The organism is Microbacterium sp. NPDC089695 (genome assembly GCF_044749085.1).
Taxonomy (GTDB): Bacteria; Actinomycetota; Actinomycetes; order Actinomycetales; family Microbacteriaceae; genus Microbacterium.
On sequence record NZ_JBIVHG010000001.1, the window covers coordinates 499,767 to 555,273 of the forward strand.

Below are 55,507 nucleotides of genomic sequence, written 5' to 3' on the forward strand. Positions count from 1 at the left end.
TCGACAGGTGCTGCACGGCCTCGCAGAGTCCCACGCCGCCCGCGTGCGGGCACACCGGCACGCCGAACTTCGCGGCGAGCAGCAGGTTGGCGATGTTCTCGTTCACCCCGGCGACGCGCACCGCATCGATCTGCATGACCGAGATGGCCTCGGCCTGCAGCAGCTGCTTGAAGATGACCCGGTTCTGGGCGTGCTCGCCCGTCGCGACCCGGATCGGCGCGACGCCGCGGGCGATCTCGGCGTGACCGAGCACGTCGTCGGGGCTGGTGGGCTCCTCGATCCAGGCGGGGTGGAACTCGGCGAGCGCGTTCACCCACGCGATGGCCTCCGACACCTCCCAGCGCTGGTTCGCGTCGATCGCGATGGGGAAGTCCGGTCCGCACACCTCACGCGCCTTGCGGAAGCGGCGGATGTCGTCGTCGAGGTCGGCACCCACCTTGAGCTTGATCTGCGTGAAACCGTCGACCATGGCCTCACGGGCGAGGCGTTCGAGCTTCTCGTCGGAGTAGCCGAGCCATCCGGGGCTCGTCGTGTACGCGGGGTATCCGGTGGCGAGCAGCTCGCGCTCGCGCTCCTCGCGCCCCGGCACCGCAGCGCGCAGGATCCCGAGCGCCTCCTCGCGGGTGAGCGCATTGGTGAGGTAGCGGAAGTCGACGAGATCGACGATCTCCTCCGGCGTCATGCGGCCGAGCAGCTGCCAGAGCGGGAGCCCCGCGCGCTTGGCCTTGATGTCCCACAGGGCGTTGATCACGGCGCCGATCGCCATGTGCATGACGCCCTTCTCGGGGCCGAGCCAGCGCAGCTGCGAGTCGCCGATGATGTCGCGGAACGTGCCGCCCATGTCATCGAGCAGCGGCTCGATCTCGCGCCCGACCAGGTGTCCGGCGAGCGCGTCGATCGCCGCGACCTGCACGTCGTTGCCGCGTCCGATCGTGAACACGAACGCGTGCCCGTCGATGCCGTCAGCGGCGTCGGTGCGCACGACCACGTAGGCGGCCGAGTAGTCGGGGTCGGGGTTCATGGCATCCGACCCGTCGAGGCTCAGCGACGTGGGGAAGCGGATGTCGGTCGTGTCGAGGGCGACGATGCGGCTCACGGGTTCCTCTCGGGCACGGACGGGATTCGTGCCGATCTCTTGGAGTGTAAACATCCGATGTCTATACTGTCAACGAGACGGACGGCCCCGCCGTGCCCGTCACGCCCGACGACCCGACTGAGCAGGAGAGACATGAAGTTCGCACGCCTGGGCGATCTCGGAGCCGAGATCCCCGTCCTCGTCGAGGGCGACGTCCACTTCGATCTGCGCCCCGTGACATCCGATGTCGACGGCGATTTCCTCGCGAGCGACGTCCGCGCCCGCGTCGAGGCCGCCCGCGCCGCCGGCGATCTCGCGCCTCTCGACGGCGCCGCCGATCTGCGCATCGGCGCCCCCATCGTGCGTCCGAGCGCGGTCATCTGCATCGGCCAGAACTACGCGGCGCACGCCCGCGAGTCCGGCGCCGAGCCGCCCACCGTGCCGATCATGTTCCTCAAGACGCCGAACACGGTCGTCGGCCCCGACGACGCCGTCACGATCCCGCGCGGCAGCGAGAAGACCGACTGGGAGGTCGAGCTCGGCATCGTGATCGGCGCCCGCGCGGCCTACCTCGACTCTCCCGAGGATGCCGAGGCGCACATCGCGGGCTACGTGGTCGCGAACGACGTGTCGGAGCGCGCGTTCCAGATGGAGGTCTCGGGCGGCCAGTGGTCGAAGGGCAAGATCGCGCCCGGCTTCAACCCGACCGGCCCGTGGCTCGTCACGCCCGATGAGGTCGACGTCGACGCTCTGCGCCTGCGCAGCTGGGTCAACGGCGAGCCCCGCCAGGACTCGAACACGAACGACATGATCTTCGACGTGCGCGTGATCGTGCACCACCTGTCGCAGTACGTCACTCTCGAGCCGGGCGATCTCATCCTCACCGGGACTCCGCAGGGCGTCGCGTTCGGCGGGAAGTTCCCCTACCTGAAGGCCGACGACGTCGTCGACATCGAGATCGAGGGCCTCGGGCATCAGCGTCAGGAGTTCGTGGCGTGGGAGGCGCAGAAGTGACCGGCACGCTCGACGGCCTCGTCGCGATCGTCACGGGCGGGGCATCGGGCCTCGGCGCCGCGATCGCCGCACGGCTCCACGCCGACGGCGCGCAGATCGCCGTGCTCGACCGCGACATCTCGGGAGCGGATGCCGCGTTCGCGGCGTTCACGGCCGATGTGTCCGACCGCGCCTCGGTCGACGCCGCGGTCGCCGCGGTCGCCGAGCGCTTCGGGCGCATCGACATCCTGGTGAACAACGCCGGGATCGGCGCGCAGGGCGACATCACCGCGAACGACGACGACGAGTGGGCGCGCGTGCTCTCTATCAACGTCACGGGCATCGCCCGCGTCACCGCTGCGGCCCTGCCCTGGCTGCGGAGGTCGCCGAGTGCGGCGGTGTGCAACACGGCATCCATCGCCTCGACCACCGGCCTGCCGCAGCGCGCGCTGTACAGCGCGTCCAAGGGCGCCGTCGCGGCACTCACCCGCGCGATGGCGACCGATCACCTGCGCGAGGGGATCCGTGTGAACGCGGTCAACCCGGGCACGGCCGACACCCCGTGGGTGGGGAGACTGCTCGACACGGCGACGGATCCGGATGCCGAGCGCGCAGCCCTCGAGGCCCGCCAGCCGCACGGCCGACTCGTCGCCCCCGACGAGGTCGCCGCCGCGGTCGCGTACCTCGTGAGCCCGGCCGCCGGATCGACGACCGGCACGTTCCTCGAGGTCGACGGCGGCATGGCGCGGCTGCGCCCCCGCCCCGTCGGCAGCTGACCCCGCCCGATCCGCGGACCCGGTCCCGATCCCGCGTGACTCAGCCCCGGAGCCACCCGAGGATGCCGCGGCGTGGCCGCTGCGGAGCATCCACCGGCCGTCGCTCGCCGATCCGGTAGAACTCCGACGCGTTGCGCCACAGGATCGCGTCGACGTCGTGCCCCCGCGCCTCGGCCCACGCGATCACGGCCTCGGCCCAGCGCTCGCGCGCGTGCGGCTGATACGCCGCCGAGCCGTCGTCGGGGGCGTGCGGGTCGTCGGGTTCCGCGGGCCCGATGACCGAGACGGGCCAATCGCTCCCCCACATCAACCGATGCGGGCCGAACGCGTCGGCGGCCGCGTCGAGGAACGGCTCGATCTGCGCGCGCGACCAGTTTCCGCCGGCCTCGGCGGGAAGGCCCGAGAGCTTGCAGACGGCGAGCGGATGCCGGGCGAGGTCGTCGAGGTCCCGCACCCACTCCGGGGTGGGGGCGAGCGGGGCCGGGGCTGTTCCGACGGCGGGCTTGCCGAGGTGGTCGAGCACGATGCGCAGTTCGGGCACGGCGGCGGCCAACCGCGAGATCTCGGGCAGCTGCCCGGCGTGGATGCAGGCGTCGAACGCCCATCCGCGGGCGGCGACCTCGCGGGCGCCGGTCACGAAGGCGGCTGACCCGGCCACCCCGTCGGAGCCCTGCAGGTTGTGGCGCACCCCCACGACCAGCGGTTCGGTCTCGAGGCCTTCGAGGTGCGCGACGGTGTCGGTGCCGCGGTCGAGCCGCACACCCGCGACGATGCCGACGACGCCGAGCGCCGGGGCCAGGCCCGCGACCCATCGCACCTCGTCGAGATAATCGCCCTCCACGGTCTCGGCCTGCACGAACACGGCGTCCTCGCGCGTCGCCTGCGGGAGGCGGGAGTGCTCGATCTCGGTGTCGGCGAACCGCCATGCGAGCGGCCCCTCGAGCCAGGTGTACTGCAGGATCTCGGGGTCCCACAGGTGCAGGTGCGAATCCAGTACGCGCATGACGTCCATCCTGCCTCAGACATCCGATCAATCGCTAGGATGACGCCATGGCTGTCACTGACGAGGCGATCGAGAAGATCAAGGCGATGATCGTGTCGGGCGAGCTCGCGCCCGGCGACCGACTGCCTCCCGAGAAGGAGCTGTCCGAGCGACTCGGCCTCTCGCGCAACTCGATGCGGGAGGCCGTCAAGGCCCTCGAGGTCATCCGCGTACTCGACGTCCGCCGCGGCGACGGCACCTACGTCACGAGTCTCGAGCCGCACCTGCTGCTGGAGGCGATCTCGTTCGTCGTCGACATGCACGACGACGACTCGATGCTCGAGATCTTCGCGGTGCGCCGGATGCTGGAGTCCCAGGCCACCGGTCTCGCGGCCACGCTCGGCACCCCCGAGGATCTCGCCCGCCTGGAGCAGGAGGTCTCCTCGGTCGATGCCGACGTCAGCATCGAGGAGCTCGTCGAGCACGACATCCGATTCCACCGCGACATCGTCGCGATGTCGGGCAACGCCTACCTCGCGAGCCTCATCGAGCACCTCAGCAGCCAGACCGTCCGGGCGCGCGTCTGGCGCGGGCTCACCGAGGCCGGAGCCGTCGAGCGCACGCTGTCGGAGCACCGGGCGATCGCGGATGCCGTCGCGCAGCACGATCCGCTCCTCGCGACCTCGCTCGCCACGGCGCACATCGCGGGCGTCGAGCGGTGGCTGCGTCAGGCGGCGTCCGCCTGAGACCCCGCGTCAGCTCTCCGACGGACGTCAGGCGCCGAGTCGCACCATGGCCGCGTCGAACTCGGCGGCCGAGCTGTCGCTGACCTCGTGGAACAGCACGGCGTCGAGCACGTCGGGCGCCGCGGTGAAGTACGGCACCCCGGCGAGGCGCAGTCCCGTGATGTCGTCGGGCGATCGCAGGCTCGCGGCGAGCACGTTCGAGCCGCTGCCCGCGCACATCTCCTGCATCTCGGCGATCACGGCGTCGCCGTCGATGCCGGCATCGCGCATCCGCCCCAGGTAGGGGGCGATGTACTGCGCGCCGATGTTCGCGCACGCGAGCGCCTGCGCGACCGAGTAGACGGCCGTCACGAGCACGGTCGCACCGTCGCGCACGAGAGCGGATGCCGCGGCGAAACCCTCTCGCGTCGCCGGCACCTTGACCGCGACGAGGTCGCCGAGCGCGCGGATGCCCTCCGCGTTGCGCAGGAACGACGCGGTGTCGCCGCCCCAGGTCTGGAAGAAGATCTCGCGGGCGCCCTCGCTCGCCCAGCGGGCGTAGAGGTCGGGGATCTCGGCGGCGGTGCGTCCGCCGCGTTCGAGGATCGTCGGATTGGTCGTGACGCCGTGCACGACCCCGGTCGCGAGAGCCGATGACACCCGCTCGAGATCGGCGCTGTCGACGTAGAGGCGGGGGGACGACGCGGTCATTGTTCTCCTCGGGCGCAACCTGTCGTTACAGGTTCGGATTCGGCTAATGTAATGACAGCCGCGGAGGATTGTCAAAGCCCGCGGATCGACGACGATCAGGAGCGCCATGACCCCCGCCGCCTCGGCCGACCGCACCGGTGTGGTGATCGTCGGAAGCGTGACCGCCGACGTCACCACGTTCTCGACCCGCCTGCCCGCGCGAGGCGAGACGATCCTCGGCGACGAGTTCACGCTCATGCTCGGCGGCAAGGGCGCGAACCAGGCGGTCGCCGCCGGACGCTCCGGAGCACGCACGAGCTTCGTCGGATGCGTGGGCGACGACCTGTTCCACGACCTGGTGGTCGACGGCCTGAGCGAGGCCGGGGTCGACCTCACTCACCTGCGCACGGTTCCCGGCCCCACGGGCATCGCGCACATCCGCGTCGACGCGTCTGCCCAGAACGACATCGTCATGGTGCCGCTCGCGAACGCCGCGCTGAGCGCCGAGCAGATCGACGATGCCCTCGCCGCCCTCGCCGCGACCACGTCGGTGCTGCTCACCCAGCTCGAGACCCCGTCGGCGCTCACCGCGCACATCACGGCGCGCGGACGCGAGCACGGCATGACCGTCATCCTCGATCCGGCTCCCGCGGCATCCCTGCCCGACGAGGTGTGGTCGAGCATCGACATCGTGACCCCGAACGAGACCGAGGCGACGCTCATCAGCGGCGTCGAGGTCACGGATGCCGCGTCGGCCGAGCGCGCCGGGCGCTGGTTCCTCGACCGCGGCGTCGGCGCGGCCGTCATCACGCTCGCGGGCCAGGGGTCGTGCGTCGTCACGGCCGAGGGCGCCACCGTCATCCCGCCGTTCCCGGTCGAGGCCGTCGACACGACAGCCGCCGGCGACGCCTACGCAGGCTACCTCGGCGCCGCGCTCGCGACCGGCAGCTCGCTGGCCGACGCCGTGCGCCTCGCGACCGCGGCCGGAGCCCTGGCCGTCACGAAGCAGGGGGCGTCGCCGAGCCTGCCGATGCGCGCCGAGGTCGACGCGTTCCTGTCCGCCCGCGAGGCCGTCGTCTGACGGTCAGCGCACGCCGCCGTACGAGGAGTCCCATGCGTAAGACCGCCACGACCATCAATCCCGCACTCTCGCGGGTCATCAGCGAGACCGGCCACACCGACCTGATCGTGGTGACCGATGCCGGGCTGCCCATTCCGCCCGGGTCGGAGCGCATCGACCTGGCCTACCGGCCGGGGGCACCCGCGTTCTTCGACGTGCTCGACACGGTGCTCGCCGAGCTCGTGGTCGAGGGCGCGACCGTGTCGGCCGAGGTCGCCGAGAAGAGCCCCGAGGTGCTGGAGGCGCTGCGCGAGCGATTCGCCGACCAGGACTTCGAGATCGAGCTCGTGCCGCACGTCGACTTCAAGAAGCTCACCCATGGCGCGCGCGCCTTCGTGCGCTCGGGCGAGTTCACCCCCTACGCGAACGTGATCCTGCACGCCGGAGTGGCGTACTGACATGGAGGACTCGATCGACCGGCACTCCGCGGCGCCGATGTACGACCAGCTGCGGCAGTTGATCATCGAGGGCATCACCCGCGACGGTCTGCAGCCGGGAGATCCCCTGCCGGGCGAGCATCGGCTCTGCGAGCGGTACGGCATCTCGCGCACGGTCGTGCGCCAGGCGCTCGCGCAGCTCGAGCACGAGGGCCTGGTCGAGCGCGTCAAGGGCAAGGGCACGTTCGTCTCGCGGCCCCGCACGGCGGAGAGCCTGGTGCACACGCTCGTCGGCCTGTACGACGACGTCGAGCGCCGCGGCGGCCACGTGCACAGCGACGTGCTGCGGCACGAGCAGGCGCTGGCCGACGACGAGATCGCTGCGGCACTCGAGGTCGCGCCCGGAACCCCCGTGGTCGTGCTGGAGCGACTGCGGCATGTCGACGGCGAGCCCTGGTCGCTCTCCACGACGTGGATGCCGGAGGCCGTCGGCGGCGTCACACTCGGCGTCGACCTGTCGGAGGCGTCGCTGTACCGGGTGCTCGCCGAGAACGGCATCGTCGCGACGAGCGGCGTGCGCTCCGCCGAGGCGACGGTCGCGACCCACGAGCAGGCCCAGCACCTCGGCGTGAGCGCGGGGTCGGCCCTGCTGCGGCTGCGCAGCGTGAGTCGCGGTGCCGACGGCATCCCGATCGAGTACTTCGTGGCGCACCACCGCGGCGACCGCTCGCGCTTCGAGTTCCAGCTGCAGCAGGAGCAGTCGCAGGCGTCGCTGCTGCACATCGACGACGACGGCTCGGCGTCGAGGGCGGGCACCGTCAGCTGATCACCGTCGGGCGCTGACTGATGCCCCGCGTCAGCCGCGGCCGACGGTTCGGCTCTCGGATTCGGCGCGGCGGCGCACACGCGTCAGCGTCGCGTAGACCACGAGTCGCAGAGCGCACACCGCGGCGCCGGCCATGGGCAGCCACGCGCTCGCTCTACCCTCGGCCAACCCGACCGTGGCGAACGCGCCGAGCGCGACCGTGGCGATGCCCCACGCTCCGAACCAGAGCAGCGGATGCCGGCGAGCCCACGCATCCTCACGCGCAGGGACCATGCCGACATCCCGGCGGAACTCTTCGGCGGTCTGCTGTCGGAATCCTCGCGGCTCGATGATCTCGACGCCAGGGACGCGCTCCCGCCCATCCAGCAGGTCGAGGACCGAGCGGTCGACACCCAGGAGATCGACGAGCTCGCCCAGGGATCCTTCGGTCGGCTCGCGTCGGACGAGGGCGCGAAGCAGCGAGGCACGGCCGTCGGTGACACCGGCTGCCTTGATCCAGGCATCCACGTCGTCGTCCTGGGCGATGGCGTCGTCGATGGCTGCACGCAACGACACCCCGGTCTCCAGATGCTGGCCCGGCCTGCTCGGATCGATCTGCACCCAGGGAGACCGCCACATGATCTGCCGAACCGTGAACCCTGTGAGGATCGCGGCTCCGGATTCGGATCCGGAGCGCCAGACGACGAGCGCGCGGGGCGCCAGCCAGACGCTCTCGGCGAAGGCCCGGTCGAGATCGGCGGGGTCCTGCGGCGACAGCACCGTCCGGCGGCTCCCTCCGATGAGAGCGAGGAGTGTCATGCGATGCTTCGCCGCCAGGAGCGCTGTCGTGTCCCGTGAGTCCCTCGTGGTCCACGCGATCGCGTCGACGTGGCGGACGCCGACGAGGGAGTCGATGTCGTCATCGCCGTTCAGGAGGAAGCCGTTGAGAGTGCTCCCCCGGCCGAAGGTCTGCGCGAACCGCTCCGCGAGCTCTGCCCTGTCGACCGGGTCCCAGCCGATGACGGGGTGATAGCCCTGGCGCACGGCGCACACATCGCCGCCGCCGCTCACCGGGACGATCGCGAAGGTCCCGTCGCCGTCGAACCGACTGTGTCTCACCGCACCGGGGATGCGCAGTTCCTCGAGGATCGCAACGAGCTCGGCGACGCGATCGACGTCGGAGGGAGGAAGAGCGAGGACGGCCCACTCCTCCGGCTCGACGACGGATTCGGTGGACACCTCAGCAGTGTAGGGGTCGCGGAGGGCGGCTGCGGCTCGTCCACAGCCTCGGTACGCTCGATGCATGAGCGACTGGACCAGCACCGCGATCGCCCTGCTGGAAGCCGACGCGAACCGCAGCGCCGACACGCACCTGCACCTGTTCCCGCTGCCGGCCGAGTGGGGCATCGACCTGTACCTGAAAGACGAGTCGGTGCATCCGACCGGCTCGCTCAAGCACCGCCTCGCGCGCTCGCTGCTGCTTTACGGGCTCGTGAACGGCCGCATCCATGAGGACACGACGCTCGTGGAGTCGTCGAGCGGCTCGACCGCCGTATCGGAGGCGTACTTCGCGCGGATGCTCGGACTGCCGTTCATCACGGTCGTGCCGCGGTCGACGAGCCAGGAGAAGATCGACCTCATCGAGTTCTACGGCGGCACCTGCCATTTCGTGGAGCGCGCGGAGGACATGTCGCCCGAGGCCCGGCGCCTCGCAAGCGACTGCCACGGCCACTACCTCGACCAGTTCACGTTCGCGGAGCGCGCGACCGATTGGCGGGGCAACAACAACATCGCCGAGAGCGTGTTCAGCCAGCTGTCGCAGGAGCGGCATCCGATCCCCCGGTGGATCGTGGTGGGCGCCGGCACCGGCGGCACGAGCGCGACGTTCGGCCGCTACGTGAAGTACCGCCGCCACGACACGCAGATCGCGGTCGTCGACCCCGAGGGGTCCGCGTTCTACGACGGCTGGGCCGGCACCGTCGATGCCCCGGCCGGACGCCCGAGCCGCATCGAGGGCATCGGCCGCCCGCAGGTCGAACCGTCGTTCGTGCCGACCGTGATCGACGAGATGATCAAGGTGCCCGATGCCGGGTCGATCGCCGCCATCCGGATGCTGCGCGAGCGCACCCTGCACCTGGCCGGCGGCTCGACAGGAACGAACCTCTACGGCGCCTTCCAGCTCATCGCCCGCATGCGCGCGGCCGGCGAGACCGGCAGCGTCGTGACCCTCATCTGCGACAGCGGCATCCGCTACGCCGGCACCTACTACTCCGACGAGTGGGTCGCCGCGCAGGGCTGGGACCTCGCGCCTCACCGTGCGCGGCTCGACCGTTTCCTGGAGACCGGCGACTGGGTCGACTGACGGGGCGCGCCGTAACTCCGGAGAAGCGGCGCGGCTGCGGGGCGCGGGCGCCCCGGGAGGCCGGTATCCGCCCGGTTCTCCGGAGTTGTGACGGCGGGTGCCCGGGTACGCTGGCGGCATGACCACTCTCATCCTCACCGTCGCGGGTGCTGATCGTCCGGGCCTCGTGGCCGCCGTCGCCGATGTCGTGGACGCCCACGGCGGCAACTGGGAGTCGAGCCAGCTCGCCGAGCTGTCGGGCACGTTCGCGGGTGTGATCGAGATCTCGGTCGCCCCGGAGCGCACGTCGGAGGTGGAGTCGGCGCTGCGCGCGCTCGACGGTCTGCTCACGGTCGCCGTGCGCACCGGCACCGAGACCGCGATCCCGGACGAGCGGATGCTGGAACTCCGCGTGCTGGGCAACGACCGCCCCGGCATCGTGCGCGAGGTGTCGGCCGTGCTGCACGCGCATGCCCTGAGCATCGAGGAGCTGTCGACCGAGACGCGCGATGCCGCGATGGCCGGCGGTCGCCTGTTCGAGGCTGCGGTCGCGGCCCGTGTGCCCGCGGATGTCGACGTCGAGGCCCTGCAGGCCGACCTCGAGCGCCTGGCCACCGAGATCCAGGTCGACATCACGTTCGAGTAGGCCGCACTCCCCTGCCGCGAGCCACCCCTTTCGGCGCGAGCCACCCCGTTACGAACATTGCGAACGGGGTGGTTCGACGATACAGGGGTGGCTCTGCGGCACACGGGGCGAGTAGACGCCTCAGGCGGAGGGCTCGTTCTCCGTGTACAGCCGCACCCAGTACTCCGTCGCCGCCACGTGCGAGGACGCGGCGGCCGACGCGGCGATCGGATCGGCGGCGGCGAGCCCCCGCAGGATCTCGCGGTGCCCGGCATCCGAGTTGCGCTTGAGTTCGTTCGCGTCGTGCGCGTCGGGGATCCGGTAGGCGCGCGAGCGCGAGCGCAGCACCTCGATCAGGCTCGTGAGGGCGTCGTTGCCCGCGACCTCGGAGATCGTCATGTGGAAGGCGTGATCGAGGCGCGAGTGCTCCTCGAAGTCGTCGCTCGCCTCGATCTCGGTGAGGATGCCGTCGAGCACCGCCACGGTGTCGGCGTCGATCCGGGCGGCGGCGAGCGCTGCGGCATGCGGTTCGAGCACCCGTCGCAGTTCGGTGAGCTCGAGCACCCCGGCCATGGGGAGCAGTCCGACCGTGAGCGACAGGCTGCCGATGAGGTCGGCAGCGCGCAGTTCGCCGACATAGCTCCCGGAGCCGTGGCGGGTCTCGAGCACGCCGAGGGCGGCCAGCATCCTGATCGCCTCGCGCAACGACCCGCGTGAGACGCCGAGACGTTCGCACAGCTCGCCCTCGCTCGGCAGACGGTCGCCGGGGCGCAGCGCACCGTCGGCGATCAGCGCCCGCAGCCCGTGCAGCGCCGTGTCGAGTGCGCTCATGGTCATCCTCTCTGACACAGCCCCGCCCTCCGTGCAGTCTGTCGGAATGTGCCGACGGTGAAAACTCGTATGACAACTATGTTTCATCTTCACCGATACGTAGCCATTTCGGGACTCGTGTGGCAAAGTTGTGCAACAACTCGCCCCTGACTCACCGATGAGGATCGATGCCCGCACCGCTGTTCCCCGCACCGCTCACGCTGACCTCCGGCCTGCGAGCGCGCGACGCGTGGCCCCTCGACCCCGAGGTGATCCACCTCAACCACGGCTCCTTCGGCGCTGTCCCGTCTGCGGTCGTCGCCCATCAGGATGCGCTGCGTCGCCGCGCCGACCTCAGCCCCGTCGAGTGGTTCCCCCGCATCGCCGAGCGCGTGCAGGAGGCGCGTGAGCGCACCGCCCCGTTCGTGGGCGCCCGCCCCGACGACAGCGTGTTCGTGCCGAACGCCTCGGCCGCGGCGACTGTGGTCTACAACGCGCTGCGGCTCGAGGCCGGCGACGAGATCCTCGTGACCGATCAGGGCTACGGCGCCATCACGATGGGCGCCGAGCGCCTCGCCCGCCGGTTCGGCGCGAGCGTCCGTGCGGTCGCGCTGCCGCTGCTCGCCACCGACGACGAGATCGTGCAGCTGTTCGCCGACGCCATCACCCCGCGCACGCGTCTGATCGTGGTCGACCAGATCACCTCGCCGACCGCCCGGATGCTGCCCACGCGCCGCATCGCGGACCTCGCCGCCGAGCAGGGAGTGCGCACGCTCGTCGACGGCGCTCATGCCCCCGGCCTCGTGGCCGACGCCGCGGCGGTCGCCGGCGGCGACTGGTGGTTCGGCAACCTGCACAAGTGGCCGTGCGCCCCGCGCGGCTCCGCCCTGCTCGTGACGTCGGCCCCCGACCGCGACGAACTGTGGCCGCTCATCGACTCCTGGGCCGCCCGTGAGCCCTACCCCGTGCGCTTCGACACGCAGGGCACGATCGACGCCACGACCTACCTCGCCACCCCCACCGCGATCGACTTCGTCGAGAGCGAGTTCGGGTGGGCCGCCGCTCGTCTCGCGATCGCCGAGATCGCGGATGCCGGGGCCGAGATGATCGCCGAGGCGCTGCGTCCCTACGGCGACGAGGATCCGCTGACGCCGCTCCCCTCGCCGGTGCCGTCGATGCGGCTGGTGCGTCTGCCGCTCGGACTCGGCGCGTCCCGCGAGGAGGCCGACGCGCTGCGCATGGACCTGCTCGACGCGGTCGGCGTCGAGACCGCGTTCACGAGCTTCCGCGGCGTCGGCTACTTCCGACTGTCTGCGCATCTCTACACAGAGGAGTCCGACTTCGCGGCGTTCGTCGAGCGCTGCGTTCCGCAGATCCTCAGCCGTGCCGGCATCCGCTCCGCCGACCCGATCGTCATCTCCTGACGGCATCCGTCCCACCCGCCCGAACGTCCCACCCGATCCACCATCACCACCCACCATTGAGAGGCACCCCGTGAAGAAGAACTGCATCTTGACGACCGCCGCGGGAATCGGCACCGTCGCCGCCCTCGCGCTCACCGGCTGCTCCGGCGGCAGCGGCGGCTCGTCCGCCGACGGCACCGTGACCCTGCAGATGGTCGAGAGCCTGACGAACCCGGCCCGCACCGACCTGATCCGCGGCCTGCTCGACGAGTTCGAGAAGGAGAACCCCGACATCAAGGTCAACCTGGTCTCGCCGCCGACCGAGCAGGCCGACGCGAAGATCCAGCAGATGCTGCAGTCGGGCAAGGGCGTCGACGTGCTCGAGGTCCGCGACATCACCGTCGGCCCGTTCGCGAACAACGGCTGGCTGTACGACATGGGCGCCGACCTCGAGAAGTGGGACGGCTGGGACGCCCTGACCGACAACGCGCAGGCCGCATCGGTCGCCGCCGACGGCAAGAGCTACTTCGTGCCGTACGGCTTCTACGGCCTCTCGCTGTTCTACCGCACCGACCTCGTGGCCGAGGCGGGCTTCGACGGCCCACCGCACAGCTGGGAAGACCTCCTCGAGCAGGCGAGCGCCATCCAGGACCCGTCGAACAACGTGTACGGCTACGCGTTCCGCGGCGGTCCCAACGCCAACAGCAACGTCGTCGCCGCGATCGAGGCCTACACGATCGACGGCCTCGACACCGAGGACGCGTTCCTCATGGAGGACGGCTCGACGATCTTCGCCGCTCCCGAGGCGCAGGATGCCGTGGACGACTACTTCGACCTCTTCACCGAGGCGTCGCCGCCCTCGGCCGTGTCGTGGGGTTACCCCGAGATGGTCGCCGGCTTCACGAACGGCACGACCGCGTTCCTCCTGCAGGACCCGGAGGTCATCGCGACCGTGCAGGACTCCTCGCTCACCGAGGACCAGTGGGACACCGCCCCGCTGCTCGTCGGCCCCTCGGGCAAGGCCGCGCAGCCGCTGGCCGTCGCCGGCTGGGGCGTCGCCGAGAACAGCGAGCACCAGGATGCGGCCGTGAAGCTCGTCGAGTTCCTGTCGTCGGCCGAGCCCGCGACGGAGTTCGCCCAGGCCAACAGCCTCGTGCCGATCATCGCCGACGCCGCCGACGACGACTTCTACTCGACCGGCCCCTGGACCAGCTACGTCACCATGACCGAGGACCCGGAGACCTACGTGAACGTGCGCCAGCCGCGCGGCGTGAGCTGGTGGACCGAGTGGATCCAGAAGTCCGACCAGGACGTGCAGAACGTGCTGCTCGGCAACATGTCGACCAGCGAGCTGCTCGAGTCGTGGGACACGTTCTGGACCGAGAAGTACGCTGCGGAGAAGGGCTGACCCGTGTCATCCGCTCTGCGTGAGAGAGGCTCCGCCGGCACGGCTTCGAAAGAAGCCGCCGGCGGGGTCTCCCCCGGGCCGCGTCGGCGCCCGTTCCGCGGACGCCACGCACTGACGCTGCTCGCCTTCATGGCCCCCGCGATCGTCTTCGTCGCGTGGTTCACGTACTGGCCGATGCTGCAGGGTGCGCGCATGGCCTTCCACGACTGGAACCTGTGGGACCTCACCTCGACCCCGTGGGTCGGCTTCGACAACTTCGTCCGCGTCTTCCAGGACCCGGCGTTCCCGATCGTCGCGGGCAACTCGATCCTCTGGGTCGTCGGCTCGCTCGTGCCGCAGCTCGTGATCGGGTTCCTCATCGCTCTCGCGCTGCGCAAGCGGTTCCGCTTCCGCGGCGTCTACCAGGCGCTCGTGTTCTTCCCGTGGGCGGTCTCCGGCTTCCTGATCGGGATGCTGTTCCGCTGGATGTTCAACGCGGAGTTCGGCGTCGTCAACGACCTGCTCATGAAGGCCGGGCTCATCGACGCCCCGCTGCCGTGGCTGGCCGACCCGAAGCTCGCGATGTTCGCGGTGATCGTCGCGAACGTCTGGTACGGCGTGACGTTCTTCGCGATCATGATCCTCGCGGCGCTGCAGTCGGTGCCCGATGAGATGCTCGAGGCCGCGAGTCTCGACGGCGCCGGCAAGGTGCGGCAGCTGTTCTCGATCATCATCCCGTACATCTCGGTGACGCTGCTGCTGACGATCCTGCTGCGCGTGATCTGGATCTTCAACTTCCCCGACATCATCTACGCGATGACGAACGGCGGACCGGCGAACCAGACGCACATCATCACGACCTGGATGATCAACTACACGCAGCAGGGCAACTACGGCATCGCGAGCGCGATCGGCCTGATCGTCGTCGCGTTCCTGTTCGTGTTCTGCGCGTTCTACCTGATGGCGATGCGGAGGGCCCAGCGATGACCATCACCACCCCCACCGGCACGACCATGACCGAGACACGGGTGCTGACGGTGCCCGACGCCGCGAAGGCTCCGCGCGGCCGTCGGCGCGTCACGGCGGGCGGCGTCGTCCGCGTGGTCGGCCTCGGTCTCTGGCTCGTGATCACATTGTTCCCGCTGTATTGGATCGCCCTCACGTCGATCAAGTCGCCGGGCACGATCAACCGCTTCCCGATCGAGTACTGGCCGAGCGAGCCGTCGTTCGAGAACTACGTGAAGCTCTTCCAGCAGAGCGCGTTCGCGACGTTCCTCGGCAATTCGGCGCTCGTCGCGATCGTGGCCGGAGCCGTGGCGACGCTCATCGCCCTGCTGAGCGCGTACGTGATCGCCCGGTTCGAGTTCCGGGGCAAGGGCGCGGTTCTGATCGCGTTCCTGCTCACACAGATGATCCCCGCGTTCATCGCGCTCGGGCCGCTGTACTCGATGATGACCGACCTGGGACTCGTCGACACCAAGCCCGGCCTGATCCTCGTGTACATCGCGATCTGCATCCCGTTCTCGACGGTCATGCTGCGGGGGTTCTTCGAGAACGTGCCCGATGCGCTGGAGGAGGCGGCGATGATCGACGGATGCTCGCGCCTCGGCGCCCTGTTCCGCGTGCTCGTCCCCGTGATGACGCCCGGCATCATCGCGGCGTTCATCTTCAACTTCGTCAACTGCTGGAACGAGCTGTTCCTGTCGGTCGTGCTGATGAACACCGACGAGAACCGCACGGTGCCCTCGGCGCTGAACGGCTTCATCTCGACGTTCAACATCGACTGGGGCTCGATGAGTGCCGCGGCCGTGCTCACGATCCTGCCGACCATGGCGATGTTCGCGCTCGCGAGCCGCTGGATCGTGCAGGGCCTCACCGCCGGCGCCGTGAAGGAGTAGCCCCCGGCATCCTTCGCCGAGCCACCCCTCTTGCGACGAACCCGCCCCTTGCGTGCAGCACACAAGGGGCGGGTTCGGCGATAAGGGGGTGGCTCGGCTCGGGTGACTCGCCGCCGCAGTGGATCAGACCAGACGGGACTTCGGGGAGACCCCATACGTGGCTTCGGCGTCCCGGTTCACCGTGTCGCCCAGGGCCTCGTCGATCGCCGACAGGGTGTCGGCGTCTAGCGTCACGCCCGAGGCCTTGACGGTGTCGGCGAGCTGCTCCGGACGGGATGCGCCGACGAGCGCCGCGGCGACGTTGGGGTTCTGCAGCACCCACGCGATCGCGAGCTGCGGCATCGTCAGTCCCGCCTGCTCGGCGATCGGTGCGAGGTTCTGCACGGCCGCGAGGATGTCGTCCTTCAGATACGTCTTGATGAACTCCGACCCGCTGTGCGGATCGGTGGCTCGCGACCCGGCGGGCAGCGGCTGACCCGGCAGGTACTTGCCGCTCAGCACTCCCTGCGCCATCGACGACCAGACGATCTGCGAGATGCCGAGCTCCTGCGAGGTCGGCACGACCTTGTCCTCGATCACCCGGTGCAGCATCGAGTACTGCGGCTGATTGGAGATGAGCTGGATGCCGAGCTGCCGCGCGAGCGCGTGTCCGTCCTGCAGCTGCTCGGCGGTCCACTCCGAGACGCCGATGTACAGCGCCTTGCCCTGGCGCACGACGTCGGCGAACGCCTGGAACGTCTCCTCGAGCGGGGTCTCGTAGTCGAACCGGTGCGCCTGGTACAGGTCGACGTAGTCGGTGCCGAGGCGCGTCAGCGAGCCGTTGATCGACTCCATGATGTGCTTGCGGCTGAGGCCGGTGTCGTTCGGGCCCTTCGGACCGGTCGGGAAGTACACCTTGGTGAAGATCTCGAGGCTCTCGCGGCGCTGACCCTCCAGAGCCTTGCCGAGCACGACCTCCGCGGCCGTATTGGCGTAGGTGTCGGCCGTGTCGAACGTCGTGATGCCGGCATCCAGCGCGGCGTGCACCGTCTTGACGGCGGCCTCGTCGCCGACCTGCGACGCATGGGTGACCCAGTTGCCGTAGGTGATCTCCGAGACCTTGAGTCCGCTGTTACCGAGGTAGCGATAGTTGACCATGCTGCAACGCTACTCGCGGATGCCGGGGCCGAGGGCCGCGTTCAGCTCTGCGTCTGCAGCAGCCGCTCCTGGTCCTCGAGGGTCTGCGCCTGGGAGCGCTGCTCGGCGCGGTCGCGCTCTTCCGCCTCGGCGCGCTCCGCCTCGCGCCGCTCGGCGCGGGTCTGGGGGGCCGCGGCATCCGCCTCCGCCTGGATGCCGGTCGACTGCTCGTTCACGATGGACGCGCGGTCGCGGAATCCCTCCGCGGTGACCCTGTCGAGCGCGACCTGCTTGCGGATCGCGGCGGCCTTCTCGTACAGCGAGGGGTCGCCGTACGAGGTGAGCACCTTCACGAGCACGGGCAGCAGCTCGATCATGAAGAACAGCGCCGCGATGAGGATGTGCGCCCACAGGATCGTGGGCTCCTTCTCGCTCAGACGGTTCAGCCCGCTGATCTGGCTGAGCAGGCCGACCGCGCCGGCGTTGCCCGAAGCCACGGACTCGGCGCGGGCGTTGTAGGCGGCGAGCGCCGTCTCGTACGAGTCGCGAGCGGCGGGCAGCTGCGACTTCGCCTCTTCGCGGTTCTGGGCCTCGGAGGCCGTCGTGTTCTCCTTGGCCGAGGTCCCGGCGGCGGCGAGCTCCTCGTTCGCGGTGCGCAGCTGGGCGGCGAGCGCGTCGTAGGTCTGCTGCGCTTCGGCGAGCTGGGCCTTCGCGGCATCCGAGCTCGCGCCTTCGCCGTTCACTCCGGTGCAGCCGGGCACGGTGCCCGCGCCCTCTCCGGTGAGCTCGCACTGGTAGAGCACGCGCGCCTGGTCGATCACTCCCTGCTGCGCGGTCATCTTGGCCGTGATGTCGTCGACCGTCGCCTGTGCGGCCGACTCGCTCGCCGACGACGAGTCGGTGCCGGCGACGATGCCCGTCGCGGCCTGGTTCTCGAGGGCGGCGACACGGTCGGATGCCGCATCCAGCGCCTTCTTCTCGGGGCCGGTCTCGAGGGCATCCTGGTCGGACTGCGCCTGCGTGATGTTGGTCGAGGCGACCTCGCGTGCGATGTCGTTGTGGAAGATCTGCAGCACGAGCGGCTCGGCGACCACGAAGCCGATGATCGCGGCCATGACGATACGCGGGATCGCGAGGCCGATCAGACGCCACACGTTGCGGGTCGACGTCATGGTCGACGTGAGGAAGCGGTCGAGGTTGAAGATGATGAGCGCCCACACGATCGCGAGCGGCACGGCCAACCAGATCGCAGCCTGCACGCCCGTCGTGAGCGCGAACAGCATCGAGATCGCCGAGACCAGCGCGGTGCCGACGAGCACGAAGAACATCTGCACGAACCGCGGGGTCTCCCCCGGCACGCGGTCGAGGATCTCGCCGTCCGCGCCGCCCAGGATCGCGAGCGTGCGCAGGCGCGAGCCGGGAACTCGCGGCTTCCGCTCGCGCGGCTGACGACGGGGCTTCGGCTCGCGCGCGGGACGGGATGCCGCGGCATCCTCCTCGTCCGTCATCGGAGCCTGGTCGTCGATCGGCGCGGTCGGCTGCGCATCGGCGGCACGATCGGCACCGGACGGCTCGTACGCGCGCAGGAAGTCGAGGTCGTCCGTGTCAGCGTTCGGGTCGCTGTCGAGGATGATCCGCCCCTGCGAATCGAACCGTCCTGGACGGTGAGCGGAATAGGGCATCCCGACAATCTACGAAAGGTCGCCTGTGCAACACGTGGACGGAGCCTGTGTCCCCGCCGCGAGATCAGGGTCGATCAGGCGAGTGCGGCCGCCGCGGCCTCGTCTTCGGTCGTCGCGACGAGCTGACCGCACGCGCCGTCGATCTCCTTGCCGCGGGTGTCGCGGAGGGTCGTCGGGATGCCGGCGTCGTTGAGCCGGCGCACGAACTCGTCCTGCACGTCCTTCTCCGACGAGGTCCAGATCGAGCCGGGCGTCGGGTTCAGCGGGATCGGGTTCACGTGCACCCAGCCGCGGCCGCGCTGGTTGAGCTTCTCGGCGAGGAGGTCGGCGCGCCAGGCGTGGTCGTTCATGTCCTTGATGAGCGCGTACTCGATCGACACGCGACGGCCCGTCTTGGCGTAGTAGCCGTAGGCGGCGTCGAGCGCCTCGTCGACCTTCCAGCGGGAGTTCACCGGGATGAGCTCGTCACGCAGGTGGTCGTCGGGCGCGTGCAGCGAGAGCGCGAAGGTCACCGGGATGTTCTCGTCGGCGAGCTTGTTGATCGCGGGCACGAGGCCGACCGTCGACACCGTGATGCCGCGGGCGCTCATGCCGAGGCCGTCGGGCTGCGGCGCGACCATGGTGCGCACGGCGTCCATGACCCGCTTGTAGTTCGCGAGCGGCTCGCCCATGCCCATGAAGACGATGTTCGACACACGCTCCATGGAGTGGTCGTCGGCCTTCTTGCCGCCCAGGCCGCCGTCGGCGATCAGCCGGTTGGCTCGTACGATCTGCTCGACGATCTCGGCGGTCGACATGTTGCGCGTGAGGCCGGCCTGGCCTGTGGCGCAGAACGGGCAGTTCATGCCGCATCCTGCCTGAGACGACACGCACAGCGTGATGCGGCCCGGGTAGCGCATGAGCACCGACTCGACGAGGGCGCCGTCGTGCAGACGCCACAGGAACTTGATCGTGTCGCCGCGATCGGTCTCGAGGCGGCGCACCTCGCTCATGAGCGGCGGGAGCATGCCGGCGACGAGCTCGTCGCGGATGCCGGCGGGGAGGTCGGTCATCTCCGCGGCGTCCGACGTGTAGTGCCGGAAGTAGTGCGTGGAGAGCTGCTTGGCGCGGAACCCGGGGAGGCCCAGCTCCTTGACCTTGTCGACGCGCTCAGTCGGCGTGAGGTCGGCGAGGTGCACGGGCGGCTTGCCGCGCTTGGGGCTCGCGAACTGCAGGAGCGGCCGCCCCTCGGCATCCTTCTGCTGGGTCCAACCCTCGGTCGCGGGGCGGACCTGGGCGCCGCCGCCGGTGGCGCGGATCGTCGTCCCCGCGGGACGGGACGACGCGGTCGTGGGGCGCGTCTCGCGCGTGCGGGGCTTCTCGGTCATGCTTCCAGGGTACCGGGGGTCGGGTGGGAGGCGGCTGGAGGCGCCGGCGTCTCCCACCCGCCCCGCCTCGCGACGTCACGCGGCTTGTCACTACAGGTTGGCGTCCGGGAGAATGGACGCACCCCACCCGAAGGAGACCCGATGTCCGACCGTCTCGACCGCGCCCGCTCCACCGGCGTCCTCGCCGTCCTCCGCGCCCCCTCCCCCGAGGCCGCCCTCGAGGCGTCCGAGGCGATCATCCGCGGCGGGGTGACCGGCATCGAGGTGACCTTCTCGACTCCCGACGCCCCCGCGGTCATCCGCGAGCTCGTCGCCCGGCACGGCGACGCCGCCTACATCGGCGCGGGCACCGTGACCACCACCGAGCAGGCGACAGCCGCCGCTGACGCCGGCGCCGAGTTCCTCGTGAGCCCCGGCACCCTGCCCGCCCTCACGCGCACCATGCTCGACACCGGACGCGTCGTGATGACCGGCGCCATGACCCCGACCGAGGTCATGGGCGCGATCGAGCTCGGTGTCGACGTCGTGAAGATCTTCCCCGCCTCGCTGGGCGGCCCCTCGTACCTCGGCGCGCTGCGCGGCCCGTTCCCCGACGCGACCCTGATGCCCACGGGAGGCGTGACGCCCGACAACCTGGCCGACTGGTTCCGCGCGGGCGCGCTCGCGGTCGGCGCCGGCGGCGACCTCGCGAACGGCGCCTCGATCGCGAACGCCGATTGGGCCGATCTCGAGCAGCGCGCGGCTCGTTTCGCCGCGGCGCTCGCGGCGTCGCGAGGCTGATCCCACCGACGCTGTGCACATCCTTTCGGGCGGATTTGGTATACCAGAACCATGAGAACCGTCCGGATGCTGTTCGTCGGCGCCCTCGCGACCATCGTCGCGCTGGGACTGTCGGCGTGCACATCGGCGACCGGCACACCTGCCACTGCGGAGACCGCCATGTCCGACGCCACCCGTGACCTGCTCGCCGCCGCGACCGACGGCGATGCCGACGCCGTGCGGGCGGCGCTCGACGCGGGCGCCGAGATCGAGGCGCGCGGCGACGGCGGCATGACCGCACTCGTGGCCGCGACCAAGGCGAATCACGTCGACGCGGCGCGCGCGCTGATCGAGGCCGGCGCCGACGTGAACGCGAAGGACGACATCCAGGATTCCGCGTACCTGTATGCGGGCGCCCGCGGGCACGACGAGATCCTGCGTCTGACGCTCGACAACGGCGCCGACCTCACGAGCACGAACCGCTTCGGCGGCACGGCGCTCATCCCGGCATCCGAGCGCGGGCTCCTGTCGACGGTCGGGATCCTGCTCGACGCGGGCGTCGATCCCGACCACGTGAACAACCTCGGCTGGACCGCGCTGCACGAGGCGATCGTGCTGGGCGACGGCTCGGACGCGTATGTCGAGGTGGTGCGGGCGCTCCTCGACGGCGGCGCCGACATGACCATCCCCGACGGCGACGGCGTGCTCCCGCTCGACCTCGCGACGTCGCGCGGCTACGACGCGATCGCCGCCCTGCTGAAGGGCTGAACGCACGGTGATCGACCTCGAACCCTGGGCCTGGGCCGCGCTCGGCGTCGCCGCGGTCACGATCGGCATCTCGAAGACCGCACTGCCCGGGGGCAACATCCTCGCGATCGCCGTGTTCGCGGCCGTACTGCCGGCCCGCACCTCGACCGCGGCGATGCTCCTGCTGCTCATGGTGGGCGATGTGTTCGCGCTGCTCGCCTATCGTCGGCACGCGCACTGGCCGACGCTGCTGCGTCTCGCCCCCGCCGTGGTAGCCGGACTCATCGTCGGGTTCGCGTTCCTCGCGGTCGCCGGCGACGGCATCGTGCGCCGCGCGATCGGCGTCATCCTGCTGCTCATGATCGCCGTGACCCTGTGGCGCCGGTGGCGGCAGAGCCGCTCGGATGCCGTCGAGACGCCGCGCGGCGGCATCCTGCTCGCGGGCACGTACGGCACGCTCGGCGGCTTCACGACCATGGTCGCCAATGCGGGCGGACCGGTGATGTCGATGTACTTCCTCGCGACGCGCACACCGGTGCAGGTGTTCCTGGGCACTTCCGCCTGGTTCTTCGCGATCATCAACGTCGTGAAGGTGCCGTTCCTCGCGGGGCTCGGACTCTTCCACGGGCCGGTACTGCTCATGGATGCCGTGCTCGCACCGCTCGTCGTGGTCGGCGCGCTCGTCGGCATCGCGGTCGCGAGGCGCATGGATCAGCGGCTGTTCGACCGCATCGTCATCGTCCTGACGGTCGCGGGCGCGATCTACCTGCTGTTCTGAGGCCCGTCCCGGCCGCGCTCCGGGCCGCGCTCCGGCACGCTTCGTTTCACAACTCCGGAGTTCTGCGTGGTTTGGCCTCGGATACGGCCCGAACCGGGGCTCCGGGCGCAGCTTCTCCGGAGTTGTGAAAGCTGAACGGACTTCAGTCGAGGAAGATGTCCGGGAACAGCCGGTCGTCGGGGGTGCCGGGGATCGCCGCGTAGCCCGAGAAGTCGGTGACACCGTCGGCCTCGAGCACGTCCTCCACGATCAGCGTCTGCCCGGTGTACCCCGCCGCAGGCTTCGTGAGTACCGCGTACGCGGCGTCCGCGTAGATGTCGGCGGTGCGACTCGCGGCCATGACCTTGTCGCCGCCGAGCAGGTTCTGCACCGCGGCGGTCGCGATCGTCGTGCGCGGCCACAGCGTGTTGGCGGCGATGCCGTCGCGCGCGAACTCCGCGGCGAGACCGAGCGTGACCATCGTCATGCCGAACTTCGCGAGCGTGTACCCGGTGTGGGCGCCGAGCCACTTCGGCGTCGGGTTGAGGGGCGGCGACAGCGACAGGATGTGCGGGTTCTCGGCATCCTTGAGGATCGGCACGGCCGCACGCGACAGCATGAAGGTGCCGCGCACGTTGACGTCCTGCATCAGGTCGTACTTCTTGGCGCCGAGGTCGAGCGAGCGCGAGAGGTCGATCACGCTGGCGTTGTTGACGACGATGTCGATGCCGCCGAACTCGCCCTGCGTCTTGAGCACGGCCTCGGTGATGTCGTCGTCGTCGCGCACGTCGCCCACGATCGGCAGAGCCAGACCGCCGGCCGCCCGGATCTGCTCGGCGGCGGTGTGCACCGTGCCCTCGAGCTTCGGATGCGGAGTGTCGGTCTTCGCGAGCATGGCGATGTTCGCACCGTCGGCGGCGGCGCGCAGAGCGATCGCGAGGCCGATGCCGCGGCTGCCGCCCGACATGAGGATGGTCTTCCCGGCGAGGGACATGGGTTCTCCTTCGGTGCGTGCGGTCACTTCGGCGCCATCCGGATCGCGCCGTCGAGGCGGATCGTCTCGCCGTTGAGGTAGTCGTTCTCGACGATCTGCTGCACGAGCGACGCGTACTCCGCGGGGCGCCCGAGCCGCGACGGGAACGGCACCTGCGTGCCGAGCGAGTCCTGAGCCTCCTGCGGGAGCCCCATGAGCATGGGCGTCTCCATGATCCCCGGTGCGATCGTGCAGACGCGGATGCCGTGGCGGGCGAGCTCGCGCGCGATGGGCAGCGTCATGGCGTGCACACCGCCCTTGGAGGCCGAGTAAGCGGGCTGGCCGATCTGCCCGTCGAAGGCCGCGACGCTCGCGGTATTGACGACGACTCCGCGGGAGCCGCCATCGGTCGGGTCGTTCTTCGCGATCACGGCGGCGGCCTGCGAGAGGACGTTGAAGGTGCCGACGAGGTTGATGCGCACGATGCGTTCGAAGTCGGCGAGCACAGCGGGCGTGCCCTCGCGGTCGAGAACCTTGGCAGGCGGGGCGATGCCGGCGCAGTTCACGACGATCCGCAACGGTGCGGAGGCCTGGGCGGCGGCGACGGCCGCCGCCGCGTCTTCGGGGCTCGTGACGTCGCCGGGCGCGAACGTGCCGCCCAGCTCCTGCGCGATCTCGGCTCCCGCCGATGACGGCAGGTCGAGGATCGTGACGACGGCTCCGGCAGCGGCGAGCGCGCGGGCGGTCGCGAGGCCCAGCCCGGAGGCGCCTCCCGTGACGAGAGCGCTCGAACCCTGGATCTGCATGCGGTTCTCCTTCGAACGTGTGCGACTGGGTCTCAGCCTAGCTGATTCCGGGTGTCATCCTGGAGCGAGGTCGTCGCCCTCGGGAACGGTCCGAGCCTAAGTCATCGACGCGCTGCGCGTCCGGGCATCAGCCGCTCGCCCGGCATCCCGGGCAGGATGGACGCATGAGCATCCCGGGAGACGACGTCGACATCCCCGTGATCGTGCGGACACTCGCCCGCGGCGCACGGCTCACCCCGGTCTGGCGCAACGGCATCGGCGGTCTGACGTTCCGCACCGACGACGAGCGCTATATCAAGTGGGGGCCACACGACGCCGAGGCGACCATGCGCGACGAAGCCGAGCGGATGCGCTGGGCTCGCCGCTGGACGATCGTGCCCGAGGTGCTCGAGCAGGGCGAGGATGCCGTGCAGGAGTGGCTCGTGACGGCGGCGCTGTCCGGCCGCAGCGCGGTGGATCCGCGGTGGATCGCCGAGCCCGATACGGCGGTGCGCGCGGTCGGCGCCGCGCTCCGGCGTCTGCACGACGCGCTGCCCGTCGCGGAGTGCCCGTGGTCGTGGGACCCGGCGACCCGCATCGAGAACGCCGCCGCGCGCGGTGTCTCGGTGCCCCTCGATCTGCGCACCGCCCCATCCGTCGACCGCCTCGTCGTGTGCCACGGCGATGCCTGCGTGCCGAACACCCTGCTCGACGACGACGGACACCCGCTCGCGCACGTCGACCTCGCGGCCCTCGGCGCCGCCGACCGCTGGGCCGACATCGCCGTCGCGTCCATGAGCACCGAGTGGAACTACGGCCCCGGGTGGGAGGAACCGCTCATCGCGGCCTACGGCGTCGACCCCGACCCCGTGCGTCTGGATTACTACCGGCGGCTCTGGAACGCGACCTGAACCGCGTGCCCGCCTAGACGGATGCGTCCTCCGCACCGCCCTCGTCGTGCACCGTCACCCGGATCTCCGAGATCCGTCGCCGATCCACGCCCGTCACGCGGATCGTCGCTCCTGGTACCTCGACCACGTCCCCGACCACCGCGAGACGACCGAGCATCTCGGTCACGAAACCCGCGACGGTGTCGGACGCTCCGCGAGGCAGGACGACTCCCGTGATCTCGGCGAAGTCCTGCAGGTTGAGGCGCCCGTCGAGAGGACCGCCTGCCGCCGGCATCCGCTCCTCCGGGTCGTACTCGTCGAAGATCTCGCCGACGACCTCCTCCACGAGGTCCTCGAGCGTCACGATGCCGTCGGTGCCGCCGTACTCGTCGACCACGACCGCGATCTGGTGCCCTGCGGCCCGCATGCGCGTCAGCGTGGGCAGCACGCGCGCCGTCGACGGCAGGTACTCGACGGGCCGGGTGAGCGTCTCGACCGTGCGGGAGGCATCCGCCGACGCCGCCTCGAACAGGTCGCGCACGTGCACGAAGCCCACGATGTCGTCGATCGAGGTGTCGACCACCGGATAGCGAGAGAACGGCAGCTCGGTGACCTGCACGATCGCCTTGGCCAGAGGAGCGGCGGCGTCGAGCGCGACGACCTCCGGGCGCGGGCGCATGACCTCGCTCACTTGGCGATCGCGCAGCGACAGCACGTCGTCGAGGATGCGGCGCTCGTCGTCGGGGAGGCTCTGATGGGTCGCGACGATGTCGCGCAGCTCCTCCTCGCTCAGCTCGTCGGCCGTCTTGTGCGGATCACCGCCGAGCAGGCGCACGAGCGCGTTGGTCGACACCGACAGCAGCCAGATGACCGGCCGCATGATCGTCGCGAAGCCGTCGAGCACGGGTGCCACGGCGTACGCGAACTGCGCGTTGCGCTGGATCGCGAGGCGCTTGGGCACGAGCTCGCCGAGCACGAGCGACAGGTAGGCGATCAGCAGCGTCAGGATGACCGTCGCGAGCGTGAAGGACAGCTGCTCGTCGAGACCCCACGACTGGAGCAGCGGAGCGACCGAAGGCGCGATCGAGGTGGCGCCGTACGCGGCCGACGCGAACCCGGCCACGGTCACGCCGATCTGCACGGCCGACAGGAACGTGTTCGGGTTGCGGGCGAGTCCCGCGACCTTCGCTCCGCGACGACCGCGTGCCGCGATCGCGTTGATCTGGCTCTCGCGCAGCGTCACGAGCGCCATCTCGGTCGCAGCGAAGACGCCGCCGACCAGCACGAACACGAGGACCAGCGCGATGTTCCACAGCAGGTCGGCGGTCATCGGACCGGCTCCGGCGGTGCGGGGGTGCCCGAGGTCAGTCGGGCGCCGGGTCTGTCAGGGTCTGCGGACGCGTCGGAGCGGCGCGACTGGTTCACGAGTGATCCTTGTCTGTGTCGGTCGTGAGGGCGGTGGTGTGCGGGGCGGTCTCGACGGCGGCCTTGCGCTCGTCGGCGCGCGACTTCAGCAGGCTCGCCACGGTCGCGACCGCGATCGTCAGGCCGATGAAGAGCAGCGAGAACCAGATCGGGATCTCGGGCGCCCACAGCATCGGCTCGCCGCCGTTGATGAACGGCAGCTCGTTGACGTGCATGGCGTGCAGCACGAGCTTCACACCGATGAAGGCGAGGATGACCGCGAGGCCCTGCGCGAGGTAGACGAGCTTCTGCAGCAGTCCGCCGATGAGGAAGTACAGCTGACGCAGACCCATGAGCGCGAAGGCGTTGGCGGTGAAGACGATGTACGCCTCCTCCGTGAGCCCGTAGATCGCAGGGATCGAGTCGACCGCGAAGATCAGGTCGACGAAGCCGATCGCGATGATCACGAGGAACATCGGCGTGACGAAGCGACGCCCGTCCTTCTTGACCGTGAGACGGTCGCCCTCGTACTGGTCGCTGACCGGGAGGATGCGACGGACGAAACGCATGAACCGTCCGTCGGCGGGGTTGTGGTCGCCGTCGGCGAAGGCCTGACGGTACGCGAGCACGAGCAGCAGCGCGCCGAACAGGTAGAAGATCCAGGAGAAGTTCTCGATCAGGGCGGCGCCGACCGCGATGAACGCGCCGCGCATGACCAGCGCGATCACGATGCCGATCATCAGCACCTTCTGCTGGTAGATCTTCGGCACCGCGAAGCCGGTCATCACGATCAGGAACACGAAGAGGTTGTCGATCGACAGGGCCTTCTCGGTGAGATACCCGGCGAAGTACTCGCCGCCGAACTTCCACCCGGAGACGACGCCGATGCCGACGCCGAACAGCAGCGCGAGGCCGATGTAGAACGCCGACCAGCGGGCCGACTCGCCGACGGTGGGCTCGTGCGGCGTGCGGACGTGCGCGAAGAACTCGTACACGAAGAAGGCGATCGTGACGAGGATCGTGATGATCCACACGAGGGGGGTGATGTCCACAGGGTTCTCCAGACGAAGGCGTGACGATGTCGACGCCAAGGTCTTCTCCATCCTCATGATCGAGGACCGGGGACCCGGGATGCAACCGCATCCGTAATGACGAGCCGCCCGTGGCGGAGTACTCCCCTTGGGTTGCTTCGATGATACCAGGCGCGGAGGCCCGGTCAGCGCCAGCGCACGGCCGGGCTCGACGGACCGGTCACGCGGCCGGGCCGAGGATGAAGTTCCACGACCCGGTCAGCACGGCGACGGTCAGCGCCACGACCGGGATCACGGCCGCGATCAGCACGAGCACCGTGTCACGCCGATCCCAGCGCGACGTGCGCGCCCAGGAGCGGATGCCGGGTCCGCCGAATCCACGCGCCTCCATCGCGGTCGCGAGCGAGGACCCGCGCCGGATCGCCAGCACGAACAGGGCGAAGGCCATGCCGAACGCACGCCGCACCCGCCCCTCGTCGGCGACGCCGCGCGCCCGCCGCGCCAACGAGAGGGCACGCCAGTCGTCGACGAGCAGTCCGAGCATCCGCATGCCGGCGAGCGCTCCGACCACGAACCTCGCCGGCAGTCGCAGACGCTGTGCGAGATCGTCGGCCAGATCGGTCGGATCGACCGTCACGAACAGCACGACCGCGGGGAGTCCGATCGCGAGCACGCGCACGGCCGTCGCGGCGGCGAGCGCGAGGGATCCGTCGCTCACGCGCACCACGAACCACTCGACGTACACGGTGCCGCTCGTGGCACCGTACAGCGCGATCGTGACCGCGCCGAGCGGGGCCGCGATCCACAGCACCGCTGTTCTGGTCCAGAACTCCCGCGCGCGAAGACCCGCGAGCAGGAGCAGCGGGACCTCGAGCAGCAGCGCGACCGCGGCCGACACCACGTCGATCGTGAGCACGAGCGGCAGGGCGATGAGCAGCGCCGCGGCGAGCTTGGCGAGTGCGGAGCGCGGAGCGATGGGGCCCGTGCGCTCGACGCGCGCGGTGAGCGGGTCGATCATCGTCCGACCTCGATCCGTCGGGCGTGCAGCGCGCTCAGCACCGCGTCGTCGTGACTGATCGCGACCACGGCCGTGCCGTCGTCGCGCAGCGCTGCGATCAGCGCCACGAGTTCCGCCCACGTCACGGCGTCCTGGCCGAACGTGGGTTCGTCGAGCACGAGCATCCGGGGACGCGTCGCGAGCGCCGCAGCCACTGTGAGCCGCCTCTTCTCGCCGCCCGAAAGCGTGTACGGATTGGCCTCGGCCAGGGCGCGCAGCCGCAGCCGATCGAGCAGGTCGTCGGTGCGCGCCGCGATCTCATCCGGCGGCAGGCGCAGGGCCCGGGGACCGACCGCGAGCTCCTCCCGCACGGTCTTCGCGAGCAGTTGGTGCTCGGGCGTCTGCAGCACGGTGCCGATGCGCGTGAGCAGCGCACGGGACGACCAGCGCATCGGATCGGAGCCGGCGTCTCCGGCGAGCAGGGGGTGAGCCTCGACGCGGCCGTGCTCGGCCGGGATGAGCCCCGCGAGAGTCAGCCCGAGCGTCGACTTGCCCGCGCCGTTGGGTCCCGTGACGCCGAGCACCTCGCCGGCCCGCACGTCGAGGTCGAAGGGGCCGGCGACCGCGAGCCCGCGGCGGCGACCCACCTCGAGCCCGTGCGCCGTGACCAGCTCGTCCCCGGGCGCCGACACCGGCGGCGCCGGAACGCGGGGAGGGTGCCCGGGCACCCAGACACCGGATGCCGCGAGCTCGGCGCCCCGCGCGCCCAGCACCTCATCGGGACTGCCGTCGGCGAGCACGACTGTGCCCTCGGCCTCCGCCCCGAGCACGATCACGCGGTTCACGAGCGGCAGCCAGACGTCGATGCGATGCTCGATCACGACGAGCGTCGCGCCCGTGGCGTCGAGCGCCGCGGCGACGGCATCCCGCACATCCTCGACACCACCCGGGTCGAGGTTCGCGGTCGGTTCGTCGAGCAGGATCGCCCCCGGCCTCATCGCGAGCACGCCCGCGAGGGCCAACCGCTGCTTCTGCCCGCCCGACAGCGCGGCGGTCGACCGGTCGAGCGCGACGTCGAGCTCGACGGCGTCCAACGCCTGCCGCACCCGGCTCCAGATCTCCTCGCGGGGGACGCCGAGGTTCTCGCACCCGAACGCGACGTCGTCACCGACCCGCGCGAGGATCGTCTGCGTATCGGGATCCTGCAGCACCATCCCGACCCGCCCGCGCGCCTCGGTGGGCGAGCGGCCGTCGACGAGCAGCGCCCCGAGCGTCTCGCCCTCGTCGGCCCCGCCGAGCACGCCGCCGAAGCCCTGCAGCAGAGTCGACTTGCCCGAGCCGGAGGCGCCGAGCAGCAGCACCCGCTCCCCCGGTTCGATGCGCAGGTCGATGTCGCGCACGGCCCATCGATGACGTGTCGCATAGCGCCATCCCCAGCCGTGCGCGGTGAGGGCGGCGGGAGTCGCCGGCGCGGTCACACGCGTGCGGTGACCTCGCGCCCGGCGGCGAACCGGCCGAGCGCGCCCGTCGCCGCAAGACCGCGGGCGATCAGCCACGCACCGAGGCCCGCGATGATCGCGCCCGAGACCGTCGTCGACACGATGTAGACGGTCGTGAAGAGGGTGTCGGCGCCCGCGTACCAGAGGATGCGGTCGTTGATGCCGCACGCGAGACCGGCGCCGGCGCCCGCGAGCATCACGACCGGCAGCCGCCACACCCCGTACAGGAACACGAGGAAGACCAGTTCGGCGCCGAGCCCCTGCACGAGACCGGACACGATCGTGAGCGGCCCCCACGCGTTGCCGACGAGAGCCGAGATGATCGCCGCGACGAGCTCGGTGTACAGCGCGGCGCCCGGCTTGCGGATGATCAGGGCGCCGAGGACGCCGGCGATCAGCCAGGGCCCGGCGAGCAGCCCCTGCACGCCGGGGAGCAGTGGGGTGAGGATGCTGCTGGGCACCTCGTAGCCCACATTCCACAGCAGGAAGATCAGCGCGCAGGCGACGGCGATGACACTGGCGACGACGATGTCGACGACGCGCCAGCGCCACAGCTCAGGACGGCCGAGCCCATTCGCGGGCGCGGTGACGACGGCGGATTCCGTGGTGGATCCGGACGTGGATGTGCTCATTGATAGCTCCTCCCTGCGCTGGCATGACCCAGATCAGGTTCGACGGTCGAAGCGCGATTCGCTCCCTCTCAGCCCGGCTCGCCGGACTCCCGTGGTTGTGCTGATGATCCTACCCGGGTCCGACACCCCGCGCACTCCGCTCCCACCGCCCGGAATCCGCGCCGGGATTGGGTACCGTGAGGAGGTGACCGCTCACCGATCATCCGAGGCCGCCCCGGAACCGTCGACCGCCGAGGCGACGACCGTGCTCGCACCCCAGGACGACGAGACCGCGGATGCGGGCACGGCGCCGATCGATCGGACGACAGACGAGGTCACCCCCGAGACGCGATGGGCCGAGGCCGGCTCCGGCGGGACGGCACTGACCTGGGTCGATCCGATCGAGGTTGCGCAGCACACGTCGACGGGCCCACTGACCCTCGACGCTGACCCCGAGGTCGCGGGCACACTGCTCCGTGGAGCCCGACTGCGCGCGCGTGCGGCGAGTCCCGGCATCCTGGTGCCGATCGGCGCCCTCGTGGGACTGCTCGCCACCTACGCGGGCGCGACCCTGCTCTGGCCGCTGCATGAACTGCCCCCCACGGTGCAGGCCGCCGAGTTCACTCCGACGGCGGCGACGCCTGCCGAGATCATCTGGCCCGTGCAGGGCAGCGCCGCGGTCGGCATCGGCGGACTCGGCACCACGGCGTCGTCTCTCGATCCCGCCGTGATCGCCAGCGTCACCAAGGTCGTGTCGAGCCTCATGGTGCTGGAGCGCATGCCGCTCGCCCTCGGGGAGCAGGGACCGGAGTTCGCGTTCACACGCGCGGACAACCGCGACTACTGGGAGTACCGACGCTCGGATCAGTCGGCGCTCGACGTGCCGGTCGGCGGCACGCTCACGGAGTACCAGCTGCTGCAGGGCACGCTGATGGGCTCGGCCAACAACTACATCGACCGCCTGTCGCGCGAGATCTGGGGGTCGGATGCGGCGTTCGCCTCGGCGGCCACGGTGTGGCTGCGCGATCGCGGGCTCGACGGGATCACGATCGCGACGCCGTCAGGATTCGATGAGCGCAACACGGCGACCCCCGAGTCGTTGATCGCGCTCGCCGAGCGGGCGATGCAGAACCCGGTGTTCGCGAGCATCGTCAGCACGCCGTCGGTCGACCTGCCCGGCGCGGGGACGGTGATCAACACGAACGGCATGCTGGCCGACGCTGGCGTCGTCGGCGTCAAGACCGGCACGCTCGGCGACAGCTGGAACCTGCTGACGGCCAAGGACATCATGGTCGACGACACCACCGTGCGGATGTACGCGGCGGTGCTCGGCCAGGTCGACGACGAGCAGCGTCTCGCCGAGACGAGGGCGCTGTTCGCACAGGTCGAGGCCGCCCTCACCGCGACGCAGCCTGCGGTGGCGGAGGATGCCGTGATCGGCAGCGTCACGACGCTGTGGGGCGCCTCGGTCGACGTCGTCGCGGCATCCGATGCCGACATCATCCTGTGGAACGGCACGGGTGCGCAGGCGGTGCCGACGTTCGACCTCGGCGATCGGCGTGACGGCGGCGACGAGGTGGGCTCGCTGCTCGTGTCGGGTCCGCTCAACTCGGTCGTGACGCCTCTCGCTCTCGCGGACGACATCGATGGGCCGAGTCCGTGGTGGCGTCTCACGCACCCGCTCGAGCTGTTCGGTCTCACCGACGCACAGCGCTGACGCGCCCGTCGGCGCGATCGGCCGGCTCGACCTGCCCCCTGTCGTGTGAACCTCGCGTGCATCGCGACGCCGACCGTCGACAGGATGACCCGCACGTAGACGAGACGCAGGAGAGCGCCGCGCCCCTCGACGGGGACACGGCGCTCTCGTGGACGGGCCTCAGGCCTGCGACTCTCCGTCGGGACGTTCGACGACCCGCTGGGCGGCCGCCGCCTCTGCCGTGGGCATCTGCGCACCCACGGATGCTCCGACCTGCGCCGCAGCGACCTCGTCGGCCTCTCCGCTGACCACGACCGGAGTGGTGCCGGTGAGCGCCTCTTCCGCATCGATGTCGGTGGCCGCCTGTTCGAACTGCGACTGGTAGAGACGCCAGTACGCGCCCTGGGCGGCGATGAGCTCGTCGTGCGTGCCCTTCTCGACGATGTCGCCGTGCTCCATGACGAGGATGAGATCGGCGTCGCGGATCGTCGACAGACGGTGCGCGATCACGAACGACGTGCGTCCCTGCCGCAGCGCGGCCATCGCGTGCTGCAGCAGCAGCTCGGTGCGCGTGTCGACGGCCGAGGTCGCCTCGTCGAGGATGAGGATCGACGGCTGCGCCACGAATGCACGGGCGATCGTGATCAGCTGCCGCTCGCCGGCCGACACGTTCGAGGCGTCCTCATCGAGCACGGTGTCGTAGCCGTCGGGGAGCGCACGCACGAAGCGGTCGACGTAAGTCGCCTTGGCGGCGTCGAGCACCTCGTCGTCGGTCGCATCGGAGCGGCCGTACCGGATGTTCTCCCGGATGCTGCCGGCGAAGAGCCACGGATCCTGGAGCACCATTCCGGTGCGGGAACGCAGATCGTCCCGCGTGACCTGGGAGATGTTCTGCCCGTCGAGCGTGATGCGCCCTCCGCTGAGCTCGTAGAACCGCATGATGAGGTTGACCAGCGTGGTCTTCCCCGCCCCGGTGGGTCCGACGATAGCGACGGTCTGCCCCGGCTCGACCCGGAACGACAGATCGGTGATGAGCGGCCGTTCCGGCGTGTAGGAGAACTCGACGTTCTCGAACTCGATCACGCCCTTGCCCTCCGTGAACCGCGGGGCGTCGCTCGCATCCGCCTGCTGCTCATCCGCGTCGAGCAGCTCGAACACGCGTTCGGCCGAGGCGGTTCCCGATTGCACGACCGCGGCCATGCCGCCGAGTTCCGACAGCGGCTGCGTGAACTGCTGCGAGTACTGGATGAACGCCTGCACGTCACCGATGCGGATCTGCCCGCTCGCCACCATCAGTCCGCCGAGCACGGCGATGCCGACGTACGTGAGGCTCCCGACGAAGGTCATCGCGGGCATGATGATGCCCGACAGGAACTGCGCCTTGAAGCTCGCCTGGAAGAGCTCCTCGTTCTCGTCGCGGAACTTCTGCAGCGCGTCCTGCTCGCGGCCGAAGACCTTGACGAGCGCGTGCCCGGAGAACGACTCCTCGACACGGGCGTTGAGGCGGCCGACCTTGCGCCACTGCGTGCCGAAGGCCTTCTGCGACCGCGGTCCGATCACACCGAAGATCACTCCCATGAGAGGCAGTGCGACGAGTGCGACGAGCGCGAGCTGCCAGGAGATCGAGAACATCAGCACCAGCACGCCGACCACGGTGAGCACGGCGGTGAGCGCGCCCGACAGCGACTGCTGCATGGTCTGCGTGATGTTGTCGATGTCGTTCGTCACCCGCGAGATGAGGTCTCCGCGCTGGACCTTGTCGAAGTACGACAGGGGCAGGCGGTTGATCTTCGCCTCGACGCGCTCGCGCAGGCGCCACATGGTGCGGACCATGATCACGTTGATCACGTAACCCTGCACCCAGCTCAGGAAGGCCGCGACGATGTAGATCGCCAGCACCGCGGCGATGATCCACCGCAGCGCGTCGAAGTCGATGCCCGCCCCGACCTGGAAGTCGTGGAGCGCAGCGACCTGGTTCGCGTAGTCGTCCTGCCCGAACGCACGCAGCTGTTCGACGACCTCGGCCTGCGATGTCCCGTCCGGGAAACCGGGGAAGTCCCCCTGCGGTTGCGCGAGCTGGTTCGACAGGAACCCGGTGTAGATGAGGTTCGTCGCCTCGGCCAGCACCTTGGGTGCGGCGACCGTGAGCACGACGCCGATCGCCCCCAGCACCGACACGAAGACGAACCACACGGCAGACGGCTTGAGCAGCCCGATCATGCGGCTGAAGCTCTTGCCGAAGTTGTCGGCCTTTCCGGGTGCGACGCTGTCCCAGCCGCCGCCGTCCTGGCGCGCCTTCTCGGCGAGCTCGGCCTCGTACTTCTCCTCGTCGGTCAGCTCCTGCTCGACGACGGGCGCGGCCGGCGCGCCACCGCGCTGACGGCGCGTCCTCTGCGGCTTCTGATCGCTCATGCGTCCACCCCCAGCTGCGACTCGACGATCTCCCGATAGGTGTCGCTCGTCTCCAGCAGTTCTTCGTGCGTGCCGACGTCCACCATGGTTCCTCCCTCGAGGACCACGATGCGATCGGCGTCTGTGATGGTCGAGACGCGCTGCGCGACCACGATCTTCGTGACGTGGGGCAGCTCGCGCCACAACGCCTGCCGCAGCCTCGCGTCGGTCGTCAGGTCGAGCGCCGAGAACGAGTCGTCGAACACGAGGATCTGCGGCTGCCGCACGATCGCTCGTGCGATCGCGAGACGCTGCCGCTGACCTCCCGACACGTTCGTGCCGCCCTGGGCGATGCGGGACTCGAGGCCGTCGGGCATCTCCTCGACGAAGTCGCGCCCCTGAGCGATCTCGAGCGCATGCCAGAGCTCCTCGTCGGTCGCGTCCTCACGGCCGTACCGGAGGTTCGATGCGACGGTGCCGGTGAACAGGAAGGGGCGCTGCGGTACGAGACCGATCGACGCCCACAGCGACTCGACGTCGGCCTCTCGCACATCCGTGCCCCCGACGAGCACGGCACCGGCCGACACGTCGAAGAGTCGGGGGATCAGGGAGACGAGCGTGGTCTTGCCCGCTCCTGTCGAGCCCACGATCGCCACGGTCTCGCCGGGCCTCGCACCGAAGCTGATGCCCGAGAGCACGGGTGCGTCGGCGCCGGGGTAGGTGAAGGAGACGTCGTCGAACGACACGGCGCCGGCATCCGGGAACGTCGTGACACCCGCGTCGGGCCGCGTCATGCTCGACTCCGTCTCGAGCACCTCGCCGATGCGCTCGGCAGAGACCGCGGCGCGCGGGATCATGATCGCCATGAAGCTGGCCATGATCACACCGCCCATGATCTGACCGATGTACTGCATGAAGGCGAAGATCGTGCCGACCTGCGCCGTGCCCGTGTTGACCTCGATGCCGCCGAACCAGATCACCGCGACCACCGTCACGTTGAGGATGAGCATGAACAGCGGGAACAGCAGCACGAACAGCGATCCGACGCGGCGGCCGACGACCATGATGTCGGTGTTCGCCTCGCGGAAGCGGCCCTCTTCGATGCGCTCGCGCACGAACGCGCGCACGACGCGCACACCCGTGAGCTGCTCGCGCATGACCCGGTTCACCGCGTCGAGCTTGCCCTGGTAGCTGCGGAACAGCGGGACCATGCGACTCACCACGAGACCGGCCACGATCAGGAGCAGCGGCACCGAGACGGCGATGAGCCAGCTCAGTCCGACGTTGGTCTGGATGGCGAAGATGATGCCGCCGATCGCGAGCAGCGGCGCCGTGACGAGCATCGTCGCGCCCATCATCGCCAGCATCTGCACCTGCTGCACATCGTTGGTGTTGCGCGTGATCAGCGAGCCGGCGCCGAACTGCGACACCTCGCGCTCGGAGAAGCCGCTCACCTTTCCGAACACGTCGGAGCGGATGTCGCGACCGGCGCCCATGGCCGCTCGGGCCGCGAAGTAGGTCGCGATGATGGACGCGATGATCTGCCCGAGCGACACCGCGAGCATGAACAGGCCGGTGCGCCAGATGTAGGCGGTGTCGGAGAGCGCGACGCCCTTGTTGATGATGTCTTCGTTCAGACGCGGCAGGTACAGGGTGGCCAGAGCGCTCGCGAACTGGAACACCAGGACGACGAGCAGCAACCACTTATAGCGGGACAGATAACGGAGAAGGATTTTTCCCAGCACAGGCGGACTTTCTAGGAAGGATTACGCGGCGGATCTCCCGGCGGGCGGAGGCGGGCCGACGATCGCGCACATGCAAGAGTGCCACGAACCTCGGACATTCGTATCCCCCTATGGGAGGACCTTCGCTCACAGCGAACCGGACCGCGCCGGGTGCACGGGTATCTGCACCGAGGCGAAGAACGCGTATACGCCTCAGAACAGCGCGCGCTCCGGGACGAACGCGCGCGCCGGCGCGCCCGCATCCGCATCGAGCCCGTCGATCGTGGCGGGCGTCCAGTGCGGATCGCGGTCCTTGTCGACGAGCTGCGCGCGGATGCCCTCCACGAGATCGGGGTGCTCGCGCACGAACCACATCACGCGGCGGTACTCGCCCTCCAGCGCGGCGCGGAGTCCCGGCATCCCCCTGGCCTCGCGCACCGCGTCGAGCGTGACCGTCAACGCCGTCGGGGACAGCCCTTCGAGGAGATCGGCCGTCGCGACGGCATCCTCCTCCGGGCGCGCCCGCAGCCGCCGGACGACCTCGGCGACCGAGTCGGCGGAGAACGCATCGTCGATCCACTCGCGCGCCGAGGGGAGCTGCGAGGGCTCGGGGGTCTCGTCGAACAGCAGCACGATCTCGGCCGGACCCGTGGGATCGGCACGGAACGCGAGCGCCTCGCGAAGGGCGTCGAGGCGGTCCGAGGGTACGAAGTGGTCGGCGAAACCGAGGAGCACGGCATCCGCGCCGTTCATGGTCGATCCCGTGAGGCCGAAGTACTCCCCGAAGCGGCCGGGAGCCCTGCCCAGCAACCAGGTGCCGCCGACGTCGGGCGTGAACCCGATGCGCGTCTCGGGCATCGCGAGCCTCGAGCGCTCCGTCACGATGCGGATCGCGGCGTGCCCGGCGAGGCCGATGCCGCCGCCCATCGTGATGCCGTCCGCGATCGCGACGACCGGTTTCGGGTACTCCGCGATCATCGCGTCGAGCGCGTACTCGGAGCGGAAGAACTCCGTCGTCGTCTCCGCCTGCCCCGCGACGATCTGCGCGTGCAGCGCCCGCACGTCGCCTCCCGCGCACATGCCGCGGTCGCCGGCGCCGTCGATCATGACGATCTGCACGTCGGTGTCGTCCCGCCAGGCTTCGAGAGCGGAGGTGAGGTCCTGGATCATGTCGACGTCGAGCGCGTTGATGGCCTCGGGCCGGTCGAGCGTGAGCCTTCCGAGCGCTCCTTCCGTACGGATGAGGACACGGGGAGCTGCGGTCGTTGCGGTCACGCGTGCCAGGCTACCTCCTCCTCGAGGGTGCGCCTCTGCACAGGTTCGTGCGGAAAATACGCGATCCGACGGCTTTTCCGGCAGGATAGACAGAACCGCCCATTGCAACGAGAGGTCGCGGATGCCCGACGGACAGGTGCTCGAGTTCACGCGCGTGACGAAGCGCTTCAATGACGTGACGGCGGTGTCCGACCTCTCCGCACGCGTCGAGCCGGGAGTCGTCACCGCGTTCCTCGGCCCCAACGGCGCCGGGAAGACCACGTCGTTGCGCATCCTGTTGGGCCAGGTGCGCGCCACGAGCGGCACCGCCACGATCGGCGGCGTCGCGTACCCCGAGCTCCGCCACCCTCTGCGCACGATCGGCGCGGTGCTCGAAGAGACCGTCTACCGTCCGCGCCGCAGCGCCACCCGCCACCTCACGATCGCGGCGAAGGCCAACGGCATCCCGCTCTCCCGCGTCGACGAGGTCCTGTCGCTCGTCGGCCTCGAGCACGAGGCCGAAGGGCGCATCGGCAGCTTCTCGCTCGGCATGCGTCAGCGGCTGAGCGTGGCCCATGCGCTCCTCGGAGACCCGGGAGCGCTCGTGTTCGACGAGCCCGCGAACGGGCTCGACCCCGAGGGCATCCGCTGGATGCGCCTCCTCATGCGCCGTCTCGCCGACGAGGGGCGCACGGTGCTCGTGTCGTCGCACGTCCTCAGCGAGGTCGAGCAGGTCGCCGACCACGTGCTGGTGCTCTCGAAGGGCCAGCTCGTGCTGTCGAGCGGCATCGAGACCCTCGCCGACCCCTCGGGCGGCTCCGTCGTCGTCGACTCCGTCGACCGCGCGGGCCTGCGCAGCGCGCTGTCGGCCGCCGGATTCGAGGTCGAGGTTCTGCGCTCCGGACTCCGCGTCCGCGGCGGAGACGCACAGACGGTCGGCGCGATCGCCGCGTCTGCGGGAGTCGCGCTCAGCTCGCTCGCGCAGCGGGGTCCGACGCTCGAGGACGTCTTCATCGAACTCGTCCGCGGCGGGACGCTCGGGCCGCGCGCGGTGGCAGCGGCGTCGGCGGCCGTCGTCGCGCAGGAGCCGGCGACCGACCCCGCCGACGGAGCGGATGCCGCGCAGGAAGCAGATGCACCTGGCGCCGCGTCCGAGGTGCATGCCGTCGCGCCGCCGACCGCGGGTGCTCCCGAGCCGGAGGCGGAGCCAGACGCAGAGCAGTTCGAGCAGACCGAGGACCCTGCCACCGCGCCGAGTGGCGACGGAGACACGGAGCAGGGCGCCGACATCGAACCCGAGCAGAGCCCGGAGCCCGAAGCCGCTGCTGACATCGAACCCGCCGCGCCGGGCGCCGACGCCGACGACGCCCCGGCCCCCTCGTTCGACGACATCCTCTTCGGCACCGGAGACGCGTCCGTCGCCGGAGGCGAAGAGCAGCCCGCCGGAGGCGAGGAGCAGTCGGCCGAGGCCGTGGACACGACGGCGGCCGACGACCAGGATGCAGACGCGTCGGGTGTCGACATCTTCGATGACCTCGGCGAGGGCGTCGGCGATGCGGACGCATCCGATGGGGATGACAGCCGTGCGGACGCATCCGATGGGGATGCCGACACCGACGACGCCCGCTCGGCGGCCGTGACGTCGATGCTCGCCGCCGCGGCGCGCGCCTACTACGACGACGAACCCGCGGACTACCCGGTCGGCGACGCCGAGGACGCCACCGAGGATTCCCCGGAGCGCCGCGACGACGCCGCGACCGACGCGGCGGGCGATGACGCGCACTGGTCGGTCGCGAGCACCGGTGTGATCGATCAGGTGCCCGCGTGGGCTCCGTCCGGAGACGCGGATCAGACCGCCGAACAGGACGACAGCCGCGACGGGGCGACGGACGACGGCGAGCCGAACCACGACGGTGAGCACCAGGGCGAGGTCCACGACGGCGAGCACAGCCACGACGGCGAGCATCGCCACGACTGACACGTCATCGACTGACGAGAAAGCCCTCCGCGCCGATCGGTGCGGAGGGCTTTCTCGTCAGTCGGCGGTCACGCCGGTCGAGGCCGGATGACGGGACGGCGACGCTGTTTCGACACCGGCGTCGGCGCGGTCGCAACGATCTCCTCGACGTCGGACGGTTCCGTCGACACGTCGAGGCGCAATGCCTGGGTGAGCGACAGGCCGTGACGCGTCGTGATGATGAGGCGTCGGTAGTCGGCATCCCCGTCGAGATCGATGACGACGCTCGGTCGGTGTCGCCGGATCAGGACGAAGTCGACGCTGCCGGCCGCCTTCCAGGTGCCCGATGCGAGCACACCGGGGATGTGGGTGCCGGGATTGGGCACACCGCGCAGCCAGGTCCAGGCGTCATCGGTGAGCTGCACCTTGGAGATCGTGTCGCGTGCGATGCGCAGATTGTCGCGGTGGAAGCTGGCCGCTCGCTCGATCGGCGAGAGCACGATCTCGAGTTGCGTCTGGTCCAGCAGCAACGTCACCATGCGTCCAGTCTGCCAGCGGCTCCCTGCCAGTTGTCTGCGTCTTCTTCACAGGACGGCAACGATCCGTTGTCGGTTCCCACCACCACGTTCTCCTTCATACCGATGTTCCGCTCGAGATTCGAACATATCTACTAAAGTGGAGGTATGGCAACTCCCGATGATTCCGATCTCGACCGCCGCCGAGCGCTGCTCGACGCGTGGCTCGAGAAGCGGCGTGCGATCGCGGTTCTCGAAGCCGAGGCGGCTGCACTTCTCGACGCGCGCATGCAGTTGTCGCAGTCCGATGCCGCCGAGCACCCGTTCCACCGTGACGCGATCCACCGCTCGATGATCGCGGAGTACGCCGCGGCCGGGCGGCAGTCGACGGGAAGCATGGAGTATGCGTTCACCGATGCGGCTTTCCTGCATCGCAGTCACCCCGAGGCACTCGCCGCTTTCCGCACCGGTTCGATCACGGCTCAGCATGTGCGAGCGATCGTCCGCGAGGGCGACATCGTCCGCGAGGCGGTGAGGAACGGTCGAGCGGATTCTGAAGCGCTCCACGCGTACGACACGGGCGCTGTGGTCGTGGCGGAGAACGAGTCGCCGGCGCGCACCGCGGTACACGTGCGCGCGTTGGCGGCCGCCCTCGCGGGAACGACGGTCGTCGAGCGGCTGGAGCGCTCGCGTGCCGAGCGCACCGTCGAGATGCGCTCGGTCGGAGACGGCCTCGCGCTGTTGACAGTGGTCCTCCCCGAGCATCTGGCCGTCGCGATCATGGATCGACTGACGCAGCTCGCCCGCGGGGTGGTCGCTGCACGGAAGATCCGACGCTCGGACACGGAGCAGTTCCACGCCCGCCACGAGAGTCTTGACGGAGGCAGCGATAGAGATGACGTCGGTGCCGGCACCTCGGGGCGCATCGAGAATGCAGACCACGGCGAGAGCGCAGAGCACGGCGCGGGCGCCGGGCGCGGCGAGAGTCACGATGCCGCCGCGTTCGGCGACGACCGCGGCGCCATCTTCGGTGACGGCACATTCACGACCGACCCTCTGGTCACCTCGACTGGCAGCATCGGCACGGGACATCCCGGCGACAGGACCTCAGGGGATGCCGACGGCGGGAGCACAGGACATCCCGACGGGAAGGCCTCAACGGATGCCGACGGCGAGAACACCCGGCACCGCGCCTCCGACGACAGAACGATCGATCAGGTCCGTGCTGATCTGCTCACCGATATGCTGCTCGCCGCGGATCCCAGTGCGGCGAACGGCTCAGGGCTCGACGGCGTTCAGGCACGGATCCAGGTGACCGTCGCGGCGACGACGCTGGCCCGACTCGACGATCGGCCCGCAGAGCTCGACGGTGTCGGACCTCTGCACCCGGAGATCGCCCGAGACCTGGCAGGTCGCAACGGCGGGTGGTCACGGCTGTTCCTCGACGCTCGTGGCATCGTCACGGCGACCGACACGTACTCGCCGACAGAGCCGATGCGTCGGTTCCTTCGAGCCCGCGATCAGCACTGTCGATTCCCCGGCTGTCGCATGCCCGTGCACCGGTGTCAGATCGATCACACGCACGACCATGCGAAGGGCGGTCGCACCGAGAACCACAACCTCGCGCACCTCTGCGCCTCGCACCATGTGCTCAAGCATCCCGACATCGCCGACGATCATCGCTGGAGCGCACGACAGCTCTCCGACGGATCGATCGACTGGCTCAGTCCGCTCGGCCGCAGCTATCGGGACTCGCCGCAGAGACGGGTGATGTTCACCTAGAGCACGTGGGCACGGTCGGGTCGAGACTTTGCGTCTCAGACCTCAGGCCCGCGTCTCAAGCCCGCGTCTCAAGCCCCGCGTCTCAAGCCCTCGTCTCAGGCCCTCGTCTCAAGCCCCGCGTCTCAAGCCCTCGTCTCAGGCCCTCGTCTCAAGCCCTCGTCTAAGCCCGCGTCTAAAGCCCGCGTCTCAAGCCCCGCGTCTCAAGCCCGCGTCTCAAGCCCGGGCTGCCGCCTGTGCTGCGACCGGGAGGGCGGCCTCGATCCTCTGCAGGTCGTCCTCGCCGTGTGCGGCGGTGAGGAACCACGCCTCGAAGACGCTCGGCGGCAGGGCCACTCCCTGCTCGCGCATGCTGTGGAAGAACGGGGCGTAGCGGAACGACTCCTGCGCCTGGGCCTCGACATAGTCCCGAGGAGCGGTGGGGCGGAACGAGGCGTTGAACAGGTTGCCTGCACGCGCGACCGCGTGGCTGACTCCCGCACCGGCGAGAGCGTCGTCGAGCGCTGTCGAGATTCGGGACGCCGCAGCGTCGACCGCGGCGTACACCTCGGGTGTCGCCAGACGCAGCGTGGCGAGGCCCGCGGCGACCGAGAGCGGATTGCCCGAGAGGGTCCCGGCCTGGTAGACGGGGCCGAGCGGCGCGAGCAGGTCCATCACGTCGGCCCGACCGCCGAGCGCGGCGAGCGGCATCCCTCCGCCGACGACCTTGCCGAACGTGACGATGTCCGGGGCGTACAGTTCACCGGCCGCCGCCTGCAGACCCCAGAAGCCCGCCGGATGCACGCGGAAGCCCGTGAGCACCTCATCCAGGATCATCAGCGCGCCATGAGCGTGTGCGGTCTCGGCGATGAAGGCGTTGAACCCGGCATCCGGAGCCACGACACCCATGTTGGCGGCCGCCGCCTCGACGATCACCGCGGCGATCCGTTCGCCGTGCTCCGCGAACACGGCCTCGAGAGCGGCACGGTCGTTGTAGTCGATCACCAGCGTCTGCGCCGCGACCGGCGCGGGCACTCCCGCCGAACCGGGGAGCGCGAGAGTCGCGACGCCCGACCCCGCCGCGGCCAGGAGCCCGTCGGAGTGACCGTGGTAGTGGCCGGCGAACTTCACGAGAAGGTCGCGTCCGGTCGCCCCGCGGGCCAGACGGATCGCGGTCATCGTCGCCTCGGTGCCCGTCGACACGAGCCGCACGCGCTCGATCGGCGCGGCATCGCCCACACGCACACGGTCGGCGATCAGCTCGGCGAGCTCCACCTCGCCCTCGGTCGGCGCACCGAACGAGAGGCCTCGCGTCGCGGCGTCCTGCACCGCGGCGACGATCTCGGGATGTGCGTGCCCGAGGAGGGCAGGACCCCACGACGCCACCAGATCGACGTACTCGACACCGGCCGCATCGGTCACCCGGGCACCGCGCGCAGACGCCAGGAAGCGGGGCGTGCCGCCGACCGATCCGTATGCGCGCACCGGCGAGTTCACGCCGCCGGGGATCACAGCACGGGCAGCGGAGAACAGGTCGTCGTTGCGGTCGGTCACAGCGCGGTCGGTCACAGCACACTCCTCAGGCGTCGCTCGGAAGGCTCCGGGCACTCCTCCCAGGCTAGCCCGGGCTGCTGTGCACGGGACTCAGGTCGGCTGCACCGGACCGTCGAACCGGAGTGCTCAGGATCGCAACCAGCGGGCCGCTTCGGTCGCCCAGTACGTCAACACGGCGTCCGCCCCCGCGCGGCGGATCGAGAGCAGCGACTCCAGGATCGACGCACGGCGGTCGATCCATCCGTTCGCCGCCGCGGCCTCGATCATCGCGTACTCGCCCGACACCTGGTACGCCCAGACAGGGATCCCGACGGTGTCGCGCACCTCGCGCAGAACATCGAGGAACGCCATCGCCGGTTTGACCATCACGATGTCGGCGCCCTCCTGCTCGTCGACGACGGCCTCCCGAACGCCCTCGCGCCGGTTGCCGGGGTCGAGTTGATACGTGCGGCGATCGCCGGTCAGCTGCGAATCCACGGCCTCTCGGAAGGGGCCGTAGAAGGCACTCGCGTACTTGGCGGCGTAGGCGAGCAGCAGGGTGTCGGTGAATCCCTCGGCGTCCAGGGCACGACGGATCACGGCGACCTGGCCGTCCATCATTCCGGACAGTCCCAGGAGCTGCGAGCCTGCGCGCGCCTGCGCGAGCGCCATCGAGGTGTACCGCTCCAGCGTGGCGTCGTTGTCGACCGACCCATCGGCCGACAGCACGCCGCAATGCCCGTGATCGGTGAACTCGTCGAGGCATAGGTCGGTCTGCACGACCAGCGCATCACCGACCTCGGCGGCGAGCGCCTCGGTCGCGACGTTCAGGATGCCGCGAGGATCGTCGGCCCCCGAGCCGCGGGCATCGCGCACGGCCGGCACACCGAACAGCATGACACCGCCGACTCCGGCATCCGCGGCCTCGACAGCCGCTGCCTTGAGCGAGTCCAGCGAATGCTGTGCGACTCCGGGCATCGAGCCGATCGGCGCCGACTCATCGAGCCCCTCGCGCACGAACAACGGCAGCACGAGCTGCCGGGGCTCGATCGAGGTCTCGCGCACGAGGCCGCGAACCGCGGGCGACTGGCGCAGTCGCCGCAGTCGGACGTCGGGGAAGCTCACGGCGCCAGCTCGTCAGCCGCGTGCGGGAGGGTGAAGGTCGATACGGCGTCGATGAGGGCATCGACCGTCTGCCGGTCGGCGACGACCGTGATCGGAAGCCCGGCCTTGTCGGCATCCCGTGCCGTGCGCGGACCGATCGCCGCGAGAAGCGTCTCGTCGGGGATCTCCGGGAACTGCTCGCGAACCTGCGCGGCCACCGACCCGCTGGTGATGAGGATCGCGTTGATGCGACCGTTCTCGACATCGCGCTTGATGCGGTCGGTCACCGGGACGCCGACCGTGCGATACGCGACGACGCTGTCGACGTCGTGTCCCGCCTCCTGCAGCAGCACGCTGAGCACGGGCTTCGCGATCTCGCTGCGCAGGGCGAGGATGCGACGGGGCTCGGTCTCGAGCGCGATCAGCTGCTCGGCCATCCCCTCCGCAGAGTTGTCCTGATCGGGCACGAGTGCGACCTCGTAGCCGACGGCCTGCAGCGCCGCGGCCGTCGTCTCCCCCACCGCGGCGATCTTCGTCGAGCGCGGAACCACGGCGCGATGCGCGAACATCACGTCGACGGTCGTGGCGCTGGTCACCGTCAGCCAGTCGAACGCCCCGGCGGCGAGCTGGGACAGAGCGACATCGAGCGTCGCCTGATCGGTGGTCGGCGCGAAGTTGATCAGCGGCGCCACCACGGGGACGGCCCCCTGTGCCCGAAGGCTCGCGGCGACGCCGTCGCCCCACGGCCCCCCGCGCGGCACGAGGATGCGCCAGCCGCTCAGCGGTCGGTCCTGCTTCGAATCAGTCATGAAGAATGCTCTCGGAAAACAAGGTCGGCCGCCCCTTGTTCGAGCAGCCGACGGGCAACAGTCAACCCGAGCTCGCGCGCTGCGTGCATCGGGTCTGCACCATCGGCAGCATTCGCCCCATTGCCACTGCCGTTCCGACGAATATACTCCCCGTTCAGCGCCTCGGTGACGTCGAGGCCGATCCGCCGACCCCCGTCCGGGGCGTAGACGACCGTCCTGACGCGGATCTCGCCGTCCTGCAGCACCGCGTGCGCAGCCATGGGGGCTTGACATCCGGCATCGAGACCCTCCAGCACCGCCCGCTCGACCGTGATCGCCAGACGGGTCGCGTGATCGTCGAGGGCTCCGAGGGCCTCGAGCAGCTCGGTCGGCGCATCCGCACGCGTCTCCACCGCCAGCGATCCCTGGCCCGGAGCGGTCGGCCACTCGGCGAGTCCGAGCTCCTCGCGGCGCAGCGGCGAGTCGGTGCCGAGACGCGACAGACCCGCCGCGGCGAGGATCACCGCATCCAGCTCTCCGGACGCGACGCGCTGCAGGCGGGAGTCGACGTTGCCGCGGATGTCGACGACCCGTGCGTGCGGGGAGCGACGCCGCACCTGCGCGATGCGACGCGGAGACCCCGTGCCGACCGTGCTGCCGGAGCGAAGTTCATGCAGGGGCGTGCCGCCGCGCGTGATGGCGACGTCGCGGGCATCCTCTCGCGGCGGTGTCGCGGCGATCACGAGCCCCTCGGGGATCGCCGTCGGCAGATCCTTGAGCGAATGGACGAGGAAGTCGCACTCCCCCGCCAGCAGCGCCTCGCGCAGACGCGTCGCGAAGATGCCCTGACCGCCGATCTCCGACAGCGAGGCGCGATTCGTGTCGCCCTCGCTCGTGATCGGGACGAGCTCGACACGACGCCCCGAGACCTTCTCGAGGGCGGCGGCGACGTGCCCCGACTGCGCCTGAGCGAGTGCGCTGCGGCGCGTGCCCAGTCGGATGGGATCGGACCGGCTGATCGACGTGTTCATGGACGGCTTACTGCAGCACGTCCGCGATCTCGTCGAACCGGAGTCTGCGCCCCGTGTAGAAGGGCACCTCCTCCTTCACGTAGAGGCGGGCCTCGGTGTAGCGCAGGTCGCGCATCATGTCGACGAGGTCGGTGACGTCGTCGGCCTCCATCGGCAGGATCCACTCGTAGTCGCCGAGCGCGAATGCGGCGACCGTGTTCGCGACGACGCCGGTGAACGCGGCACCCTTGCGACCGTGGTCGGCGAGCATGGCGCGCCGCTCGTCCTCGGGAGCGAGATACCACTCCGGGGTGCGGACGAAGGGATACAGGCACAGCCAGTCCCTCGGCTCGACGCCGCGCAGGAAGCCGGGCACGTGAGCCCTGTTGAACTCGGCGTCGCGGTGCACGCCCATGACGTTCCAGACCGGCAGCAGGGAGCGCAGCAGCTCGGTGCGGCGCAGGCGACGCAGAGCGCGCTGCAGCTCCTCGGCCGTCGCGCCGTGCAGCCACACCATCAGATCGGCATCGGCCTTCAGCCCGGAGACGTCGTAGAACCCGCGCACCGTGACACCCGAGTCCTCGATGTACGAGACGATCGTCTCGAGCTCGGTGGCATCGGACTCGGTCACGGGGAGGTCGGGGTTGCGCCGCCACACGGCCCACAGGGTGAAGCCGGACAGGTTCTCTTCGCGCTCAGCGGACATGCGACCAGTCTGCCTCCTTTGCCGAGGAGTAGCGAAACTGGATGCCCGCTCTCAGATCCGACCGACGACGCCGAGGATGCCGGGGCAGGTCGGGATCAGCGGGAGAGCGCGCGAGCGACCACCCACACGACGCCGCCGACCGTCGCGGCGAGCGCGACGGCAGCGGCGATCGCGCCGACCGGGTTGCGGTCGGCGAACGCACGGGCCTTCACGGCCGCACGCTTGGACGCCTGGTCGAGGCGTCGAGGGACGTTGCCCTTGACCTCGATCGCGGCGAGCGCGGCCTTGAGCTCGGCCCGGGCCGACTCCACCGGGTCGACGATGCCGGCCGGCACCGCGGTCTTCGGCAGGGACGACGTCGATGCCGAAGAGCCGTACCGGGAGTCGCGCGATCCGGACCGCGCCTGACGGGGGCCGCGGATCGAGTTGTCAGAGTTCGTCATCGCCGGCTTCCTTCACGAGTCGGAGGTCCTCGCCGACCGCCTGCGCGGGATTCTCGCGGCGGAGCACCTTGCGGAACTTCAGGATGCCGAGCAGCGCGAAGAACAGCACGGCGAGGAGAAGGATGCCGAACACGGCGAGCGCCGACAGCCACACGGGCCACCACGAGGAGAGCCCGGCGATCGCGAAGACCAGGATCACCGGCACGGCCCAGAACAGGAAGAACAGCGCGACGACGAACCACACGGAGCCGATTCCGGCATCCTTCGCGGTCTTCGACACCCACTTCTTCGCCGCGTCGATCTCGGCCTTCACGAGGTTCGAGATCAGCGAGGGGAGGTCGCCGATGAGCGACAGCAGACTGTCATCCGCGCGATCGCGGTATCCGCGGGGCACGATCAGTCACCGGACTTTGTCGTCGAGCGCGACGACGAAGTCGATCGGGTGGATCCCGACTTCTTCGCGGCCGGCTTCTTCGCTGCGGACGTCGAGGCGGGCTTCTTCGCGGCCGGCTTCTTCGCCGAGGACTTCGCCTCGTCGACGGCATCCTCGGTCGCGTCGACGACCTCTTCGGCGGCCTTGCGGCCGGCGGCCACGGCCGCGTCGAGACGCTGACCCGCGGTGCCGCCGCCGTTGGCCGACTTCACGACCCGCTGCACACCCGACCAGATGGCGCCGGGCACCGCCGCCGCCTTGTCGCCGACGTACCCCTTGACCTTCTCGACCTGCTCCTGCACCGGGTCGAGGTGCCAGACCTTGAGCCACTGCGTCTTGATCTGCTCGTAGCGCTCGCGGCCTGCGCGCGTCCCGAGGACGTATCCCACGCCGAGTCCTACGACGAGTCCGATCTTCCCCTTCATGGGGTCTCCTCACGTTGTTCCGGTACGACCGCCCGAGGGCGACCCGGCGGCTCGGCGCCGCCTGCCAGGTGTCCAGCGTAACGCTGTATGCCGATTTCGGCATCTACCGCACAGAGGGTTGACACGGCGGTGCGGAACCCTCAGGCGTCGCGCCGTCGACGCGTCTCCGAACCGCCGCGGAGAGCCCGATCGACGAGAAGGACCCGCCTCAGTCGCTCAGCAGTCCTCGGCGGAGACGGTCGGCCTCGTCGTGGGCGTCGGGCACGACCTGCGCGAGACCGGTTCCGGCGAGCCAGGCCCCGACGGCGGCGAGTCCGGGCACGGCGCGCACGGCGGCGCGAGCGGCATCGCGTCGCTCTCGCGAGCCGATGATCGACGCCGGTTGCGCCTGCACGAACCGGGCGCGATGCGCCGCCAGCAGATCGTCGGCACCGAGCGGTGCACCGAGCAGGGACGCCGCCTCGCGCAAGGCCAGCTCCGCGGCGGATGCGTCGTCGAGGTCGGCCGTCGCGGCGGGCTCGCCCTGGGCGCCGAACGACACCCGCACGACGTGCCGGTCGCCGGCGGCCTCGCGCACCCACGTCCACTTCGCGCTGGAGTGCGTGAGCGCCTTGGCCGTGTGACTGCCGGGCACCGTGAGCACACCCGTGCCGCGGGGAGCCCCGTCGAGGGCGCCCGCTGCGAGCAGCAGCGTGACGACCTCGATCTCGGGGGCCTCGGCGGGCGCGGCCGTCGCCAGCGCGGGGACCGCATCGGCGAGCAGGATCCGCGCCACGGCCTCGGACGTCGCGACGACCACGGCATCCGCCGTGAGCACGGGCGCGTCGGCGTCGATCTGCACCGCGGGTGCCGCGTCGACGTCATCGGGTTCCGGAGCGGCGGTCGATGCGGGCTTGTCGATGCCGGGCTCGTCGATCACGACTGACCAGGCGCCATCGGAGCGCACCAGCTCCGTGACCGTCGTTCCGGTGCGGACGATACCGCCGAGAGTCTCGATGTCGGCGACGAGCGCGTCGACGAGCGACACCATCCCTCCCACGAGTCCCTCGACCGCCGCGCCGGGGGTCGTCGCCTTCGCGGCCGCGGATGCACTCTGGTCACGCAGCACCTGCACGGCGCCGGACAGCGATCCCACGCTCGTGAGCGCCGCGTTCAGGCCGGGGGCCGCGACGTCGACGTCGACGTCCTCCGGCGCCGCCGAGTACACGCCGGTGGTCACCGGGGCGACGAGCCGGTCGCGGACCCTCGCGCCCATGCGGGTGCGCACGAGGTTGCCGAGACTGCGGTCATGCCCGATCGTGAGCGGAGGGCGGATGCGGTCGACGTACGCACGCCAGACGCCCGACCACCCGATGATGCGTCGCACGTCCTCCTGGAAGGGGTTGCTCGGGATGCCGAGGATTCCGCCGACCGGCAGCGGGGCGGCGCCGACGCCGGGGATCCCGGCGAGCCACGCGCCACCGGCCGCGGGCGCGACGACGCGGTCGTCCAGGCCGAGCTCCGCGATCAGGGCGCGCACATGGCCGCCCCGCGTGGCGTAGCTCTCCGCCCCGGCGTCCACGACCACCCCGTCGAGGTCGGCGCTGCGGATCGCTCCGCCGACGGCATCCGACGCCTCCAGCAGAGTGACCTGCATGCCCACCTTCGCGCACTCCCGCGCCGCGACGAGACCGCTGATCCCTCCGCCGATCACGACGACGTGCCGCTGCGCCGCGCGCGCCGCGCGCGACTCGAGCTCGGCGCGGGCGGCTTCGGCCTCGCGGTCGGCAGCAGGACCGGACGCGGACGACGCGGATGCCGGAGTCGCGTCGCTCATGAGTGCACGAGCTCGACGATGCGGGTGAGCTGATCGGGGTCGGTCTCGGGCGGCACGCCGTGACCGAGGTTGAGGATGTGCCCCTTCGCGGAGCGTCCGCGCTCGAGCACGTCGCGCACGTGGGCTTCGAGCACGGGCCACGGCGCCGACAGCAGCGCCGGATCGATGTTGCCCTGCAGCGCCGTGTCGGGACCCACGATCGCCGCGGCCTCGTCGAGCGGCAGGCGCCAGTCGACGCCCACGCCGTCGGCCACGCCGTCGAGACGCATGTCGGCGAGGAACGGGCCGGTGCCGACGCCGAAGTGGATGGCCGGGAGACCGATGCCCTGCAGCGCCGCATGCGAATGCGGCGCCACGAAACGCCGGTAGTCGGCGGGGCTGAGGGAGCCCGCCCACGAGTCGAACAGCTGCACGACGGATGCTCCCGCGTCGCGCTGGATCTCGAGGAACCGCCGCGACACCCGCGCCAGCCAGCCGGCGAGCGCGTTCCAGGAGTCCGGATCGCCGTGCATCATCGCCCGAGCCCGCAGGTGCTCCTTGGACGGGCCGCCCTCCACGAGATAGGCGGCGAGCGTGAACGGCGCACCCGCGAAGCCGATCAGCGGGGTGTCGCCGAGCTCGGCGGTGACGATGCGCACGGCCTCGGCGACGGCGGTGCCGTCGAGGGCGTCGGGGTCGATCGCGGTGATGCGCCGGACGTCGTCGGCGGTGCGCACCGGGTTCGCGAACACCGGGCCGCGGCCCGGCTCGATCTCGACGTCCACACCGGCGAGGCGCAGCGGGATCACGATGTCGCTGAAGAACACAGCGGCATCGACGCCGTGGCGCCGCACCGGCTGCAGGGTGATCTCGGCCGCCAGATCGGGCGTGAGGCAAGCGTCCAGCATCCGTGTGCCGACCCGCAGCTCCCGGTACTCGGGGAGCGAACGACCGGCCTGGCGCATGAACCACACGGGCGTGCGATCGGGGCGGGGACCGGTGAGGGCGCGCAGCAGAGGAGCGTCGGAGAGGGCCATGCCTCCATCCTCCCATCCCACCCCCTGGCCGACCTGTGCGCGGAGCGGGGTAGACTCGTGGGGTGCTGCTGTGTGTCACGGCGAGTCACAAGACCGCCTCCTTCGAACTGCTCGAACGCCTGAGCCGCACCCCCGACGACGTCGCCTCCACCGTGGTGGACGCAGCGTCGTGCGTGCAGGGTGCGGTCGTGCTGGCGACGTGCAACCGCTTCGAGGCGTACGTCGAGATGGACGAGCCCGTCACCGCCGCAGGCGCGATCGGCGTCGAGGCCGTGCTCGAGGCCGTGGAGTCCGCGACCGGCATCACGGTCGGCGAGATGGACGGCGCGTACGAGGTGCACTCCGGACGCCATGTCGCCGAGCACCTGTTCTCGGTCGCATCCGGGCTCGAGTCCGTGGTCTCCGGCGAGGGCGAGATCGCCGGTCAGGTGCGCCGCGCCCTCAAGAGCGCCCGCAAGGACGGCACCACCTCCCCCGAGCTCGAGCGCCTGTTCCAGCGCGCGAGCCAGGCGCAGCGCAAGGTCAAGAACGTCACCGCTCTGGGCCGCGCCGGTCGCTCGCTCGTGCGTCTCGCGCTGGAGCTCGCCGACAGCCGCATCGCCGACTGGTCCGCCGAGCGCGTTCTGCTGGTGGGCACCGGCGCGTACGCGGCCGTCACGCTCGCGACCCTCCGCGAGCGCGGAGCCGTCGACATCTCCGTCTACTCCCCCTCCGGCCGCGCCGAGAAGTTCGCGGCGAAGCACGGCCTCCGCGCCGTGTCGGCGGCGGAGTACGCGCGGGTCGCCGCGCGCTCCAGCCTCCTCATCACCTGCACCACGGCGACCGAGCCCGTGCTCACGCCGGCGCACCTCGCCGCGGCGACCGGCCCGGCAGCCCTCGGCTGCCCGGTCGCCTCGCACAGTCAGCTCGTGATCGATCTCGGGATGCCGCGCAACGTCGACCCCGCAGTCGCAGCCCTCGAAGGCGTGGCGCTGCTCGACCTCGAGACGATCAGCCTGCACGCACCCCTCGAGGAGCTGCAGGCGACGGACGCCGCGCGATCGGTCGTGCGCGAGGCCGCTGACACGTTCCACGTGGTGGGCAGCCGCCAGAGCGTGACCCCCTCGGTCGTCGCGCTGCGCTCGCACATCTTCTCCCTGCTCGACTCAGAGATCGACCGGGCCCGCGCGCGCGGCGATCAGGACGGCAAGGTCGAGCAGGCGCTGCGCCACCTCGCCGGAGTGCTGCTGCACGCACCCACGACCCGGGCGCACGAGCTCGCGGCCGCGGGTCGCGCCGACGAGTTCGCCTCCGCACTGTCGACTCTCTACGGCCTCGAGCCGATGGAGCCGGCGCGGGGCACGATCGCGGACGACGCCGCCACCGCCTGATCCGGCAGGAGACTCCCGGGGGGTGCGCCCTCGACGAGGTCTCCACAGCTCGATCTCCCCGGTGAGTTCTCCCCCGTACCCGACGGGTACGCGATCGATGACTCCCCCGCCTCCGAGATGCTTCATATCGTCGGATCGGTGACAAGCGCGGACCGACCGCGCACACTGGGAGGATGCTCGTGACTCCGGATGTGATCGGCATGATCATCGCACTCTTCGCCTTCACCCTCACCGTGCTCGGCGGCGTCGGGCATCTGCTCGCGCGGCAGACGAAGGCGCTGGACGGCCGGTTCGAGAAGATCGACGCCCGATTCGAGAAGATCGACGCACGGTTCGAGAAGATCGATACGCAGTTCGAGGAGATACGCGGCGAGATCGCCGAGATCAAGATCTCCATCGCCCGGATCGAAGGCCCGGTGGCGCGATTGCAGCGCCTGTGAGCGCGGGCTGTCAGACTGGACGCATGGCCCTTCACATCACCGGAGACACCGCCGCCGACGCCCTGCTCACCGAGAACCCCCTCGCCCTGCTGGTGGGGATGCTGCTCGACCAGCAGGTGCCCATGGAGACCGCCTTCGCCGGTCCGCTCAAGATCGAACAGCGCACGGGAGCCGCGGATGCCGCCGCCATCGCCGGCATGGACCCCGACGAGTTCCTGGAGGCGTTCAAGACGACACCCGCCGTGCACCGGTTCCCCGGATCCATGGCGGCACGCGTGCAGACGCTCTGTCAGGATCTCGTCGATCACTGGGGCGGCGACGCCGCCGCGCTCTGGACCGACGGCGACCCGAGCGGTGCCGAGGTGCTGAAGAGGCTCAAGGCCCTGCCGGGCTTCGGCGAGCAGAAGGCGAAGATCTTCCTGGCTCTGCTCGGCAAGCAGTACGGGTTCACGGGAGAAGGATGGCGCGAGGCGGCCGGCGCCTACGGCGAGGACGGGTCTTTCCGCAGCGTCGCCGACATCGTCTCGCCCGAGTCGCTGACCAAGGTGCGCGAGCACAAGAAGGCCATGAAGGCCGCAGCCAAGGCGAAGGCATGACGACCGCGACCGAGGCACGGGCATGAGGCCCACCGGCGACGACGTCGCGGGTCTGATCGCGCGCGCGAAACCTGCGATCCGCAGAAGGGATGCCGAGACCCTCACCGCGCTGATGCAGGAGGTCTCCGGGCGCGAACCGCAGACGTGGGGCACGATCATCGGATTCGGCTCGTGCCACTACCGCTACCCGACCGGCACCGAGGGCGACAGCGGGCTACTGGGCTTCGCGCCCCGCGCGGCCGCGACCACGATCTATCTCTTCGACGGGGCCGATGCGCACGCCGAGGCGCTGTCGACGCTCGGACCGCACACCACCGGCGCGAGCTGCGTCTACATCAAGGACCTCGAGCAGGTCGACCTCGACGTGCTCCGCGGCATCCTCACGCGATCACTGGCGTGGATGGAGGCCGGCGGCTCGCCCGAGGCGCAGATCACCGTCACGGGCTGACCCGTCGTGCGCACGTGACGCGCTGCGGTCTCGGCGCAGCACCTCGACGAGCGCGACCCACGACACCACGACGGCGCTGACGACCGCGAGCACGCACCCTGCCGCAATGACGTGGAGCGCCCGCCATCGCGACATGGAACTCGCTCCATTCCTCGATCACGAGAGCTCCTCGATCATGAGGACATGCCAGGCCCGGTGCGCACAGCGTCGAGCCCCTCGCCGCACGGACGGCGAGGGGCTCGGTGCGGGATCCGACCGGGCTCGGACGCGCCACGCCGCTCAGTGCGGCTGAGGCATGCTCTGCGATCCTCAGCCCTGATCGGCGAAGAAGGCGCGGAGATCCGCAGCCAGCACCGCCGGACGCTCCAGCGCGGCGTAGTGGCCGCCCTCGTCGAAGCGGCTCCAGTGCACGATGTTCGAGTTGTCGCGCTCCGCGAACACCCGGATCGTCTGGAAGTCGTCGGCGAACACGGCCACGCCCGTGCGCGCATCGCTCACCCGCGGTTCGGCGCCGTCCGCCGCATCCGCTCGCGCGTTCTCGAGGTAGCTGCGGCTCATCCCCGACGCGGCGTTCGCGAACCAGTTCACACTCACCTCGAGCAGGATCTTCTCGAGCGGGACGAGCGAGGTGCCGTTGCCGAACGAGGCGAACAGCTCACTGTAGGCGAGCAGCCCGACCGGTGAGTCGCTGAGCCCGACCGAGACCGTCTGCGGACGCGACGAGTTCATGGTGTTGTAGCCGCCGACCGACTGGAACCACTGCATGTGCTCGAGCCCCGCATAGTCCTGCGGTTCGAGACGCTCGAACTCGGCGGGGTCGCCCGACGGGAACGAGAAGAGCTGCAGGACGTGGAGTCCGAGGAATCCCTCCGGCGCGCGCAGCCCGAGCTCACGCGCCACCATCGCGCCGTTGTCCGACCCGTGGATGCCGTAGGAGTCGTAGCCGAGCGCCCGCATCAGCCGGTCATAGGCCTCCGCGACCCTCGCGGTGGTCCATCCGGACGACGCGAGCGGCTGCGAGAACCCGTATCCCGGGGCGTCGGGGATCACGACGTCGAAGGCGTCTTCGGCGCGACCGCCGTGGGCGACGGGATCCACGAGCTCGTCGATCAGGTCGAGGTAGTCGACGGCTGAGCCGGGATACGTGTGGGCGAGCAGCAGCGGGGTCGCGCCCTCGTGACGCGACCTGACGTGCAGGAAGTGGATGGTCTGCCCGTCGATCTCGGTCGTGAACTGCGGGTGCGCGTTGAGCCGCTCCTGGGCGGCCTCCCAGTCGAACGCCCGCCACGCGGTGATCGCCTTGCGCAGATAGGCGTTCGGGGTTCCGGCATCCCAGTCGTCCACAGGAGACGGCTGCGGAAGCCGGGTACGGGCGAGGCGATCCTGCAGATCGGCGACCTCGGCGGCGGAGACCGAGACGGTGAAGGGGCGGAAGGCGAGTGTCGTGTTGTTCATGTCT

Annotated in this window: 53 protein-coding genes and 1 riboswitch (1 of these 54 running past the window's edge); of the genes, 23 read left to right on the top strand and 30 right to left on the bottom strand. The window is 70.3% G+C overall.

What is annotated here, in order from left to right; translation table 11 throughout:
- A protein-coding gene (locus tag ACIPYT_RS02515) for an enolase C-terminal domain-like protein (protein WP_401074721.1) crosses the window boundary here: on the bottom strand, positions 1 to 1,096 show its 5' portion. 200 nt of this gene lie to the left of the window's left edge; only the first 1,096 of its 1,296 coding nucleotides appear in the window; its start codon is at positions 1,094 to 1,096; its stop codon lies off the left edge, out of view.
- Between the two features lie 132 nt (positions 1,097 to 1,228).
- Here ACIPYT_RS02515 and ACIPYT_RS02520 point away from each other — a divergent pair, with 132 nt between their 5' ends.
- On the top strand, positions 1,229 to 2,089 hold the full coding sequence (locus ACIPYT_RS02520; protein ID WP_401070337.1) for a fumarylacetoacetate hydrolase family protein: 861 nt from the start codon (positions 1,229 to 1,231) through the stop codon (positions 2,087 to 2,089).
- On the top strand, positions 2,086 to 2,844 hold the full coding sequence (locus tag ACIPYT_RS02525; protein ID WP_401070339.1) for an SDR family NAD(P)-dependent oxidoreductase: 759 nt from the start codon (positions 2,086 to 2,088) through the stop codon (positions 2,842 to 2,844). The genes ACIPYT_RS02520 and ACIPYT_RS02525 overlap by 4 nt, the downstream gene beginning before the upstream one ends.
- Positions 2,845 to 2,884: 40 nt before the next feature.
- Here the strand turns inward: ACIPYT_RS02525 and ACIPYT_RS02530 are convergent, their stop codons facing one another.
- Complete coding sequence (locus ACIPYT_RS02530; protein WP_401070341.1) at positions 2,885 to 3,847, bottom strand: amidohydrolase family protein; 963 nt, start codon at positions 3,845 to 3,847, stop codon at positions 2,885 to 2,887.
- Between the two features lie 47 nt (positions 3,848 to 3,894).
- Between ACIPYT_RS02530 and ACIPYT_RS02535 the strand changes: the two genes are divergently transcribed.
- Positions 3,895 to 4,572, top strand: coding sequence for a FadR/GntR family transcriptional regulator (locus ACIPYT_RS02535; protein WP_401070343.1), 678 nt, complete (start codon positions 3,895 to 3,897; stop codon positions 4,570 to 4,572).
- Positions 4,573 to 4,599: 27 nt separating this feature from the next.
- Here ACIPYT_RS02535 and ACIPYT_RS02540 read toward each other — a convergent pair whose 3' ends face one another.
- Positions 4,600 to 5,262, bottom strand: a complete 663-nt coding sequence (locus tag ACIPYT_RS02540) for a transaldolase family protein (RefSeq protein ID WP_401070345.1) — start codon at positions 5,260 to 5,262, stop codon at positions 4,600 to 4,602.
- A gap of 106 nt (positions 5,263 to 5,368) precedes the next feature.
- On the opposite strand from ACIPYT_RS02540, the gene ACIPYT_RS02545 reads away from it, so the two are divergent.
- Genes ACIPYT_RS02545 through ACIPYT_RS02555 form a run of 3 tightly spaced genes read left to right on the top strand, consistent with a single transcriptional unit; the run spans position 5,369 to position 7,564 of the window.
- On the top strand, positions 5,369 to 6,322 hold the full coding sequence (locus ACIPYT_RS02545; RefSeq protein ID WP_401070347.1) for a ribokinase: 954 nt from the start codon (positions 5,369 to 5,371) through the stop codon (positions 6,320 to 6,322).
- A 32-nt stretch (positions 6,323 to 6,354) separates the two neighbouring features.
- The gene (gene rbsD, locus ACIPYT_RS02550; protein ID WP_401070349.1) at positions 6,355 to 6,759 is read left to right on the top strand and encodes a D-ribose pyranase; all 405 of its coding nucleotides are present in this window, start codon (positions 6,355 to 6,357) and stop codon (positions 6,757 to 6,759) included.
- Position 6,760: 1 nt separating this feature from the next.
- Positions 6,761 to 7,564 carry a GntR family transcriptional regulator gene (locus ACIPYT_RS02555; protein WP_401070351.1) on the top strand — a complete coding sequence of 268 codons (804 nt, stop codon included), beginning with the start codon at positions 6,761 to 6,763 and terminating at the stop codon, positions 7,562 to 7,564.
- Positions 7,565 to 7,594: 30 nt separating this feature from the next.
- Here ACIPYT_RS02555 and ACIPYT_RS02560 read toward each other — a convergent pair whose 3' ends face one another.
- Positions 7,595 to 8,782 (bottom strand): hypothetical protein, encoded by a 1,188-nt coding sequence (locus ACIPYT_RS02560; RefSeq protein WP_401070353.1) that lies wholly within the window; start codon positions 8,780 to 8,782, stop codon positions 7,595 to 7,597.
- A gap of 64 nt (positions 8,783 to 8,846) precedes the next feature.
- On the opposite strand from ACIPYT_RS02560, the gene ACIPYT_RS02565 reads away from it, so the two are divergent.
- Together ACIPYT_RS02565 and ACIPYT_RS02570 are read left to right on the top strand one after the other, a co-directional pair.
- The gene (locus ACIPYT_RS02565; RefSeq protein ID WP_401070354.1) at positions 8,847 to 9,905 is read left to right on the top strand and encodes a PLP-dependent cysteine synthase family protein; all 1,059 of its coding nucleotides are present in this window, start codon (positions 8,847 to 8,849) and stop codon (positions 9,903 to 9,905) included.
- Between the two features lie 118 nt (positions 9,906 to 10,023).
- Entirely contained in the window at positions 10,024 to 10,530 is a 507-nt protein-coding gene (locus ACIPYT_RS02570; RefSeq protein WP_401070355.1) for a glycine cleavage system protein R, read from the top strand.
- A gap of 120 nt (positions 10,531 to 10,650) precedes the next feature.
- Here the strand turns inward: ACIPYT_RS02570 and ACIPYT_RS02575 are convergent, their stop codons facing one another.
- A complete protein-coding gene (locus tag ACIPYT_RS02575; protein WP_401070357.1) occupies positions 10,651 to 11,340 on the bottom strand; it encodes a FadR/GntR family transcriptional regulator in 690 nt (229 codons plus the stop codon).
- 167 nt (positions 11,341 to 11,507) lie between these two features.
- Here ACIPYT_RS02575 and ACIPYT_RS02580 point away from each other — a divergent pair, with 167 nt between their 5' ends.
- The 4 genes from ACIPYT_RS02580 to ACIPYT_RS02595 all read left to right on the top strand — a co-directional run bounded on the left by ACIPYT_RS02580 (position 11,508) and on the right by ACIPYT_RS02595 (position 16,007).
- Positions 11,508 to 12,743 carry an aminotransferase class V-fold PLP-dependent enzyme gene (locus tag ACIPYT_RS02580; RefSeq protein WP_401070359.1) on the top strand — a complete coding sequence of 412 codons (1,236 nt, stop codon included), beginning with the start codon at positions 11,508 to 11,510 and terminating at the stop codon, positions 12,741 to 12,743.
- A gap of 70 nt (positions 12,744 to 12,813) precedes the next feature.
- Positions 12,814 to 14,130: an ABC transporter substrate-binding protein gene (locus tag ACIPYT_RS02585; protein ID WP_401070361.1), complete on the top strand. Its 1,317-nt coding sequence runs from the start codon at positions 12,814 to 12,816 to the stop codon at positions 14,128 to 14,130.
- Between the two features lie 3 nt (positions 14,131 to 14,133).
- Entirely contained in the window at positions 14,134 to 15,096 is a 963-nt protein-coding gene (locus tag ACIPYT_RS02590; RefSeq protein WP_401070363.1) for a carbohydrate ABC transporter permease, read from the top strand.
- A complete protein-coding gene (locus ACIPYT_RS02595; protein WP_200903823.1) occupies positions 15,093 to 16,007 on the top strand; it encodes a carbohydrate ABC transporter permease in 915 nt (304 codons plus the stop codon). Before ACIPYT_RS02590 ends, ACIPYT_RS02595 begins: the two co-directional genes overlap by 4 nt.
- Positions 16,008 to 16,130: 123 nt before the next feature.
- Here the strand turns inward: ACIPYT_RS02595 and ACIPYT_RS02600 are convergent, their stop codons facing one another.
- The 3 genes from ACIPYT_RS02600 to rlmN form a co-directional block, all read right to left on the bottom strand.
- Positions 16,131 to 17,144, bottom strand: a complete 1,014-nt coding sequence (locus ACIPYT_RS02600) for an aldo/keto reductase family protein (RefSeq protein ID WP_401070365.1) — start codon at positions 17,142 to 17,144, stop codon at positions 16,131 to 16,133.
- A gap of 41 nt (positions 17,145 to 17,185) precedes the next feature.
- Positions 17,186 to 18,805, bottom strand: a complete 1,620-nt coding sequence (locus ACIPYT_RS02605) for a DUF4407 domain-containing protein (protein WP_401070366.1) — start codon at positions 18,803 to 18,805, stop codon at positions 17,186 to 17,188.
- A gap of 74 nt (positions 18,806 to 18,879) precedes the next feature.
- Positions 18,880 to 20,172: a 23S rRNA (adenine(2503)-C(2))-methyltransferase RlmN gene (rlmN, locus tag ACIPYT_RS02610; RefSeq protein WP_401070368.1), complete on the bottom strand. Its 1,293-nt coding sequence runs from the start codon at positions 20,170 to 20,172 to the stop codon at positions 18,880 to 18,882.
- A 141-nt stretch (positions 20,173 to 20,313) separates the two neighbouring features.
- Between rlmN and ACIPYT_RS02615 the strand changes: the two genes are divergently transcribed.
- Genes ACIPYT_RS02615 through ACIPYT_RS02625 form a run of 3 tightly spaced genes read left to right on the top strand, consistent with a single transcriptional unit; the run spans position 20,314 to position 22,456 of the window.
- Positions 20,314 to 20,952: a bifunctional 4-hydroxy-2-oxoglutarate aldolase/2-dehydro-3-deoxy-phosphogluconate aldolase gene (locus tag ACIPYT_RS02615; RefSeq protein WP_401070370.1), complete on the top strand. Its 639-nt coding sequence runs from the start codon at positions 20,314 to 20,316 to the stop codon at positions 20,950 to 20,952.
- A gap of 51 nt (positions 20,953 to 21,003) precedes the next feature.
- Entirely contained in the window at positions 21,004 to 21,699 is a 696-nt protein-coding gene (locus ACIPYT_RS02620) for an ankyrin repeat domain-containing protein (protein ID WP_401070371.1), read from the top strand.
- 7 nt (positions 21,700 to 21,706) lie between these two features.
- Positions 21,707 to 22,456 (top strand): sulfite exporter TauE/SafE family protein, encoded by a 750-nt coding sequence (locus ACIPYT_RS02625; RefSeq protein ID WP_401070373.1) that lies wholly within the window; start codon positions 21,707 to 21,709, stop codon positions 22,454 to 22,456.
- 142 nt (positions 22,457 to 22,598) lie between these two features.
- Here the strand turns inward: ACIPYT_RS02625 and ACIPYT_RS02630 are convergent, their stop codons facing one another.
- Positions 22,599 to 23,429 (bottom strand): SDR family oxidoreductase, encoded by an 831-nt coding sequence (locus ACIPYT_RS02630; RefSeq protein WP_401070375.1) that lies wholly within the window; start codon positions 23,427 to 23,429, stop codon positions 22,599 to 22,601.
- A 23-nt stretch (positions 23,430 to 23,452) separates the two neighbouring features.
- Positions 23,453 to 24,214: an SDR family NAD(P)-dependent oxidoreductase gene (locus ACIPYT_RS02635; protein WP_401070376.1), complete on the bottom strand. Its 762-nt coding sequence runs from the start codon at positions 24,212 to 24,214 to the stop codon at positions 23,453 to 23,455.
- 164 nt (positions 24,215 to 24,378) lie between these two features.
- Between ACIPYT_RS02635 and ACIPYT_RS02640 the strand changes: the two genes are divergently transcribed.
- The gene (locus ACIPYT_RS02640; protein ID WP_401070378.1) at positions 24,379 to 25,104 is read left to right on the top strand and encodes a phosphotransferase; all 726 of its coding nucleotides are present in this window, start codon (positions 24,379 to 24,381) and stop codon (positions 25,102 to 25,104) included.
- Between the two features lie 13 nt (positions 25,105 to 25,117).
- Here the strand turns inward: ACIPYT_RS02640 and ACIPYT_RS02645 are convergent, their stop codons facing one another.
- The 5 genes from ACIPYT_RS02645 to ACIPYT_RS02665 all read right to left on the bottom strand — a co-directional run bounded on the left by ACIPYT_RS02645 (position 25,118) and on the right by ACIPYT_RS02665 (position 30,646).
- The gene (locus ACIPYT_RS02645) at positions 25,118 to 26,413 is read right to left on the bottom strand and encodes a hemolysin family protein (RefSeq protein WP_401070379.1); all 1,296 of its coding nucleotides are present in this window, start codon (positions 26,411 to 26,413) and stop codon (positions 25,118 to 25,120) included.
- Between the two features lie 91 nt (positions 26,414 to 26,504).
- Entirely contained in the window at positions 26,505 to 27,539 is a 1,035-nt protein-coding gene (locus tag ACIPYT_RS02650; protein WP_401070380.1) for a TerC family protein, read from the bottom strand.
- Positions 27,540 to 27,738: 199 nt separating this feature from the next.
- The gene (locus tag ACIPYT_RS02655) at positions 27,739 to 28,536 is read right to left on the bottom strand and encodes an energy-coupling factor transporter transmembrane component T family protein (RefSeq protein ID WP_401070382.1); all 798 of its coding nucleotides are present in this window, start codon (positions 28,534 to 28,536) and stop codon (positions 27,739 to 27,741) included.
- Positions 28,533 to 29,993, bottom strand: a complete 1,461-nt coding sequence (locus tag ACIPYT_RS02660) for an ABC transporter ATP-binding protein (RefSeq protein WP_401070384.1) — start codon at positions 29,991 to 29,993, stop codon at positions 28,533 to 28,535. The genes ACIPYT_RS02655 and ACIPYT_RS02660 overlap by 4 nt, the downstream gene beginning before the upstream one ends.
- A complete protein-coding gene (locus tag ACIPYT_RS02665; protein ID WP_401070385.1) occupies positions 29,990 to 30,646 on the bottom strand; it encodes an ECF transporter S component in 657 nt (218 codons plus the stop codon). The genes ACIPYT_RS02660 and ACIPYT_RS02665 overlap by 4 nt, the downstream gene beginning before the upstream one ends.
- A riboswitch (TPP riboswitch) is annotated at positions 30,640 to 30,749 on the bottom strand. It overlaps the preceding gene by 7 nt.
- A gap of 81 nt (positions 30,750 to 30,830) precedes the next feature.
- Here ACIPYT_RS02665 and ACIPYT_RS02670 point away from each other — a divergent pair.
- Complete coding sequence (locus ACIPYT_RS02670; RefSeq protein ID WP_401070386.1) at positions 30,831 to 32,342, top strand: D-alanyl-D-alanine carboxypeptidase family protein; 1,512 nt, start codon at positions 30,831 to 30,833, stop codon at positions 32,340 to 32,342.
- A 159-nt stretch (positions 32,343 to 32,501) separates the two neighbouring features.
- On the opposite strand, the gene ACIPYT_RS02675 is transcribed toward ACIPYT_RS02670, so the two are convergent.
- The 3 genes from ACIPYT_RS02675 to ACIPYT_RS02685 form a co-directional block, all read right to left on the bottom strand.
- A complete protein-coding gene (locus ACIPYT_RS02675; RefSeq protein ID WP_401070388.1) occupies positions 32,502 to 34,733 on the bottom strand; it encodes an ABC transporter ATP-binding protein in 2,232 nt (743 codons plus the stop codon).
- The gene (locus tag ACIPYT_RS02680) at positions 34,730 to 36,457 is read right to left on the bottom strand and encodes an ABC transporter ATP-binding protein (RefSeq protein ID WP_401070390.1); all 1,728 of its coding nucleotides are present in this window, start codon (positions 36,455 to 36,457) and stop codon (positions 34,730 to 34,732) included. Before ACIPYT_RS02680 ends, ACIPYT_RS02675 begins: the two co-directional genes overlap by 4 nt.
- Before the next feature lie 192 nt (positions 36,458 to 36,649).
- A complete protein-coding gene (locus ACIPYT_RS02685; protein ID WP_401070392.1) occupies positions 36,650 to 37,711 on the bottom strand; it encodes an enoyl-CoA hydratase/isomerase family protein in 1,062 nt (353 codons plus the stop codon).
- A 121-nt stretch (positions 37,712 to 37,832) separates the two neighbouring features.
- On the opposite strand from ACIPYT_RS02685, the gene ACIPYT_RS02690 reads away from it, so the two are divergent.
- Complete coding sequence (locus tag ACIPYT_RS02690) at positions 37,833 to 39,668, top strand: ATP-binding cassette domain-containing protein (RefSeq protein WP_401070394.1); 1,836 nt, start codon at positions 37,833 to 37,835, stop codon at positions 39,666 to 39,668.
- Between the two features lie 68 nt (positions 39,669 to 39,736).
- On the opposite strand, the gene ACIPYT_RS02695 is transcribed toward ACIPYT_RS02690, so the two are convergent.
- Positions 39,737 to 40,186 carry a hypothetical protein gene (locus ACIPYT_RS02695; protein WP_401070396.1) on the bottom strand — a complete coding sequence of 150 codons (450 nt, stop codon included), beginning with the start codon at positions 40,184 to 40,186 and terminating at the stop codon, positions 39,737 to 39,739.
- A 144-nt stretch (positions 40,187 to 40,330) separates the two neighbouring features.
- On the opposite strand from ACIPYT_RS02695, the gene ACIPYT_RS02700 reads away from it, so the two are divergent.
- The gene (locus tag ACIPYT_RS02700; protein WP_401070397.1) at positions 40,331 to 41,944 is read left to right on the top strand and encodes an HNH endonuclease signature motif containing protein; all 1,614 of its coding nucleotides are present in this window, start codon (positions 40,331 to 40,333) and stop codon (positions 41,942 to 41,944) included.
- Positions 41,945 to 42,157: 213 nt separating this feature from the next.
- Here the strand turns inward: ACIPYT_RS02700 and ACIPYT_RS02705 are convergent, their stop codons facing one another.
- The 10 genes from ACIPYT_RS02705 to hemE form a co-directional block, all read right to left on the bottom strand.
- The gene (locus ACIPYT_RS02705; RefSeq protein ID WP_401074723.1) at positions 42,158 to 43,474 is read right to left on the bottom strand and encodes a glutamate-1-semialdehyde 2,1-aminomutase; all 1,317 of its coding nucleotides are present in this window, start codon (positions 43,472 to 43,474) and stop codon (positions 42,158 to 42,160) included.
- Between the two features lie 126 nt (positions 43,475 to 43,600).
- A complete protein-coding gene (hemB, locus tag ACIPYT_RS02710) occupies positions 43,601 to 44,578 on the bottom strand; it encodes a porphobilinogen synthase (protein ID WP_401070399.1) in 978 nt (325 codons plus the stop codon).
- The gene (locus ACIPYT_RS02715; RefSeq protein ID WP_401070401.1) at positions 44,575 to 45,366 is read right to left on the bottom strand and encodes a uroporphyrinogen-III synthase; all 792 of its coding nucleotides are present in this window, start codon (positions 45,364 to 45,366) and stop codon (positions 44,575 to 44,577) included. Before ACIPYT_RS02715 ends, hemB begins: the two co-directional genes overlap by 4 nt.
- On the bottom strand, positions 45,363 to 46,376 hold the full coding sequence (gene hemC / locus ACIPYT_RS02720) for a hydroxymethylbilane synthase (protein WP_401070403.1): 1,014 nt from the start codon (positions 46,374 to 46,376) through the stop codon (positions 45,363 to 45,365). Before hemC ends, ACIPYT_RS02715 begins: the two co-directional genes overlap by 4 nt.
- 7 nt (positions 46,377 to 46,383) lie before the next feature.
- Positions 46,384 to 47,061, bottom strand: coding sequence for a hydrogen peroxide-dependent heme synthase (gene hemQ, locus ACIPYT_RS02725; protein WP_401070405.1), 678 nt, complete (start codon positions 47,059 to 47,061; stop codon positions 46,384 to 46,386).
- A gap of 95 nt (positions 47,062 to 47,156) precedes the next feature.
- A complete protein-coding gene (locus ACIPYT_RS02730) occupies positions 47,157 to 47,504 on the bottom strand; it encodes a hypothetical protein (RefSeq protein ID WP_401070407.1) in 348 nt (115 codons plus the stop codon).
- The gene (locus ACIPYT_RS02735) at positions 47,491 to 47,898 is read right to left on the bottom strand and encodes a phage holin family protein (protein WP_401070409.1); all 408 of its coding nucleotides are present in this window, start codon (positions 47,896 to 47,898) and stop codon (positions 47,491 to 47,493) included. The genes ACIPYT_RS02730 and ACIPYT_RS02735 overlap by 14 nt, the downstream gene beginning before the upstream one ends.
- Before the next feature lie 2 nt (positions 47,899 to 47,900).
- Complete coding sequence (locus ACIPYT_RS02740) at positions 47,901 to 48,362, bottom strand: hypothetical protein (protein ID WP_401070411.1); 462 nt, start codon at positions 48,360 to 48,362, stop codon at positions 47,901 to 47,903.
- Between the two features lie 208 nt (positions 48,363 to 48,570).
- Positions 48,571 to 50,178, bottom strand: coding sequence for a protoporphyrinogen oxidase (hemG, locus tag ACIPYT_RS02745; RefSeq protein ID WP_401070413.1), 1,608 nt, complete (start codon positions 50,176 to 50,178; stop codon positions 48,571 to 48,573).
- Entirely contained in the window at positions 50,175 to 51,194 is a 1,020-nt protein-coding gene (gene hemE, locus ACIPYT_RS02750) for a uroporphyrinogen decarboxylase (RefSeq protein ID WP_401070415.1), read from the bottom strand. Before hemE ends, hemG begins: the two co-directional genes overlap by 4 nt.
- Before the next feature lie 62 nt (positions 51,195 to 51,256).
- On the opposite strand from hemE, the gene ACIPYT_RS02755 reads away from it, so the two are divergent.
- From ACIPYT_RS02755 to ACIPYT_RS02770, 4 genes are all read left to right on the top strand, one after another.
- Positions 51,257 to 52,564 (top strand): glutamyl-tRNA reductase, encoded by a 1,308-nt coding sequence (locus ACIPYT_RS02755; RefSeq protein ID WP_401070417.1) that lies wholly within the window; start codon positions 51,257 to 51,259, stop codon positions 52,562 to 52,564.
- 173 nt (positions 52,565 to 52,737) lie between these two features.
- The gene (locus ACIPYT_RS02760) at positions 52,738 to 53,004 is read left to right on the top strand and encodes a hypothetical protein (RefSeq protein ID WP_401070419.1); all 267 of its coding nucleotides are present in this window, start codon (positions 52,738 to 52,740) and stop codon (positions 53,002 to 53,004) included.
- A gap of 23 nt (positions 53,005 to 53,027) precedes the next feature.
- Positions 53,028 to 53,600 (top strand): HhH-GPD-type base excision DNA repair protein, encoded by a 573-nt coding sequence (locus tag ACIPYT_RS02765; protein ID WP_401070421.1) that lies wholly within the window; start codon positions 53,028 to 53,030, stop codon positions 53,598 to 53,600.
- Positions 53,601 to 53,622: 22 nt separating this feature from the next.
- The gene (locus ACIPYT_RS02770) at positions 53,623 to 54,048 is read left to right on the top strand and encodes a DUF1801 domain-containing protein (protein WP_401070423.1); all 426 of its coding nucleotides are present in this window, start codon (positions 53,623 to 53,625) and stop codon (positions 54,046 to 54,048) included.
- 309 nt (positions 54,049 to 54,357) lie between these two features.
- On the opposite strand, the gene ACIPYT_RS02775 is transcribed toward ACIPYT_RS02770, so the two are convergent.
- Positions 54,358 to 55,503, bottom strand: coding sequence for an epoxide hydrolase family protein (locus ACIPYT_RS02775; RefSeq protein WP_401070425.1), 1,146 nt, complete (start codon positions 55,501 to 55,503; stop codon positions 54,358 to 54,360).
- Between the last annotated feature and the right edge of the window lie 4 nt (positions 55,504 to 55,507).

Excerpts from the sequence above, each read along its gene's own strand:
- ACIPYT_RS02520 (WP_401070337.1), top strand. The coding sequence starts at position 1,229 with ATGAAGTTCGCACGCCTGGGCGATCTCGGAGCCGAGATCCCCGTCCTC.
- ACIPYT_RS02530 (WP_401070341.1), bottom strand. The coding sequence starts at position 3,847 with ATGCGCGTACTGGATTCGCACCTGCACCTGTGGGACCCCGAGATCCTG.
- ACIPYT_RS02535 (WP_401070343.1), top strand. The coding sequence starts at position 3,895 with ATGGCTGTCACTGACGAGGCGATCGAGAAGATCAAGGCGATGATCGTG.
- ACIPYT_RS02540 (WP_401070345.1), bottom strand. The coding sequence starts at position 5,262 with ATGACCGCGTCGTCCCCCCGCCTCTACGTCGACAGCGCCGATCTCGAG.
- ACIPYT_RS02545 (WP_401070347.1), top strand. The coding sequence starts at position 5,369 with ATGACCCCCGCCGCCTCGGCCGACCGCACCGGTGTGGTGATCGTCGGA.
- rbsD (WP_401070349.1), top strand. The coding sequence starts at position 6,355 with ATGCGTAAGACCGCCACGACCATCAATCCCGCACTCTCGCGGGTCATC.
- ACIPYT_RS02555 (WP_401070351.1), top strand. The coding sequence starts at position 6,761 with ATGGAGGACTCGATCGACCGGCACTCCGCGGCGCCGATGTACGACCAG.
- ACIPYT_RS02565 (WP_401070354.1), top strand. The coding sequence starts at position 8,847 with ATGAGCGACTGGACCAGCACCGCGATCGCCCTGCTGGAAGCCGACGCG.
- ACIPYT_RS02570 (WP_401070355.1), top strand. The coding sequence starts at position 10,024 with ATGACCACTCTCATCCTCACCGTCGCGGGTGCTGATCGTCCGGGCCTC.
- ACIPYT_RS02575 (WP_401070357.1), bottom strand. The coding sequence starts at position 11,340 with ATGAGCGCACTCGACACGGCGCTGCACGGGCTGCGGGCGCTGATCGCC.
- ACIPYT_RS02580 (WP_401070359.1), top strand. The coding sequence starts at position 11,508 with ATGCCCGCACCGCTGTTCCCCGCACCGCTCACGCTGACCTCCGGCCTG.
- ACIPYT_RS02595 (WP_200903823.1), top strand. The coding sequence starts at position 15,093 with ATGACCATCACCACCCCCACCGGCACGACCATGACCGAGACACGGGTG.
- ACIPYT_RS02600 (WP_401070365.1), bottom strand. The coding sequence starts at position 17,144 with ATGGTCAACTATCGCTACCTCGGTAACAGCGGACTCAAGGTCTCGGAG.
- ACIPYT_RS02605 (WP_401070366.1), bottom strand. The coding sequence starts at position 18,805 with ATGCCCTATTCCGCTCACCGTCCAGGACGGTTCGATTCGCAGGGGCGG.
- rlmN (WP_401070368.1), bottom strand. The coding sequence starts at position 20,172 with ATGACCGAGAAGCCCCGCACGCGCGAGACGCGCCCCACGACCGCGTCG.
- ACIPYT_RS02615 (WP_401070370.1), top strand. The coding sequence starts at position 20,314 with ATGTCCGACCGTCTCGACCGCGCCCGCTCCACCGGCGTCCTCGCCGTC.
- ACIPYT_RS02620 (WP_401070371.1), top strand. The coding sequence starts at position 21,004 with ATGAGAACCGTCCGGATGCTGTTCGTCGGCGCCCTCGCGACCATCGTC.
- ACIPYT_RS02630 (WP_401070375.1), bottom strand. The coding sequence starts at position 23,429 with ATGTCCCTCGCCGGGAAGACCATCCTCATGTCGGGCGGCAGCCGCGGC.
- ACIPYT_RS02635 (WP_401070376.1), bottom strand. The coding sequence starts at position 24,214 with ATGCAGATCCAGGGTTCGAGCGCTCTCGTCACGGGAGGCGCCTCCGGG.
- ACIPYT_RS02640 (WP_401070378.1), top strand. The coding sequence starts at position 24,379 with ATGAGCATCCCGGGAGACGACGTCGACATCCCCGTGATCGTGCGGACA.
- ACIPYT_RS02645 (WP_401070379.1), bottom strand. The coding sequence starts at position 26,413 with ATGACCGCCGACCTGCTGTGGAACATCGCGCTGGTCCTCGTGTTCGTG.
- ACIPYT_RS02655 (WP_401070382.1), bottom strand. The coding sequence starts at position 28,536 with ATGATCGACCCGCTCACCGCGCGCGTCGAGCGCACGGGCCCCATCGCT.
- ACIPYT_RS02665 (WP_401070385.1), bottom strand. The coding sequence starts at position 30,646 with ATGAGCACATCCACGTCCGGATCCACCACGGAATCCGCCGTCGTCACC.
- ACIPYT_RS02675 (WP_401070388.1), bottom strand. The coding sequence starts at position 34,733 with ATGAGCGATCAGAAGCCGCAGAGGACGCGCCGTCAGCGCGGTGGCGCG.
- ACIPYT_RS02690 (WP_401070394.1), top strand. The coding sequence starts at position 37,833 with ATGCCCGACGGACAGGTGCTCGAGTTCACGCGCGTGACGAAGCGCTTC.
- ACIPYT_RS02695 (WP_401070396.1), bottom strand. The coding sequence starts at position 40,186 with ATGGTGACGTTGCTGCTGGACCAGACGCAACTCGAGATCGTGCTCTCG.
- ACIPYT_RS02700 (WP_401070397.1), top strand. The coding sequence starts at position 40,331 with ATGGCAACTCCCGATGATTCCGATCTCGACCGCCGCCGAGCGCTGCTC.
- ACIPYT_RS02715 (WP_401070401.1), bottom strand. The coding sequence starts at position 45,366 with ATGACTGATTCGAAGCAGGACCGACCGCTGAGCGGCTGGCGCATCCTC.
- hemC (WP_401070403.1), bottom strand. The coding sequence starts at position 46,376 with ATGAACACGTCGATCAGCCGGTCCGATCCCATCCGACTGGGCACGCGC.
- hemQ (WP_401070405.1), bottom strand. The coding sequence starts at position 47,061 with ATGTCCGCTGAGCGCGAAGAGAACCTGTCCGGCTTCACCCTGTGGGCC.
- ACIPYT_RS02730 (WP_401070407.1), bottom strand. The coding sequence starts at position 47,504 with ATGACGAACTCTGACAACTCGATCCGCGGCCCCCGTCAGGCGCGGTCC.
- ACIPYT_RS02740 (WP_401070411.1), bottom strand. The coding sequence starts at position 48,362 with ATGAAGGGGAAGATCGGACTCGTCGTAGGACTCGGCGTGGGATACGTC.
- hemG (WP_401070413.1), bottom strand. The coding sequence starts at position 50,178 with ATGAGCGACGCGACTCCGGCATCCGCGTCGTCCGCGTCCGGTCCTGCT.
- hemE (WP_401070415.1), bottom strand. The coding sequence starts at position 51,194 with ATGGCCCTCTCCGACGCTCCTCTGCTGCGCGCCCTCACCGGTCCCCGC.
- ACIPYT_RS02760 (WP_401070419.1), top strand. The coding sequence starts at position 52,738 with ATGCTCGTGACTCCGGATGTGATCGGCATGATCATCGCACTCTTCGCC.
- ACIPYT_RS02765 (WP_401070421.1), top strand. The coding sequence starts at position 53,028 with ATGGCCCTTCACATCACCGGAGACACCGCCGCCGACGCCCTGCTCACC.
- ACIPYT_RS02770 (WP_401070423.1), top strand. The coding sequence starts at position 53,623 with ATGAGGCCCACCGGCGACGACGTCGCGGGTCTGATCGCGCGCGCGAAA.
- ACIPYT_RS02775 (WP_401070425.1), bottom strand. The coding sequence starts at position 55,503 with ATGAACAACACGACACTCGCCTTCCGCCCCTTCACCGTCTCGGTCTCC.